The organism is Herminiimonas sp. NPDC097707, from assembly GCF_044761395.1.
Classification (GTDB): domain Bacteria; phylum Pseudomonadota; class Gammaproteobacteria; order Burkholderiales; family Burkholderiaceae_D; genus Oxalicibacterium.
The window spans coordinates 1,610,314-1,667,984 of sequence record NZ_JBIWCI010000001.1 but is presented as its reverse complement, the minus strand read 5'-3'; the positions used below and the strand labels follow the sequence as shown (position 1 = coordinate 1,667,984).

Here is a 57,671-nt window from a genome sequence, read left to right as displayed (position 1 = left end):
ACTCGAAATCGGCAGTGGCACTGGTCAGCATGCAGTGTTCTTTGGCGCACAGTTGCCGCAGCTGATGTGGCAAACCAGCGATCTGGCGCAGAATCATCCGAGCATTCACGCATGGATGCAGGAAGCCGGACTGCCGAATGTGTTGCCACCCATCGTGCTCGATATGACGGATGCAGCATGGCCGAGCGAACGTTTTGATGCCGTCTTCACTGCCAATACCTGCCACATCATGGCGTGGCCGCAGGTCGAGGCCCTGTTCGCCGGTGCCGCGCATATTTTGCCGCCGGGCGGAAAATTATGCGTCTACGGCCCCTTCAATTACGCAGGGAAATTTACCAGTCCCGGTAATGCGCAATTCGATGCCTCTTTGCACGCGCAAGCGGCGCATATGGGGATACGTGATATCGAAGCCATGCAGTCGCTGGCGCAAGAGCATGGCTTCGTCATGCAGGCAGATCATGCAATGCCTGCCAACAATCGCCTGTTGGTGTGGCAGCGCAGCTGATGCAATCTTATTTGGCTGCAGGCAGCGAGGTATCGGTTTTGCAGCCCTTGTAACTGACGCCATTCATTTCCAGCAATGCCGTATCACCCTTGTTCCAGAATGTCGTGCTGCCATCCGCGTAGCGCGCACCGGAACCGGAAATCACTTGCGGCAATGTCAGGCTGCGGCCGGCCAGCAATATCTGCACCTTGTTCGCTTCAAACTTCGCAATAAATTCAAGCTCATCGCACTTGAATGCGACACCTTTGCTGGCAAGCGGGGGTGCAACCGTATTTGCATTGACGACGCGCTCCACCATGATGGTGAGCGGCTTCTCCGCTTCATTGAACAAAACCGGATGGGCTTCGGTCGAAGTCCACAGCAACTCGTCCTGACTATCCAGTATCGATGCGCGCACCACATAGCGATGGCTTCTGTTGATGGCCGACGGGATATAGCGCAGATTGAACTGGGCGGGAACTTGCACTCCGGGACGCAATGTCTGCTGGGCAATGAATACGCCGCTTTTATCCGCACGACTGACGTCTTCCAGGTTCACGACTATCTTGGAGTCCGGTGGCAGTGCGATGCGTTCGCGGTACATGACGCTACCCGTCACATTGCCGGAAAGGGCGGGAAGATTGTCCGGCTTGAGTTTTTTTGCGCAGCCTGTGGCAAGCAGGCATGCAGCCAGCAAGGCAATCAGGGAATAATTTCTTGTCATCTTGCGGTCCTGAAAAATGATGGGTGAATAGATTGATTACATTGATTGATGAATAAACTGATTGAACGTTCAGTTTAACGCGTAAGTGCATCGGCTTTTCCGGCTACTTGACTGCATTCTGTCTGTATCGATATCTTGACGGGGCAGGTATGCGCCAGTAGTCTCTGCCTTGCTGTATCGAGAGATAATGAAGCAGGCTGATGCATTTCCATTCTTTCAGCAAACATTCAAGTTACTTTCAAATTTACATTCAATGCATATAGCACGGCTTTCCAAAACAGTTTTTCTCCAGTTTTCTCTTGCGACATCCATTATTGTTTTTGGCACTACGGCACAGGCTCAGGAGCCTGACGTGGAAAGCTGTTCGTCCAAACCGGGTGTCAGGGCGCTGAAAAATTATCCGGACGTATTCAATTTCTATTACGAAAACGATATGTTCACGGGGACCGACCATAATTACACCAGCGGGGCGAAGTTTTCGTGGATATCGGCCAATCTGGAAGATTACATCAACGATCCCTGTCTGCCAAAATGGGTGCGACATCTGAATCAGGTTTCGGAAAAGGTGCAGCCAGGGGCTTTTGATTCACGCAATATGGTGGTCAGTCTGGGACAGGCGATGTATACGCCAACCGACAAAGTGCGTAGCGACCTGATTACCGATGATCGCCCTTATGCAGGCTGGCTGTATCTTGGTCTGGCTTACAACGCGCGCGATGATAGACACATGGATACGGTGGAGATCGATATCGGCATGGTCGGGCCGGCCTCGCTGGCACGGGAGTCGCAGAATTTCATACATAAAGTGCGCGGCATAGATCGCTTTAACGGCTGGAGCAATCAACTCAATAACGAGTTGGGAATCCAGTTCGTGAAGGAAAGAAAAAAGAGGATCTTGCAGATCTCCCATCCGGGCGGGCCGAAGATCGACGCCATTACGCATTACGGTTTCAGCCTGGGCAACGTGAAGACATATGCAAATGCGGGTGTGGAATTCCGGATCGGAAGTTATCTGCCGAACGATTTCGGGACTTCACCGATCAGGCCTGCCAGCGATAGCAATGCGCCCTTGCCGGTGAATGTGTCGCGTCGCCTGTCCGACGGTGGTGTGCATGCATTTGTTTCCGTGGATGGACGTGCAGTGGCGCGCGATATTTTTCTCGACGGGAATACTTTTTCCGACAGCCACAGCGTATCCAAGCGTTATTTTATCGGCGATGTGGCGGCAGGTGTGGCCTGGCAGTGGGTAGGCGGCAAGATCACCTATGCCCACTATTTGCGCAGCAAGGAATTCCGCGGGCAAAAAGATGCGCAGAGTTACGGCTCTATCACACTGAGTCTTGAATACTGACGCGCAGTTTTTTCAATGACGGCTTTTATCTGCGCCGCATGAAAGTCGTGGAACCCGGTCAGGTGCCCGTCGGCAGGCCTTCAAAAAATTCCACCGCGCCGGTTTCCAGCGAGTATTCGGCGCCAACGATCAGCAAGCCTTCATTCTGAATCAGGTTTTCCAGCAACTCCGAACCATGGCGCAAATGATTCACCGAGGCGCGTATATTGGCACGCACTGATTGATGCACCAGCGCTTCGTGGTCGTGCTTCAATTCGGTTTCAAGCAGCGTGGCAACCGAAGGACGAATGCGATCGACGATGGACTTCAAATTGCGCGATTGGTTTTCATTCGGACGCTTCAACTCTTCCAGCGTGGCCAGAATGGCGCCGCAATGCGAATGTCCGAGCACCACCACCAGTTTTGTCTGGTAGCGTTCGGCAGCAAATTCGACACTGCCGATTTGCGAAGGCGCGACAATATTGCCGGCAACGCGAATCACGAATAAGTCGCCCAGTCCCTGATCGAACACCATTTCAGCCGGTACCCGCGAATCGGAACAGCCGAGAATAATGGCGAACGGTTCCTGACCGTTGGCTACTTCCTTGCGACGTGCGCGACTGGGGGAGTGGTCATCGTTGTGAATATCGGTCACGAAGCGATAATTTCCTTCGCGCAAGCGTTCCAGTGCTTCTTTTGCTGTATGCATCATCTTGTTTTTTCCTAGTATTTTTATTCTTGTTCACTGCCTGCCGCGTCAAAAAAGTGGCGCACACATGCTGAATGTTCAGTACTTTAATGCATTCGATAATGCTTTGCGTCGAAAAATTTTCAAGGCTGGATGCGGAATGCATGACTGCAATGCTAGTCAGGACAAGGTCGTTCATGCGCATCTAAAGATGTGCGTAGCATGGGGATGCTGTCAGAAAACAGTAATTTATGAAGAGATGATGAAAATTGCTGTGTGTTCGATGTGACAGCGGCCGATCAGAAATCGAATAATTCACCGATCAAGTCTTTTTTGTTCTTCTGGCCATAACCTTCTTTCTTATAGCCGAGCAATTTTTCCTGCCGTGCATTCTTGCGTTCGCTGCGATGACGTATTGCGGGTGCTGCTTCCGTCACTGCATTGGCGGAACGCTCTATCAGTTTGTCGAGTTCACCTCTATCCAGCCATACGCCACGGCATTGCGGGCAGTAGTCAATTTCAATCGCGTGTCGATCCGACATGATCAAATGCATGTCGCTGCAAATGGGACATTTCATTGTTGCGCCTTCAAGAATGAACACGCCATCCCGGCAGGGATGCGCAATCAAGACAACAGGAAAACAATCAATGGGTGCCGTTGATCAAACCGGGCAATTGCTACAGGATGATGAACAGCAAAGTCATGCCCAGCAAAAGCCGGGGTTATGTTTTTACGCCTGTTTACCCGCGTTCCAATAGGAAGCAGGCTAACTGTACGACTACTTTTTTCTATTGAAAAGTCGAATATAATCAATTTTTCATTCGTAAAAACTGTATATATAGAGGCGCCATGAGTACGATGAATTACAAGCACCTGCATTACTTCTGGGTGGTTGCCAAAGCGGGCGGTATCGGGCGTGCAAGCGAACGTCTGCACCTGACGCCGCAAACCATCAGCGGCCAGATCTCGCTGTTTGAAGATGTGCTCGGCTATAAATTATTCAATCGCATCGGGCGACGGCTGGAGCTCAACGATGCCGGGCGCGTGGTGCTCGGCTATGCGGATGAAATTTTTACGCTAGGCGAAGAGTTGCAGGAAGTACTGCGCTTCCGGCCGGGCGGCTGGCCGCTGCAATTCCGTGTCGGTGTTGCCGATGCCGTGCCGAAGGCCATCGCCTACCTGTTGCTGGAGCCGGCGATGGAGTTGCCTGAATCCCTGCGCATCGTGTGCCGCGAGGGCAAGCTGACCAATCTGCTTGCTGATCTGGCGGTGCACAGGCTGGACATCGTGATTGCCGATAGTCCGATGCCGGCGAATATCGATGTGCGCGGTTATAACCATTTGCTGGGTGAATGCGGTGTGACCTTTTTTGCGACGGATGAGCTGGCGAAAGAATACGAGAAGGGTTTCCCGAAAAGCCTGGATGGCGCGCCTTTCCTGATGCCGGGTGAAGATGCCGCAGTCAGACCGCGTTTGATACGCTGGTTTGAAAAAGAAAAAGTGCGGCCGCGCATCATAGGCGAATTTGACGATGGCGCTTTGCTGCAGGCATTCGGCGGCGCAGGAAAAGGCATTTTTGCGGCACCGTCCGCTGTGGCGGATCAAATCATCAAGCAATACGGCGTGACGGAAATCGGTCGTACCAGCCTGGTCACCGAGCAATTCTATGCAATCTCGGTAGAGCGGCAGTTGACGCATCCGGCGGTTGTGGCAATCAGCTCTGCTGCACGCGAAAGTCTGATTCGGTAAGCGTCATCAGATGAGGTAAGGCATTTGAAAATACAAAGAGAACGATGAAAAAGAGGATGATTGATTCATCCTCTTTTTTATTTTTAAAATGGATAGTGTCACGCCATCAGCGCGACTGCTATCGGTGTCGGCAGGTATTCGGCTGCTGTTGTGGCTGTTGAAGAATTTTATTTTGAGGATGGTCGGGCAGGCGCCTGCAATTTTTCATGTGCTTGTCTATCCAGGATATGTTCCGGCTGGACACCGATGCCGACCGCATACGCTGGAATCTTGCGTAATGCGGGCCAGCGATTCAATAGTTTTAACGGCCAGGGAATCGTGAGTGCCTGCTTGCTCTGCTTGCCGATCACTGGCACCAGTACGCGGTTCTGGATGGTGACTTGTACCGCTTGCGTGATGCGTGCCGGAAACAGGCGTCGACTTTGAACCTGCTTAAGTAGAGGCGTCAATGCCTTTGCCTGCACCTGCGGATTGGCGAGTGACTTGGACAAAATATTGGCAGTCGCAACCGCATCCTGAATCGCCAGATTGATACCGACGCCGCCTACGGGTGACATCGCATGCGCGGCATCGCCTATGCACAGCAAGCCCGGCTTCCACCAACGTTCCAGTCTATCGACAGTCACACTCAGCAATTTGATGTCATCCCAGCTTTGCAGGGATGACACGCGATCTGCAAAGAGCGGTGCGATAGCGGCCAGCTCGGCATGGAAGCTTGCCAGCCCGCGTTCGCGTATGGCGGCGATGCCGCCTTTCGGAATTACATATGCACATTGCCAGTAGCTGCCGCGATGCAGCATGACAAAAAACTGCCCCGCGCCCAGCCGAGCTCCGGTGCTGGATGGATCGCCTGCCGCCATCGGCAGGCGCATCCACAGGACATCGATAGGCGCGCCGAGATCGCGTACCGTGAGTTCGGCTGCCTTGCGCACGGCTGAATGACGGCCATCGGCACCGATGGTCAGGTCGGCATTGACGAGCAGGGGGCCGTTAGCCGTCTCGACGTGCACGCCTGTTACGTATCCATGCTGTTCTTGCAGCGTAGTCGCTTCGGCATTTTGCAACAGACGAAAATGAGGATAGCTGACAGCGTGATCGCGCAGGAAATCCAGAAAGTCCCATTGCGGCATCAAGGCGATGAAATTGCATTGCGTGTGCAGACGTGAAAAATCGGCGATCGTTAATACCTGGCCTGCCACGCTGATACTCAGTTCGTATGCCTTGTCATGAGGGCGTTGTAAAAACGCCTGCAGCAAGCCGAGCTCATGCATGATTTGCAGCGTGGACGGATGCACGGTGTCGCCGCGAAAATCGCGTAAAAAATCGCCGTGTTTTTCCAGCACGATGACATCCACGCCTGCCCGCGCCAGCAGCAAGCCCAGCATCATGCCGGCCGGACCACCGCCGACAATACAGCAGCGCGTATGAAGTTCATTCGGCATGCATTCCCTTTTTGAAAAAAGAATATGACTAGGATGCCGTTTTTTGCCTGCGGCGTGGTGTGATTATGCGGATTGTTTCAACTGAAAGTAAAGCGGAAGAGTGCGGGAATGGGTACGGCGGAGCAGTGAGCGGATCAGCCTTGCAATGCATGGAATGTTCAAGAATTCCCATGCATTGCAAAGCGGATCCGGTTTTTCCAGGAACAAATGAATTTACTGGAACGAACCTGTCTTGGTTGTGCTGAAGGGAACCACGGTGATATGGGCCGGTTCGCTTGAATCTTCCGTTTCGACGTCTGCATCGTCCTGCTTTTCCTGTTCTTCAGAAGCATGCAGAAGATGGGCGTCCGGAATACGTCTGACGTGGGTCAGGAAGTTCGGGTTATTGAGTTCATCGTGATTGTTGTACATGTCGATTCCTTATCGAGTGCAGCTTGCGAGATTCGGCAAGCGCAGGGGTTGTTATCGCATGTCGCGGTTTTGCACTTGGGCAAAATCGATGCGCGACCCGAGTGGCAAGAATAAAAGAGCCGGTATGGATTGGCGATCAGAGACCATCCCAAAATTTTGTAGGAATGCTCTGACGAAGGTGCTGCGAAAGTGCAGCGAAGGCGTAACGAAAATGCAACGAAGCTGCAAATTCATTGCTGAGTATACCGCTTCATACGTTTGCGCGTATTTCACTGCGGGTGGAATGGAAGCGCGTACGCTTGGCGAACGATGTCGGAATCTACGATGGAGACCAACGGGAATGCTGCGCTGGTTTTCAGCGCAGCGCGATGATAGTGGATTTCTATGCCGGAAGGAAATGATTCCGGATTTATTTCAGTGTTGCGTCTGCCTGTCTAATTTGCATCATCGTCTTTTGCTTCCGCCTCGCGCCTTTCCTGCCGCCATTCCATGGTTGTTTTCAGGATCAGCGTCAGCAGCGCCATACAGGCGAGCAGGGCGGCAGCGGTAAAGGCGGCGGCAGTCTTGTAATCGTTATTGAGTTGCTCCACCAGCAAAGGCAGCGTCAGGGTTTGATTCATGATCGTGCCGGACACCACTGCGACCGCGCCGAATTCGCCGACTGCCCGTGCATTGGTAATCACGGCACCGTACAGCAAGGCCCATTTAATGTTGGGCAAGGTCACATGGCGGAAAATCTGCCAACCGGTGGCGCCCAGCGACAAGGCGGCGATCTCTTCCTCGGTGCCCTGTTTTTGCATCAGCGGCATCAGGATGCGGGCGATATACGGTGCCGTCACAAAGACGGTCACCATGATGATGCCCGGCCATGCAAACATCAGTTGAACATCTTTTTCATACAGCCATTGGCCGATTACGCCTTCCAGTCCATAGACCACCAGATAGCAGAAGCCGGCGACCACGGGCGAAGTCGCATAGGGAATCTCGACCAGAGTAATCAACAGCCGACGGCCGAAAAAATCGTAATGCGTGACGCACCATGCGAGCAGGATGCCGAACACCAGATTGATAGGCACGGTCAGTACTGCAGCCAGCAGTGTCAGGCCGAGCGCATGCCGCATGTAATCTTCACTGAGATTTTGCCGCAGCAGTTCCAGGCCGCCGCTGAATGCCTGCGTGAAGATCAGGACCAGCGGTACGATCAGCATCAGTATCGTCAATACGATGCCGAGACCGATCAAGATCCACTGATGTGTGGAGGTCGGACGTTTGATGGTGGATGCCATGTTATTTTCCTCCCGCTGTTTTGAAAAGCCGTCCCTGCACAACCTGCAGCAGGAACAGCAATAGCAGTGAGGCCAGCAAGACTACGGAGGCAATGGCCGCCGCCGCCGGGTAGTTGTATTCCTGCAGACGGACGAACAGCATCAGTGATGTGACTTCGGTCTGGAAGGGGATATTCCCGGCAATCATGATGACGGCGCCGAATTCACCGAGGCTGCGGATGAAGGCTTGCGAGGAACCGGTAATCAGGGCGGGAATCAGGGTCGGCAAAATCACGCGCCAGAAAATCTGCCACTTGTTTGCACCCAGCATTAGCGCCGCTTCTTCCAGCTCGTTCTCCATGTCTTCCAGGACCGGTTGCACCGAACGTACGATGAAGGGCAGGCTGGTGAAGATCATCGCCACGACGATGCCGGGGAATGCATAAGAGATTTTGATGCCGAAAATGTCAAACCACTGACCGAGCCAGCCGGTAGGCATGAACAAGACGGACAGCGTCACGCCAGCGACCGAGGTTGGCAGTGCAAACGGCAGATCGACTAGTGAATCGATCAGGCGACGGCCAGGGAAATCGTAGCGTGTGATGATCCACGCCAGCAAAAAGCCGATGAAGGTCACGATCACGGTGGAATAAAACGCACCCATCAGCGTGACTTTATAACTCTGCAGCACGCGTGCATCGGTAATTGCGAACCAGTATTGATCGAAGCTCATACCGCTGACGTAGACCAGCAGCGCCGAAATCGGTAGCAGAATCACCAGGCTGATATACAACACCGAAAAACCGAAGCTTATCGAGAAGCCCGGCAGGATCGGCGTGTTGCGGAAGAAGCGGAGAGACGAATTCACAATAGGGTGCTCGGCGGCAGTGAGGCGTTACGATAAAACGCGATTCGGAAAACAAAACGACCATCCAGATGGCGGATGGTCGCGTGGAAGGTGGCATTGTAAACCACCGTCATCCAGTCTGACAAAGAACTATGCTGGTGCAACAGGATCGCTGCTGCACCAGTTGCTGTCTTAGTTCCGTTGACTGAGTAATTGATCCAGCATCGCGCCGCCGGCGAAATGTGCAGCCTGAATCTGATCCCATGAGCCGAGCACCTTGGTTGGATCGATCAAGCGTACTTTTGCGTAACGATCCGCCACTACTTTCGCCACATCCGGATGGTGCACGCGATAGTTGAAGGTGGTCAGCAGCAATTGGATTTCACGCGAGTATTCGTAGTTCAGGTAGGCCGTGGCAACCTTGCGGGTGCCTTTTTCATCGACGACTTTATCGACCACGGCAACCGGGAATTCAGCCAGCACGGAAACGGGTGGAACGACGATTTCGTATGCGCCGGATTTGAACTCATCACTCTTTGCGATGTTGATCACTTCCGATTCAAAGGTCAGCAAGGCATCGCCCTGATTGTTTTGTGCAAATGCCACGGTGGCGCCACGGCCGCCGGTAGGGAAATTCACGACATTGTGCAGCAGCTTGCCGACGAATTGCTTGGTCTTGGTCTGGTCGCCCTTGAATTTTTCATTTGCGTACAGCCATGCGCCGAGATAGGTGTAGCGTGCATTGCCCGAGGTTTTAGGATTCGGGAATATCACTTTCACGTCGTCGCGTACCAGATCGTCCCAGCTCTTGATGTTTTTCGGATTGCCTTTGCGCACCAGGAAAGCGATGGTGCTGTAGTAAGGCGAAGCATTGTTTGGAAATGCTTTTTGCCAGTCTTTGCTCACCAGGCCGCGTTTGGCGAGGATGTCGATATCGGTCACTTGATTGAACGTGACGGTATCGACCTTTTTACCTTGCAGGATGTCTTGCGCCTGACGCGAGGTACCGGCGAACGATTGGTCGATTTTCAAATCCTGACCAGTTTGCGCTTTCCATTGGGCCTGAAATTTCGGATTGATGGCAGCAAAGACTTCGCGCGCGACGTCGTACGACGCATTCAGTATCGGTTTGTCCTGCGCCTGAGCAGCGCCTGTCAGCAGGGTCGCCGCAGCGGCTGTGAGTAAAACAACTTTTTTGAACATAAACTACTCCGTGTTTGCGTAAAAATTCGTGGCAGGGAAATGATCGCCTGGTCGCTATACTGCGTGTCGGCAATGATGTGAGTTTGGAAAACTTCCCGAGTGGAAAGAAATATATCAAACATCCTTATTCGCTCCAACGATAGTTTTCGCATGTGATCATGCGAAAAAAGCATAAGGGGCGGTTTGTGGGATTGATGTGGGGTTTTCTTCGTCGATGTTCAGTTGTCGGGAGTCTGGAGATGTTTCTCTGTCTTGTTTTAGTGATGGCTGAAACGGTTCTTTCTTCGATGAGGCTCAGTTGCCGGGGGTAGCCCGGCGGCTACTCACTTTTCTTGCTTCGCCAAGAAAAGTAAGCAAAAGAAGGCGACCGCACAGCCGCTGCCCTTCGGGTTCCCGTTTATGCCGTGCAAAAAATGGGAAACGGGCGAAACTCGCTGCGCTCAAACAACGCCCATTTCTCTTTCCATTTTCTGCACGTCACAAACGGCAGCGTCACAGCGGAAGCTGCAGGTTCGGCTCGCCTGCGGCATTGCCGAACCCAAATCGTGATGGTGATGACTTGAAATTAAGCAGGGACGTACTGGGTTAATGGGTTTAAGCCCAAAACACTGGCGAACGATTCAGCACCCGTGTATCAAGCGCCCGATGCCGCAGGCGAGGAAGCGTGTCGTCCCGCTGTGACGCTGCCAGTGATGCGATGCCGAAAATGGATCAAGAAGTGAACGTTGTCTGAGCGCAGCGAGTTTCGTTCACTTCCCATTTTTGGCGGCGCAGCACTGGGGAGCCCGTAGGGACAGCGGCTGTGCGGTCGCCTTTCTTTGCCTTCTTTCTTTGGCGAAGCAAAGAAAGAAGGTGGCCGCCGGGCCATTCCCGGCAACTGAGCTTCATCGCAGAAAGAACCGCCTCAGTTAAGACTAGAAGTTGGCAAGACAGAGAAACACCTCTGGACCCCCGACGACTGAACATCGACGAAGAAAACCCGATATCAATACTCACAAACAAAAAAACGCCCCGAAAATTCGAGGCATTTTATATATCTACTGCAGCTGCAAAAGCATCAGCCATTAAAAATAACTGATGCAATCAAATCAAATTAACCCAGATTTTTCGCAACGAAATCCCAGTTCACCAGCGCCCAGAACGATTCAACATACTTCGGACGCGCATTGCGGTAGTCGATGTAGTAAGCGTGTTCCCATACGTCGCAGGTCAGCAATGGGGTGTCGGCGCCGGTCAATGGGCAGCCGGCGTTCGAGGTGTTGGCCAGATCGAGCGAGCCGTCGGCTTTTTTCACCAGCCAGGTCCAGCCGGAGCCGAAGTTGGTGACGCAGGACTTGGTGAATTCTTCCTTGAACTTGTCGAAGGAACCCCATTTGGCGTTGATAGCGTCAGCTACCTTGCCGGTTGGAGCGCCGCCGCCGTTTGGTTTCAGGCCGTTCCAGTAGAAAGTGTGGTTCCAGACTTGTGCTGCATTGTTGAATACACCGCCGGAAGATTTCTTGATGATGTCTTCGAGCGATGCGTTTTCGAATTCGGTACCCTTGATCAGGTTGTTCAAATTCGTCACATAGGTCTGGTGATGCTTGCCATAGTGGAATTCGAGTGTCTCTTTGGAGATATGTGGAGCAAGTGCATCCAACGCATAGGGCAGTGCCGGCAGGGTATGTTCCATGGTCGTCCTTTTAGGGGTTAAAAATGAGATGTTCTTTTTGAAAGGGCTTATTGTAAGACGGTTATGCAATGCTTGCACACGACGCAAGTCAATTTCCATGAACGCGGCTTGTGCGGCGCAGGCGAAAGCAAATAGCGAGGCTATGGCTGCGTTCATTTTGCCCCGCTTTCATTGCTGCCTTACTCCAGGGTTTGCTGCACGCTGGCAATGCCGATCTGCGCGCTACCCTCCGCCAGTCGCACCGTAACATTCTGTCGCGGCCGTAATTCCTGCGGCGCTCGCACGATGTTGCCTTTTTCATCGCTGACGATGGCATAACCGCGTTCCAGCGTGCGTTGTGGATTGAGCATTTCCAGTTGTGCGGAAAGTGCGCGCAAACGCTGCTCCTGTGTGGCGCTGCGTGTCTTCATCTGATTGCTCAGGCGCCGTGCGTGTTCGGCGACGCGAGCGCGCTGGATGCGCGTGTCCGGCAACTGCGTCAGCCAGCGATTACGCAAATGGGCCAGCGCAAACTGCGCCTTGCCGAGCGGAATGCGGGTAGCGTGTCCCAGACGCGCCTGCAGATTTTGCAGTTTCATCTGCTTGTGCGCGATCGTGGCCGATGGGCTGATCAGGCGGCGCGACAGCCAGTCCAGCGTTTGCGCGGTATCCGACAACTGTCTTTTCAGTGCGCGACGCATATCGTCGGCCTCGGTTTGCAGCCGCGCCAGCCATTCCGTTCGTGGCGTCGCTGCCAGCTCTGCTGCCGCAGTCGGTGTAGGAGCGCGCACATCGGCGGCGAAATCGGCAATCGTGAAATCGGTTTCATGGCCGACGCCGACGATGACGGGGATATCGCAGCCGACGATCGTGCGGGCGACGATTTCATGGTTGAACGACCACAGGTCTTCTATGCTGCCTCCGCCGCGACATACCAGCAGCACATCGCATTCGGCGCGCGCCGAAGCGGTGGCGATCGCCTGTGCAATCTTGTTGGCAGCGCCTTCGCCTTGTACCGGCGTTGGATACAGGATGGCGCGCACATGCGGTGCGCGACGCTGCAGCGTCGTTAAAATATCGCGCAGCGCAGCGGCTTGCGGACTGGTGACGATGCCTATTGTGCGGGCAAACAAAGGGAAGGGACGTTTGCGCGCAGGATCGAACAAGCCTTCCGCCGCCAGTTTTTCCTTCAACTGTAAAAATGCTTCGTACAGATTGCCGACGCCGGCGCGCCGTAGGGCTTCCACGCTCAATTGATAATCGCCGCGCGGTGCATACAGTGTGACCAGCGCGCGCACTTCTACCCGGTCGCCTTCGCGTGGCATGAAATCGGCATATTGGGCACGACCGCGAAACATCACTGCACGTACCTGCGCCGCGTCGTCTTTCAGTGTGAAATACCAATGTCCGGAAGCGGCGCGCGTGAAGTTGGAAATTTCGCCGGCTATCCATGTGAGCGGAAAGCTGCGCTCCAGCATGCGGGAGACCGCCTGGTTCAATGCAGAGACGGTGAGCACGTTTGGTGTCGGCGTCTGGTTCGGATTTGGATAATCGATAGCCATGGTTTTTTTACTTGAATTTACGTAATGCTCAGCGCGCCGGCCGTGCTTTGTATAGGCTTGCGGCGCCTTCGGCCACCAGCAAGAATACGGCAATCCAGATGGGAATGTAGGTCAGCCATTCGTGCGGCTTGATGCTTTCTCCCAGCAACAAGGCGACCAGAACCAGCAGTACAGGTTCCACATAACCGAGCAAGCCGAACAGGCTAAGACGGAGCATCTGGCTGGCGACCATATAAAAAATCAGCGCACACGCACTGAGTACGCCGAGCAGCGGGATCAGCAGATAGAGTAATGGATATTCGCCCAAGGCAGTAAAGCCGACATCTCCCGCATGGATAAACCACAAGCCTGCCGGCAGCAGCAGTGCCATGTCCAGCCATAAACCGCCCAGATTGTTTGCGCCCATGCGGCGGCGTAACACGAAATACAGCGGGTAGCCGAAGGCCACTACCAGCGTTTCCCATGAAAAACTGCCGACCTGGAACAGTTCGTTGGCGACACCGCACATGGCGCAGAACGCTGCCAGTTTCTGCGGCCGGGAGAGGCGGTCCTGATAGACGATGCGTCCGGTCAGCAACATGGTTAACGGGAGCAGGAAGTAGCCGAGCGAGACATGCAGCGCGCGGCCATGCAGCGGCGCCCACATGAACAGCCATAACTGGATGCCAAGCAGCGCAGCGGAGGCAAGTGCGCCGACCAACAGCAAAGGCTGACGCCGGATTCTTTGCATCAGCGTGTGTATCAGTTGCTGGCGGCCGCAAGTCCAGATGAAGATGGTCAGGAAGGGAAAGGTCAGCAGCGTGCGCCAGCCGAAAATCTCTTCGCCGTCAAGCGGGGTCAGCAGCGTCGAATAGAAATACAGAACGGCAAACAGTGTCGAGCTGAGCACTGAAAAAACAATACCTTTGGACACTGCAACTCCATCATCAATAGGCCGGATTATTCGAGCGCTCAAGTATAAGGATTTCTTTGCGGATATCAGCGTGTATTTGGCAAAATTGCCACCTTTCGCAGGACCTATCATGATGGCTGGCTGGATTTGCGCTGTTCATGGCCGGATTTGTATCATGTCAAGGCAAGGCTACATGGCCGTACGACGCTGGCTTCACATGACCGGCTTATTGCTTTATGATGGGAGGCTTACTAAAAGCAAGGGACGATCTCTCAAGGCGTAAAAAATGCGCTGTTGACGAAGAGGCAGGATAGTAGTTGGCCGCCGAATTTCGATTCCGGCTGTTGATGCCAACAAGAGTATGCGGCTTCCAGAGATGGAGGCCGTTTTCTTTTTTCGTCCCGATGGATTGGGTACGCGAGCCCGAACCTTGTTTCGGGTCTTCGCTTCTTTAATCGCCTGGAGCAATATTCCACCAGGCATGTAACTTTGCCGGGCGCGACATTAGCAGGAGCTGTGATGGATTACGAAATACCGGAATCATTGGTCAATGTATTGTTGGGGATGATAGAAGCCGAATCTCCTCTGGCAAAACGCCTTACCGAACATGGTGTATGTCACGGTAACATGATCGTGCCCAGCAAGTTGTTCGACGCGGCTGCGCTGAACAGCTTGTACAATTTATGCAAGGTACAGGACGAGCGCGCGCTGATGTTCCAGTTGCTGGCGCAGGACAATATTCTCGGCGCGCCGCAAGCGCGCAAAATTCCCAGCCTCGACAAGCTGGTGCCTGGCCTGGCTGCCTACCTGTCACGCGATGTGATCGACGGCTGGCTTTACAAACGCAACAAGGACGGCGTACTGCTGCCGTGGCTGGTGCATAGTCTGCGCTATGTGGTGCCGGATCTGGGTGCACCTTATGTGGTGGTCGATCTGCTGGCCAACACGATGCCGGCTGCCAACAAGGAAACGTCGTCCGATTACCGGATGCGCCGTTCGGGCATGACGAATGCGATCGTGATTAATAATCACGATATCGCCAACCGTACTATTCCCGAGCTGCTGACCGAACGCGGCTACTTCAAGGAGTGCGCCGAATTCAAACAGGAGTACGAGGCGCACGCCAAGTCTTTTCTCAAGTACCAGACGAAATTCGGCGCGCAGTTTGTGGCGCGCCATTCGGCTTTTTACAATGATGAAAAATCCCGTTTCCATTTGATGCGTATACGGGATGGCGTTTCCGCGAAATGCGTCAACGACGAAGAGATGCTGGATCGCCGGTTTGAAATGAGTGCGGATTGCGCATTCTGGCGCGACGCTGGTTTCGAAGTCGGCTTTGAAAAAATTCCGCTGCACTGCTATCTGTACATGTTCCATCTGGAACTGCACCAGAATATCTGGGTGCACGTGCAAAATCTGACGGCATATCAATACAAGCCCGAGTTGCGCGACAAACTGATCCTGCCAGATCACCATCGCGATCTGATCGACATCCTGACGGCCGACATGACGGTGCTGATGGAGGATATCGTCGAAGGCAAATCGGGCGGCACCACCATTCTTTGCAAGGGCGCGCCTGGTTTGGGCAAGACGCTGACCGCTGAAGTGTATTCCGAAGTCGTCGGCAAGCCGCTGTATCGGGTGCATTCCGGTCAGCTCGGCATCACCGCCGCTTCGGTGGAACACAATCTGTCGCAGATCTTGCGTCGCGCCGCCCGCTGGGACGCAATCCTGCTGCTGGATGAAGCCGACGTGTACATACGCTGCCGCGATAATGATCTGCAGCACAATGCGATCGTGGCGGAATTCCTGCGTACGCTGGAATATTTCAATGGCCTGCTTTTCATGACCACCAATCGTATTCAGGACGTGGACGACGCCATTCTGTCGCGCTGTATTGCGACCATCCAGTATGAAACGCCGTCGAAGGAGGATGCCATGCGTTTATGGAAAGCCTTGTCTGGGCAATTCGGCGTCGAATTATCGGACCAGCTGATCGATGCGCTGAGCAACACCTATGCAAAATCGAGCGGCCGCGACATCAAGGAATTGCTGAAACTTACTTCCAAGTTCTGCAAGAGCAAGAACATCCCGTTCTCTGAAGAGACTTTCAGGCAATGTGCGATGTTTCGCGGCATCCATTAAGTATGCTGTCATGGCAGGCGGGCATGATGCTCGCCTGCGGATGGAAATTAACGCGATCATGCACAGATGTGCACAGCTTCATTTTTGTGCAGCGTAAAAAAACGCTTTGAAATCAAGTGCTTTGCGTTCTTCCACGCAGTTGCACACAATGTTATCCACAGAAAATGTGCACAAGCTGCAGCTCCCGGATTCTTGGCCAGTGAAAAGAATTTCATGGATTGCTCCGATGACGGTTAACATGTCGTAGCGATGTATTCCAGCCGTTTCGACGCCGCTGGAAACTTGCTCTCGTTGCGCCAAACCGTTACATTCTCCATCCATACTTACTTGAACCAAAGAAGGAGCTTCCTTTGCTCGCCATTATTCATGCAGCAGGCTGGCCGATCTGGCTGCTGCTGATCGCTTCCGTTATTGCCCTGACCCTGATCATCGAACGCAGCCTGTATTTACGCCGGCGCCGCATCCTGCCACCGAGCTTGCTGGAAGAAGTGGTGCGGGTTTATCACAATGGAAAAATTGACGCGAACGTGGTGGCGACGCTGGAAAAGAATTCGCCGCTAGGCCGCGTGCTGGCCGCCGGCCTGCGTAACGTAAATGCGCCGCGTGATGTGATGAAGGAATCGATCGAGGAAGCCGGGCGCGGCACTGCGCATGAGCTGGAGCGTTTCCTGACAACCTTGGGAACGATCGCCACACTGGCGCCGCTGATGGGTTTGTTCGGCACCGTGGTCGGTATGATCGAAATTTTCGGTTCGCAAAATGCGACCGGCACCGGCGCCAATCCGACGCAACTCGCACACGGGATTTCGATTGCGCTGTACAACACCGGTTTCGGCCTGGCGATTGCGATGCCATCGTTGGTGTTCTACCGTCACTTCCGCGCGCTGGTCGATAGTTTCATCATCGACATGGAACAGCAGGCTGTGAAGTTCGTCGACACCGTGCACGGTGCACGCAAGTAAGCCACTGGAAAGAACCGCCTCATGAATTTTCGCAAAGGGCAGGGTCGCGAAGATCCCGAAATCAATCTGATCGCGTTCATCGACGTGTTGTTGGTGATTCTGATTTTTCTGATGGTATCGACCAGCTACAGCAAGTTCACCGCTTTGCAGATTACATTGCCGACCGCCGATGCGGAAAAAGCAATGGAGCGTCCATTTGAAATCAATGTCATTGTTGATGCGCAGGGCCGGTATGCGATCAATAACACGCGGGTCGCGGTGCAGAATCCGGAAGCCCTGGCCGAAGAATTGACTGCGGCGGCAGCGGCATCCGGTAAAGCCAATGTGGATCCGGTCGTCATCATTGCGGCCGAGGCCACTGCCACGCATCAGAGCGTGATCAATGTGCTGGAAGCAGCGCGTATCGCCGGCTATTCCAAAGTGACTTTCGCGGCGCAGGCCAGCGGTAAAAAGTAAGCCTTGTCGTTTTATCGCTGTCGCCTGCTGCGACAGTGTCTTTCATTCACGGAAGCGTGCTCTTGGCCCTGCAACGTTCTAATCTCGAAGAATTTTTTAAGCGGACATGGGCGCGGCGCGGTCTGGCGGCCTGGCTGTTGTGGCCTTTATCCTGTCTGTTCGGCGTGCTGTCTGCCCTGCGTCGCCTCTGTTATCGCCTCGGGATTGCCAAAGCACAGCACATGCGGGTACCGGTCATCGTGGTGGGAAATATTTTCGTGGGCGGAACCGGTAAAACACCGCTGACGATCTGGCTGGCGCAGACATTGCGGCAGGCGGGTTTTCATCCCGGTGTAATTTCGCGCGGCTATGGCGCCAGCAGCGATGTGCCGCGCGCGGTCACGCCGGATGCACTGGCGCAGGACGTGGGCGACGAACCCTTGCTGATTGCACATCGCACGCAGTGCCCGGTGATGGTCGGACGCGATCGGGTTGCCGTTGCGCAGGCCTTGCTGGCAGCACATCCGCAAGTCGACGTGATTATTTCGGATGACGGCTTGCAGCATTACCGTCTGGCGCGCGATATTGAAATCATGCTGTTCGACGGGCGCGGTAATGGCAACGGCTGGTTGTTGCCGGCCGGCCCTTTGCGCGAACCGGTATCGCGGCGGCGTGACTTTACCGTGATCAATGGCTCGCCGGAGGAAACGGCGATGCCGCCGGATGTGATTCAAATGCGTTTGTCCGGCGTGATGGCTGAGCCTTTGGCCGCGACCAATCTGCCGTCGGAAGATTTGCCGTCGCGCGCGTTGCGTTCGTTTTCTGCCGCTACCACCGGCTTTTCTCCGGCGCGGATACTGGCGGCTGCCGGCATCGGCAATCCGGAACGCTTTTTCGCCCAGTTGCGGGCCGCCGGCCTGCAGTTTGACGAGATGCCATTGCCGGACCATTACGATTTTGTCGATAATCCTTTTGCTGCCGTGAATGCGGATGTGATTCTGATCACGGAGAAGGATGCAGTAAAATGTCGGCAAAACGATGCACTAAGAAACGATCCGCGTGTGTGGGTCGTACCTGTAACTGCGCATCTTGATGATGCGTTCGCTGAACAAATTGTGGAGAAACTCCGTGGACACTCGATTGCTTGATATTCTGGTTTGCCCGCTCTGTAAAGGCCCGCTTGAGCATGATAAAAAAACGCAGGAACTGATTTGCAAGGTCGATAAGCTCGCCTATCCGATCCGCGACGGCATTCCCATCATGTGGGCCGATCAGGCGCGCGATTTGCAGACGCCTGCAGCCGGCTGAGGCCGGCCGTCGCCCTTCCGGAATCGCCGATGTCTTTTACCGTCATCATTCCCGCCCGTCTCGCTTCTACCCGCTTGCCGAATAAGCCGCTGGCCGACCTGGGCGGCAAGCCGATGATTGTGCGGGTGGCGGAACGAGCCATGCAATCCGGTGCGTCACGCGTCATTGTGGCGACCGATCATGCCGATATTTTCGCCGCATGTGTGCAAAACAATGTAGCCGTGCAAATGACACGCACCGATCATCCGTCCGGCACCGACCGCATAGCGGAAGTGGCGGCAGCGCTCGGTTTGTCCGATGATGCGGTGATCGTCAATGTGCAGGGTGATGAACCACTGATCGATCCCTCGCTGATTGCCGCCACCGCAACCCTGATTTCGCACGAGGTGCCGATGGCAACGGCGGCGCATACGATAGACGACATTGCCGATGTCTTCAATCCGAACGTGGTGAAAGTCGTGCTGGATAAATCTGGACGTGCGCTGTACTTCTCGCGGGCGACGATACCGTGGCATCGCGACGGTTTTGCGCAGGGCAGGGAACAATTGCCGGCAGCGTATGCGCCGCTGCGCCATATCGGTTTGTACGCATATCGGAATGCCTTCCTGCAAGCGTATCCTCAGCTTGCTGTGTCGCCGCTGGAACAGATTGAAGCCTTGGAGCAATTGCGCGTGTTGTGGCATGGCGTGCCGATTGCCGTGCACGTCACGCCGCATGCGCCGGCAGCGGGTGTGGATACGCCTGAAGACCTGTTGCGCGTGCGTCGTTATTTCACGCAGTGATGGTACGTTTTGCTGCGGTGCAGCAAAGGCAAAAAATGGATTTGATATAATTTTGTGGTAAGTTTCGTGCAAAGTTCATAGCGTAAATCTATAAATCACGTCTATCCTCCGGTGCCGTTATGGCACCTTTCGGTAATAGAATTCAAAACTCGTTTTAGGAAAAATTTCATGCGCCTCATCCTTTTAGGAGCGCCTGGTGCCGGTAAGGGCACGCAAGCTGGTTTCATCAAAGACAAATACAATATCCCGCAAATTTCCACTGGCGACATGTTGCGCGCTGCGGTCAAGGCAGGTACTCCATTGGGCATCGCTGCCAAAAAAATCATGGACGAAGGTGGTCTGGTATCGGACGACATCATCATCGGTCTGGTCAAGGACAGATTGAAGGATGGAGATTGTGCAAACGGCTATCTGTTCGATGGCTTTCCGCGCACCATTCCGCAAGCAGATGCAATGAAAGATGCCGGCGTCGCCATCGATTACGTGCTGGAAATCGATGTGCCGGACGAAGCGATTGTCGAGCGCATGAGCGGCCGTCGTGTGCATCCTGCATCCGGCCGTACTTATCATGTCAAATTCAATCCGCCGAAAGCGGCAGGTCGTGATGATGTGACCGGCGAAGAGCTGATCCAGCGCGACGACGACAAGGAAGAAACGGTCAAGAAACGTTTGTCCGTCTATCACGATCAGACTGAAGTGCTGGTTGGCTATTACAACAAGTGGGCAGAATCCGGCCAGCCGGGTGCCCCCAAGTATCGCAAGATCGCCGGTGTCGGTCCGGTCGATCAAATTCGCGACAGCGCCTTTAAAGCGTTGGAAGGCTAAAGAAAAAGCGGACCATGTGTCCGCTTTTTTCATGCCGGCTCATTTATTTTCGTAGCCGCTTGTTCTGGCAGTTAGTTCGCTATAGCATTAAACCGTATTGATGCATCACCAGACTCAGCCAGCCCTGGCACCCAATAATAAAAAGGGCGACGGAAAGTTTTGCAGTACGCAGTTCGCAGGACGTTTTTTAAATGTCTGTCGTAAATGTCGTAGTGGTTAACTAAGTCGTTAAAAAATTGGAGGAGTCGATATGGCATCAAGCATTTGGTTCGCCATTGCATGCGGCGTCATTGCCGTCATCTATGGTTTGATCTCACGCAGCTGGATCCTGAAGCAGGATGCCGGCAATCCCCGCATGCAGGAAATCGCCAGCGCGATTCAAACCGGTGCTGCAGCCTATCTGGCGCGGCAATACCGGACGATCGCCATCGTCGGTGTCGTGCTGTTCATCATCATTGCTGTAGTGCCCGGTCTCGGTCTGACGACTGCAGTCGGGTTTCTGATCGGCGCCGTGCTGTCCGGCGCATGCGGTTTCATCGGCATGAATGTGTCGGTGCGCGCCAATGTGCGGACTGCGCAGGCTGCCACCAAAGGCATGAACGAGGCATTGGATGTCGCGTTCAAGGGCGGCGCAATTACCGGCATGCTGGTAGTCGGTCTGGGTTTGCTCGGCGTGGCGATTTTTTATCTGATACTGACATCTTCTGCACGTCATGGCCTCGGTTATACCGTCAGCCTGCATGACGTGATCACGCCGTTGATCGGCCTCGCGTTCGGCGCCTCGCTGATATCGATTTTTGCGCGACTTGGCGGCGGTATTTTTACCAAGGGCGCAGACGTAGGCGCCGATCTGGTTGGTAAAGTCGAAGCAGGTATTCCCGAAGACGATCCGCGCAATCCTGCGGTGATTGCCGATAACGTAGGCGACAACGTAGGCGATTGCGCCGGCATGGCTGCCGATCTGTTCGAGACCTATGTGGTGACGCTGATTGCAACCATGCTGCTCGGCACGCTGGTGATGAAGGGCATGGAATTGCAGGCTGCAATTTATCCCTTGCTGCTGGGCGGCGTCTCCATCATTGCCTCCATCATCGGTTGCTCGATGGTGAAGGCGAAGCCGGGTAAAAAAATCATGTCGGCTTTGTACACCGGATTGTGGTGGGCGGCGGGTTTGTCGCTGATTGGTTTCGCCATCGTGACCTGGATAGTCATTCCGCCGGAATTGCGTGTCGCGATGATGGGTTCCGCGGTGGTCGGCATAGTGTTGACCGGCCTGATGGTCTATATCACCGAGTATTACACCGGCACCGATTTCAAACCGGTGCAGCACGTGGCGCAGGCATCTACGACAGGTCACGGCACCAACATCATTGCCGGACTGGGCGTGTCCATGCGTTCGACGGCGTGGCCGGTGGTCTCGGTCTGTGCCGCCATTCTGTCTTCATACTGGTTGGGCGGCTTGTACGGGATTGCGATTGCGGCCACTGCGATGCTGTCGATGGCTGGCATCATCGTCGCACTGGATGCCTACGGACCGATTACCGATAACGCCGGCGGCATTGCCGAAATGTCCGGCATGCCGGAATCGGTGCGTGCGATTACTGATCCGCTCGATGCCGTCGGCAACACAACCAAGGCGGTGACCAAAGGGTATGCAATCGGCTCGGCCGGTCTGGCAGCGCTGGTGCTGTTTGCCGATTACACGCACGCGCTGGATTCGGTCGGTAAAAGCACATCTTTCGATCTGTCGAATCCATTGGTCATCGTCGGCCTCTTCATCGGCGGCCTGATTCCCTACCTGTTCGGGGCGATGGCGATGGAGGCGGTAGGGCGTGCTGCCGGTGCGGTGGTGATGGAAGTGCGGAGACAGTTCCGCGATATCAAAGGCATCATGGATGGCAGCGGCAAGCCGGAATACGACAAGGCCGTCGACATGCTGACAACAGCCGCAATCAAGGAAATGATCATTCCCTCGCTATTGCCGGTAGCGATACCAATACTGGTCGGCATGATCCTGGGACCGGCGGCGCTAGGCGGCTTGTTGATGGGCGCAATCGTGACCGGTATCTTCGTGGCGATTTCGATGACCACCGGCGGCGGCGCCTGGGATAACGCGAAGAAATATATTGAAGACGGCCATCACGGCGGCAAGGGTTCCGAAGCGCACAAGGCCGCGGTAACCGGCGATACGGTTGGTGATCCCTACAAGGATACGGCCGGGCCGGCCGTCAATCCCCTGATCAAGATCATCAACATCGTGGCTTTGCTGATGGTGCCCTTGCTGCCTGCGACAGGTCTGCAGGCCATCACCGGACACGGCAGCGTCATTGAGACGACGATCATCGTACCGGCGACAACGATCGTGGTTCCCGTTACGGAAATTGTGGTGCCGGCACCGATCAAGCCCTAGTGAAATTTCTTGCTCATGACAAAGCAGCTTCGGCTGCTTTTTTATTGTCTGAATCGAAAGTGGCGCAAGTGCAGGATCAGCTATTCCCCCTTGCTTCAATCACGTTCATCCCGGATTTATTTAACAAATAAAGCAACCCGACCTTCTTTTTCCATACGCATCCCATGCACCCAGCGGCTTCTTCCTAGTCTTAAAAAGTGAAATTAAGCTTGACAAGGATCATAGATATTTTAAACTGACATGTCAGATATGGTCTGAGCTTATAGCAGAGATGATTAACAATTTACAAAGGAAGAGATTTAAATTGAGTTTGTGACGTTCAGGATTGATCAATACTGAAGAACCTTCAGTCTAGTTATGCCCTCCCCATTTTTACCCCGAAATGCAGCAGGAAAACTATCTCCCTCGTATACGTAGTCGCACCACAGCCTCAATCTAGACAGCACACATCATGAATATGACTGTATCCGCAACAAATTGGCTCATGGCATTCCTGCCCTTACTGTTTTTATTGGTATTAATGCTGGGTAGAAAATGGGGGGTGGCAGAAGCCGGCTCTGTTGCCTGGTTGGCCGCAGCAGCAACAGCCTGGTTTTTTTTCGATACGCCGGCGGAAGTAATCGGCTATGAAACTGTGAAAGGCACATGGAGCGCCGCTAAGGTACTGTACGTCGTTTGGGCATCCATTCTGATTTATGAAGTGACGAATGAAGGCGGTGCCTTTGAACCGCTACGTCAGGGTATTACCCGCATTCTGCCAGACCCACTGATGCAGGTGCTCGCATTCGGTTGGGCCTTCGCATCTTTTCTGCAAGGCGTTACCGGCTTCGGTGTACCGATTGCGGTTTGTGCGCCGCTGCTGGTAGGTATCGGCGTACGTCCACTCTATGCAGTGATCATTCCCCTGGTTGGGCACGCATGGAACAATACATTTGGTACGCTCGCGGTAGCTTGGCTGGGCCTGAATCAGGCAGCGGACATGAGCCCAGCCTTGGCGACTGAGACCGCGTTTTATGCTGCCATTTTTACCTGGGTACTCAACTTTTTTGGTGGTTTGCTGGTTTGCTGGGTATATGGCAAATCCTCGGGCGTACGCAAGGGACTTCCCGCGATCCTGGTTTTGTCTGCATTGCAAGGTGGTTTGACGCTCGTGCTGGCGCAATGGAACCCTACACTCACTGGTTTTATTGCTTCAACCGTCGCGTTCATTGCCTTGTTCTTCGTCGCAAAACTGCCGGGCTATCGTCATGCAAAACCTGCGGACAGCGTCATTTTTGAAGACTCCGTGCGTCAAGGAAAAGGCATCGCTCCTGCACCACATCCGACTTCAAGTGGAGAGCGTACGGCAGCAGCGCCCAGCATGACGCTGAACCAGGCATTCATTCCTTACTATGCCTTGCTGATTATCACTTTCGGCATCCTGTTGATTGCACCGGTCAAAGCGGCCTTGGCTACATTTTCAATCTCACTGAGCTTCCCTGAGACTGTCACCGGCCTGGGCTTTGTACAAACGGCATCGCGCGCATCCTTTGCTCCGCTGATTGATGCAGGAACCTTCCTGCTGTTGGCTGCCGTAGTTGGCTATATCTCATTTGCCATGATGGGTTGCATGCGCTCAGGGGCAATGGGACGCGTGCTATACAACACGCTGGATAAAGCCATTCCATCAACCGTTGCCGTGATCGCCTTGATTGCCATGTCCAATATCATGGCAGGCTCAGGTTCTGTCTTCGTGCTTGCCCAAGGCGTTGCAGCAGTGACCGGCACTGGTTATGGTTTCCTCGCACCGCTCGTTGGCGGGCTGGGCTCCTTCATGACCACCTCCGCCTTGGCGTCGAATATTTTATTCGGCGGTTTTCAACTCTCCACAGCAGATGCAGTCGGCCTGAAATCATCAGCCATCCTCGGCGCGCAAACCGCTGGAGCTGCTGCTGGAAACATGATCGCGCCAGGTAACGTATTGCTGGGCACAACGACAGCAGGCATTCTCGGTCGTGAAGGCGAAGTGCTGAAGGTAACCATCCCGCTATTCATGATCGTTGCGGTCATCATTGGCGTCATCGTATTTTTTGTTGCTTAAGGAGTAAGGCATGTCCAAAGAAATCATTTGGCTCATCATCGCTGGGATTGCAGCATTGATCGCGGCGCCGCTTATTTATCTCGGCCTGCATAATCAAGTACGCATATTGCTTGCCAGCGGTTTTGCGCTGTTTACTTTCTCTATGCTGATCACGCCTTTCCTGTGTATCACCGCCAAGAAAAAGTAAACACATCCGCATCATTGCTTTTCTTCCTGTGAGGCCGCATTCATATCTGCCAGTGATTCTGGCGATAAGGATCCGGTCTTTTTTTATCCAGCAAGGAAAAGGTCATTCCTGTTGCAACAAAGTTCGTGGCTGCATATGACTTCGTGATTTTCCCTCGGCTTAAAACACAGTCCTCATCAATCGCCTGGCGAATCCAGGACCTTGTCTTGAAACAAAATTCACGCTGCTCACAAACGTAGTCCGTGCATGAAAGGAGTTTTGCAAGCAAATACAGCATCAATGGCGTATCGGCTGCCAAAGAAGACATCAATTATTTTTGATTAATCATGCAGTTGCTCGCCGCTACTATGCGTATCGGGAACATACTCGGAGGAGAAGAGGCAATCCGGGGACTGGTGAGCGATCACTCAATCGTGCAGATCAGTACGGCAGTCATTTTTGCAACAAGAAAGTGATAATGCCCAGTGGTGGCGATGTGCATATCGGATCACATCGCCACACTATCTACCTGAATCTAGATTAGAAACATGCCAGCAGCAACAGCGGTTGGCAAAATGGCGCCGGCCAACAGGCCGCCCAGGCCGATTGCACCATCTTTAAACCCGTCGCGGAGCAAGGCAACACCAGCCGGATTAGGCGCATTGGCAATCACCGTCAAACCGCCGCCGGCAACCGCACCGGCAACCAGCATGTACTTGGCTTGATCAGTCATGCCTTCAATCAGCGAACCCAGATAGGTCAGCGCCGCATTGTCTGTAATCGCCGTCAAACCCAGTGCGCCGAAGAACAAGGCTGTTGGTTCCAGGCTGGACACAATAGGTTGCAACCACCATTGCTGCATCCCGCCGAGGACGACCAGGCCTGCCAGGAAAAAACCGACCAGCAAGCCTTCTTTCAGAATGAGCGTGTTTTGATACTGGCTATATGCCTTGGTAAAACCGAGGAAAAACAGAAAGATAGCCAGGAAAATAACCGGATGATGTGCAAACACAACCACGCCACCCAAAGCCAGAAAGTGAACGAGGCTTACCGAAAATGGCATCGCATCCTTGGCAGATTGTGCCGTATTGGCTGGTTCGTCTGTGAGATGCGAGCGCAATAGAAACGTAATCGCAGTGGTATTGATCAGAACGGCAACCGCCGCTTTCCAGCCGAAGGTGCTCGCCATGAATGCGCTGTCCCAATTCCACGTTGCAGCCACCATCAAGACCGGTGGCGCAGCGAAAGAGGTGAGAGTGCCGCCTATGGATACGTTCACAAACAAGACACCCAGGGCACCGTATTTTTTCCATTCCGGCGTACCTTCGCGAAATACCAGCGGTGCCAGCATGAGTGCTGCCAGTGTCATCGCGGCAGGTTCTGTAATAAACGAACCGATCAATGGAACCATGCCCAGACACAGCCATACACGTGCAACGGCTGTGCGTATCGGCAAAAGCGTAGCAAGAATGGATACGAATCCCTTGATGGCTTCCAATACCGGCTTGGAGGCAGCGATCACCATGATGACAAATACAAACAATGGCTCCGTGTATTGCCGGGATTCCGCATATTCGATAGCCTCTTTCCCGCCGACGACAAAAGCCATCACCACGATGAGAACAAATGCCCATAAGCCGAATACCACTTCAATTTCGCCAAGAAGATGAAACAGTCCTGCGTGTTTTTTGCTGCGATCAGCAATACGTTCGAATGACTTTGCCGCAAACGTATGAATCAGCGCGAGCGCAAAAATGACCGCTGCGATTAGATTGATGTTGTCCATATACTGTCCTGTCTCATTAATTTATTGCGAATGATGGAGATTGTGATGCCCAAAATTGTTCTGTATATTGCTACTCGCTTCCTGTGACAGGCCAAACAATACGGTCATGTCTCACTTGCTTTCGACAAGCTTTGCCTCTGCGGCCTGAAAACAGGACAGAGCAAAGCGATGGCTCAAGGCATCAATACAGAAAATAATCAGGAATCAAAGAGAAACGCTTTGCAGAAAGCTGAGCGTCAGGCAAGAAATGCCGGAAAGGGTATCGGTTCATGGTCGCAATAATCCCGCGTGGCGGCCCGACCATCGCATAAACCTGTCTCGCTGCACGATGCAGCGCTACACCCATATTGATCTTACCTGAGCGAGCACCCATACGCAATCCCGAGCATGGACAGGACAAAGAAGCAAATAAGAAATTGCGAGTGTACTGGAAGCTTGCCAGTCGTTTCCGCCACAGCGGACTAGCCATTTCAATGACTTGATATGGTCGCCAGGGAGCAGCTAGACAGTTCCTCTGATTTTCCGAATGCTATCGAGTATTATTTGCGGCTGAACGCATACTGCATGAGGCCTTGTGCCTGCTTTTATATAAGCCGTGAAAAAGAGGGCGTAACACTATTTTTGATGGGTATCCATATCTCATCACACAGATTCTGAACTAGGAGAACTTTAATGGATGAAAAAATCCGTATTGGGGTTGCCGGATACGGTAACCTCGGTCGCGGGGTCGAAATGGCGATCGCACGCAACCCTGATATGCAACTGGTCGGCGTTTTCAGCCGGCGCGATCCCGCTAGCATCGAGCTTTTGACCCAGGCTGTACCCGTCCATAAATTCGACGATATCGAACAGTTTCGCGACCAGATTGACGTGCTCATTCTGTGCGGCGGATCAAAGAACGATCTACCCGAACAAGGCCCAGCATTGGCTACCTTGTTCAACACGATTGACAGCTTTGATACGCACAATAAAATTCCGGAATATTTCGCCGCGATGGACAGTGCCTCATGCGTTGGCGAGCGCACATCCATCATCTCGGTAGGCTGGGATCCGGGCGTGTTCTCGCTCAATCGTCTGTTCGGCGAAGCCATTTTGCCAGAAGGCGAAACCTATACCTTCTGGGGTAAAGGTCTAAGTCAGGGGCACTCGGACGCAATACGCCGCGTGCCGGGCGTCAAGGCCGGTGTGCAGTACACGATCCCCTCGGCTGAGGCGATGGAACTGGTACGCAGTGGCAGCCAGCCCCAACTGTCGACACGCGAGAAACATACTCGCGAGTGTCATGTTGTACTCGAAGCCGGTGCCGATGCCAAAGCGGTGGAACATGCCATCGTCAGCATGCCGGACTATTTCGCCGACTATGACACGACTGTGCACTTCATCAGCGAGGAAGAGTTACGCAGTAATCACTCTGCCATGCCACACGGAGGCTTCGTTATCCGCAGCGGCCAGACAGGGGATGGCAGCAAACAGGTAATAGAGTATTCGCTCAAGCTCGGCAGCAACCCTGAATTCACAGCCGCCGTACTAGTCGCTTACGCCCGCGCTGCTTTCCGCCTCCACAAAAAAGGAGTGCACGGAGCGCACAGCGTGTTGGACATCGCTCCAGGCCTTCTGTCACCCAAAAGTCCGGCTCAGTTGCGCAAAGAGTTGCTCTGATCCCTGGGATACGGAGGCATTCACTCATCAGTTTTTGCGAGGGAAAGAAACCGTAGACTCATATAACAGCACACTTACGTCGGTCGAGGACTTTTCCTCACCGACGTGATTTTTGATGGCAATCAAAATTATGGCCTGACTCAGTTTCTCAGGCAGTAGCAACTCCCGCATCTCGGCAGCTCTTTTTGTCAGCGCACGCATCTCCCTCAACAGTTCAAGCGGAAGCTCAACACTGTCGAGCGTTGCTTGGCGCGCCCCATCCCTCCCGATCTCTGTTGGTGGAGTATTCTGTAGTGGTCATGTCATCTTGGACATTGCGTTAAGTTTTTGTTCGCCCACGGCCGGCGCGAGCCCAATCATTTGCAAATCATCATTCCTCAATCAATTTGTTATCAATAAATTCAAAGACTTGTATAAATTTAGATTTGTATTTCTTTTTCCCCCGGACGCTACAGCAGCGCACAGGCGAATTACACTGGTTCACTGTTTGTCTTTTCCATCTGCGAAATCCTGCATGATTAAATCGTCCCTTGTTATTTGCTTATTGACTGCCTTGCTGGGTGGCTGCAGCAGTTTGCCGCCGGACCATCATTTCGCGTCCAGGCATGCTGCTCCTATCGAGCCGGAAGGCAGTAGCGGCTATATCGAAAAGCATGGCTGGATCGCCAGAAAATTCATGGTGGTTGCTGCCAACCCGCTTGCTGTCGATGCCGGTTATCAAATGCTGAAGGTAGGCGGTTCCGCGGTGGATGCCGCGATTGCCACGCAAATGGTATTGGGATTGGTCGAGCCGCAATCGTCGGGCATAGGTGGTGGCGCCTTCATGCTGCATTTCGATGGCGACAAGGTACAAGCTTTCGACGGGCGTGAAACTGCGCCGGCGCATGCGACTGAAAAACTATTTCAAACTGCCGATGGCAAGACGATGCCCTTTCAGGAGGCCGTAGTGGGCGGTCGCTCGGTTGGTGTGCCGGGAGTATTGCGCATGCTGGAGCTGACGCACAAACAATATGGCAAGTTGCCATGGTCTACGCTGTTTGCACCGGCGATCCGACTGGCGACCGATGGCTTTGCCGTCAGTCCGCGCCTGGCCACCTTGCTTGAATCTGAAACGTATTTGAAAAACGATCCGCTTGCAGCAGCCTATTTTTATGATGCGCAAGGCAAGCCGAGGCCGATCGGCTATCGATTGAAAAATCCGGCGCTGGCCGCGACGCTGCAGAAAATTGCGCGCGATGGCGCCGATGCCTTTTACAAAGGCCAGATCGCACGCGATATCGCTCGCAAGGTCACGCAGCATCCAGATAATCCGGGTAGCTTGACGACGCAGGATATGGCCGCTTACCGGGCCAAAGAGCGGACGCCGGTTTGCAGCGACTACAAGGCGTGGACAGTGTGCGGCATGCCGCCGCCATCTTCGGGCGGAATTGCGGTGGCGCAGATGCTGGGCATGCTGGAAACGAAAGACATGCGCGCGCTGGCACCTATCGATGGTGTGCTGAATGCGGATGCCGTGCACCTGTTTGCGGAAGCAGGGCGCCTGGCTTATGCGGATCGCAATCGTTATATTGCCGATCCCGATTTCATCCCGTTGCCGGACGGTGGCGTACGTGCGCTGCTGGATAAAAAATATCTGGCCCGGCGCGCTGCGCTGATAGGCGAGCGATCGATGGGACAGGCGCAGCCGGGTATGCCGTTCGGACAGCAGCTTGCATGGGGAAACGATGCTTCACCCGAATTGCCCTCGACCTCGCATATTTCCATCGTCGATGGTGAGGGCAATGCATTGGCGATGACGACGACGATAGAAAACGGTTTCGGTGCGCGCCAGATGGTAGACGGTTTTCTGCTGAATAATGAGCTGACCGATTTTTCGATGGAATCGGCCGATGCCGATGGCCCGATAGCCAACCGCGTGCAGCCGGGCAAGCGTCCGCGCAGTTCGATGGCACCGACCCTGGTATTTGAAAAAGGTTCGAAGAAACTGGTATTGGCGATAGGCTCACCCGGCGGTTCTGCCATCATTAATTATGTGGCCAAGGTGTTGATAGCCACAATGGATTGGGGCTTGAATGTGCAGCAGGCGATCAACCTGCCGAATATCGGCAGCCGTAACGGTCCGACCGAACTGGAGCAGGGACGTGTACCGGCAAGCCTGATTGCGCAATTGCAGGCCAGAGGTCATGAGGTGCAAGTGGTGGAACAAACTTCCGGCCTGCACGGCATCATGCGTTTGCCTGTGCATGGTGAAGAGGTCTGGTTTGGCGGCGCCGACCCGAGGCGCGAAGGGATAGCGCGGGGAGATTGAGTCGCGCTGCATCGGCACCACGGTCAATGTGCGCAGACTTGCCCGAAACTGCAAACCCCTTAATAATCGCTCTCTATGCAAAATCAAAAGAAAATCGGCCTGGTACTGACTGGAGGGGGAGCAAGGGCGGCATATCAGGTCGGTGTACTGCAATCCGTATCTGAAATATTGCGCGAGGCAGGCTGGGCACCCGAGCGTAATCCTTACGACATTATTTGCGGTACCTCGGCCGGCGCCATCAATGCCACCGCGCTGGCTTGTCATGCGGACGATTTTTCTGCCGGCCTCGACAAGGTCGTGAGCGTGTGGGAACACTTTACAGCCGAGCAAGTATATCGCGCCGATTCGCTGGGCGTCCTGCGTTCCGGTGCGAAATGGCTGTCGCTGCTGTCCTTCGGCTGGTTGATGCGGCAATGGAAGGCCAATCCGCCCAACTCCCTGCTGGACAATACGCCTTTGGTCAGCCTGCTGAATCGCATGCTGAATCTGCCGCGTCTGGACGCGGCATTGATGGATGGCAAATTGCATGCCCTGGCGGTGACCACTTCTTCCTATACTGCCGGCAAGCACATCACCTTTTATCAAAGCGAAGCCGATATCGAGCCGTGGGTACGCACGCAACGGGTAGCGATCCGCAGTCAGATCGGGGTCGAGCATTTGCTGGCCTCATCAGCGATTCCATTGATTTTTCCGGCAACCCCGATTTACTGCGAAGGGCGGCGCGAATATTTCGGCGACGGTTCGATGCGGCAAATGGCGCCGATTTCGCCCGCCATTCATCTGGGGGCCGACAAGGTGCTGGTGATAGGTGCCGGACGCTTGCTGGAACCGGCTATTGATTCAGCCGCCAACGCGCAGTATCCAAGTCTGGCGCAAATCGCCGGTCATGCGATGTCCAGCATCTTCCTCGACAGTATCGCCGGCGATATTGAACGCTTGAACCGCATCAACCAGACGCTGTCCTTGCTGACTGATGAACAAAAAACCAAGACACCCTTGCGTCCGGTGGAAATGCTGACCATCGCGCCATCCGAGCGGCTCGATACCATCGCCAGCCGTCACATCGGCAGTCTGCCGCGCCCCGTACGCATGTTGCTGGCGACCATAGGCGCTACCGAAGTGCGCGGCGCCGCGCTGGCTTCCTATCTGTTGTTTGAAAAAAGCTACACCTGTGAATTGATCGCATTGGGTCGCCGTGATGCGCAAGCGCACAAGAATGAAATCCTTGGTTTTTTCGCGACGCAGAAGGCTTGAATGTGTGCAAAAGTCTTCATGAAAGGCCTGGGAAATAAGTAGATATGTCACTGCATACGGGTTGATTCGGCAAACGCAACACGTTACTCTCGGGTATGGGATGTAGCCGGATTGGCTATATTTATTGCTATCTATTAAGGAATTTCGGTGAAAGTTAAATTAATCACACGTTTTTTCCTGTTTTTCGCTACATTATTACTTTCCTACAACGCTTTTGCCTTTGATTCTGGTGCACTGGGAATCGTGCAAGCGACGGATTTGCCGCCAGAGGCGCGACAAACTATTGCGTTGATTCGGCAGGGCGGCCCTTTCCCGTATGAGAAAGACGGCTCCGTGTTCGGCAACTATGAAAAGATTTTGCCGCAACAAAGGCGTGGGTATTATCGTGAATACACCGTGAAAACACCGCGTACCCGCAACCGGGGCGCAAGGCGGATGATTACTGGCGGTGAAAAAAACAGGCCGCACGAATATTATTACACCGCTGATCACTATAGAAGTTTCAAGCGGGTCGTAGAGTGAAGTGTTCGTTCGGATGTTAATAATAAAATTGCTGGATATGAGGGATAAATGAGTTTGTTTAAAACCGTGCCGTCAAATGTAGTGCAATCGATCCGGGCTTTCCGCGTGGCCGATCTGCAGGCTGAGGCCGCACAGCTCGAGCAGCATTTCCTGTACGCGCATTGTGCGCATGCGACCACGAAACAACAGGTGCTCGCGATCATTGCTGAAGCCTTCCATTTTCCACGTCATTTTGGCAAGAATTTCGATGCACTGTCGGATTGCCTGACCAGTCTGGCGCACAAGGCGGGGCCGCAACCGGGATTCCTGGTGGTGCTGGAACAGTTGCCGAATACACCAAAATTCGACAAGGAAGCGCGCGAAACCCTGTTGGATGTATTTCGTGATGCGGCTGATTTCTGGGCCGATAAAAAAATCGCATTTCGAGTGTTTTACTCCTTCCAGTAATTTTCCCTTGATCCCGCCACTTCGTGGTGGCGGCTGATCTGTTGTCCGCTTCCTTGCTTTTCCCTCCTTGTTTCGCTATCTGAGCCATCCCTTCCGGACATTTTTATCCGTATTTGTCGCGCTCGCTTGAAATCAGGTAAGGCCGCGGTACGGTACAATGCGCGCCATGAGAAGAATCGTTATTCTGATTTCCGGACGCGGCAGCAATATGGAAGCCATTATCCGGGCTGCGCAAGATGAAAAATGGCCGGCGAAGATAGTCGCGGTGGTCAGCAATCGGGCCGATGCGAGTGGTTTGCAGTACGCTGCCGAGCATGGCATTCCAGCCATTGTGGTGCCGCACAAGGACTATGCGACGCGCGAAGCATTCGATGCGGCGCTGCAAAGCCGCATCGATGAATTTGCGCCGGATCTGCTGGTGTTGGCCGGATTCATGCGTGTGCTCACCAGCCGTTTTGTTACGCATTATGCAGGCCGGATGCTGAATATACATCCATCGCTGCTGCCAAGTTTTGTCGGTTTGGCAACGCATCGCCAAGCTTTGGCGGCGGGCGTCACCATTCACGGTGCAACCGTACATTTCGTCACTGCCGACCTGGATCATGGTCCTATCGTGGCGCAGGCGACGGTGCCGGTACTGCCCGACGATACCGAAACAACATTGGCTGCGCGTGTGCTGGAGCAGGAGCACATCATTTATCCGCGTGTCATACGTGCTTTTGTCGAAGGACGCGTATCGCTGACTGATGGCATTGCGCACATGGTTCCGGACAATAACGAGCCATCGTCTCACTAATATAAACAGCAGTACCAGCAAGACATTTTATGAAGGAATTACATGAGGTTGCCTCCCGCGATCATTAACAATACGGAAGAAGTGCTGCGCGAAATATTGCGTTTTACCGGCCCGGCTGACAGCACGCTTTCGCGCTATTTCCGCGATCATCCAAGACTGGGTTCGCGTGAACGCGGCGTGGTTGCCGAAGCAGTATACGGTTTGCTGCGCAACAAGGCGGTGTATACGAGCTTTGCCGAATCCGGCAACGGTCCGACCATGCGCCGCATGACGCTGCTAGGATTGGCCGATGCCGTCGGCGTGGACGCGCTGGGTGGTTTGTCGGAAGAAGAAACCGAATGGTTGAAGCACGTGATGCAGATCGATCGCACCTTGCTGCCATCCCTGTTGCGGGCGAATCTGCCGGAATGGCTGTTCGACAAACTGGTGGCGCGCGACGGCGAAGCGGCAACGCTGGAATTGGCATATGCGATGAACCAGCCGGCACCGCTGGATTTGCGCGTCAACGCGATCAAGGCGACACGTGAAGATGTGGTGGCGGAATTGGCGCAGGCGCCGATACTGTGCGAGTTGACGCCGTTTGCGCCGCTAGGCATACGCGTCATCAAAAAACCGGCCTTGCAAAATCTGCCCTTGTTCAAGAGCGGTGCGATTGAAGTGCAGGATGAGGGTAGTCAGTTGCTGTCGCAAATCGTTGGCGCCAAACGCGGTGAAATGGTGGTCGATTTTTGTGCCGGCGCCGGCGGCAAGACGCTGGCGCTGGGTGCAACGATGCGCAATACCGGCCGTTTGTACGCATTCGATATCTCCGAAAAACGCCTGGCCAAGCTGAAACCGCGCCTGGCGCGCAGCGGTTTGTCGAATGTGCACCCGGTGCAGATCGCGCATGAAAACGATTCCAAGGTCAAACGTCTGGCTGGCAAGATCGATCGCGTGCTGGTTGATGCACCATGTAGCGGACTCGGCACCTTGCGTCGCAATCCCGATGTGAAATGGCGTCAGACACCGCAATCGCTGGTGGAGTTGAATGCAAAGCAGGCTTCGATTCTGGCTGGTGCGGCGCGTCTGGTAAAAGCCGGCGGTCGTCTGGTGTATGCAACCTGCAGTATTCTGGATGAAGAAAACGAAGCGATTGTCGAGCAGTTCCTTGCCTCGCGCGAAGACTTTGCACTCGTACCCATGAGTGAAGTATTGGCTGAACAAAAAATAGATCTGACGATGGATAAGTATCTGAAGCTGTCGCCTGCCGAGCATCAGACGGATGGGTTTTTCGCGGCGGTACTGCAACGTAAAACCTGAACGGACAAATGAACCAGAACCCGCTCACCACACTCTGGGTCGATTTCCAGACGGATCTCGGCATCCCCGATTTGCGCTGGCAAATTCTTGCCGTGGTGCTGTGCTTTGCGCTGGGATGGCTGTTGACGCGTGTGGTGGGCGGCGTTCTTGCCGCGCGCGATGCGCAGAAAAATATTGCAGCCAAGCCGGATGCGGAACAGTTTGCGCGGGTGTTGTGGCCCTTGCTGACGCTGGTGCTGTTAGGCGTTGCCAATCTGGTATTGGCGCACTGGCTCAGTGTCGATTTGATGCGGGTGGTCTTGCCATTGTTGGCATCGTTTGTGCTGGTGCGCCTGGCACTTTATATCTTGCGACGCGTGTTTGCGCGCGACGGCAACGATGGCAGTTTCATCCTCTTGTTCGGGCGCGCTTTCGCAGGTCTGGTGTGGACGATCGTCGCTTTGCACATCACAGGCTTGTTGCCGGATATTGCCGAGTTTCTGGACAGTACGCTGATTCCGTTAGGGCGCAACAAAGTGTCGCTCCTGACGATGTTGCAAGCCATATTGTCGGTCGGCGTCACCCTGCTGCTTGCGTTATGGATATCGGCGCTGCTGGAAGAGCGCTTGATGAAGTTCGGCTCCATGCATTCCTCCATGCGCGCAGTATTGTCGCGCATGAGCCGGGCTATCCTGGTTCTGATCGCTTTGCTGGTCAGCTTGTCTATGGTGGGAATCGATCTGACCGTGCTGTCGGTATTTGGCGGTGCGTTGGGCGTCGGGCTGGGTTTGGGTTTGCAAAAACTCGCCAGCAGTTACGTTTCCGGATTCGTGATTTTGCTGGAACGCAGTCTGTCGATTGGCGATACGGTCACGGTGGATAGATTTACCGGTCAGGTAATACAGATCAATACCCGCTATACAGTGTTGCGTGGCGGCGATGGCACGGATACGGTCATGCCGAATGAAATGCTGGTTTCCAACGTGGTGCAAAACGTTTCACTCACGGACCGCTTGTTGCTACTGACGACCAAGGTCACGGTGGATTACCGCACGGATATCGATCTTGCCTTGCGCCTGCTGGAAGAGGCAGCCCTGAATATCGCGCGCGTGCGCAAAGGGCCGGATCGCACGCCCAAGGCAAACATGACTGCATTCGGTGCCGATGGCATCGATCTGCAACTCGGTTTCTGGATTGCCGATCCGGAGAATGGTCGGGTTGGGGTGTTATCCGATGTCAATCGGGCAATCTGGCGTTCATTTCAGGTGCACGATATCAATGTGCCATTCCCGCAGCGCGAAATAAGATTGATTGATGAACAATATCGTGCGGTAAAAGAGCATTTAAATGCAGATGCCCGCCGTTCCACTCCCGATTCTGCACCCTAAAAAGGGTACAATTCTCCTCGAAATTTTTATTAGTCTCGTTTTTAGACGGACTGACACCATATAGGCGATACCTTTTGTTCATGGCATTCACAATGGAGCCACAATAATGTTAGATGTAGTACTGGATTTTCTGTCCAACGGCCTGACCGGCGCGAGCGGCTGGACAGTGTTTTTCTATGCACTTGCCGTGACGCATATCACGATTGCGGGTGTAACGATTTATCTGCATCGTTGCGCGACGCACCGTGGGCTGGATCTGCATCCGATTCCAAGTCATTTTTTCCGTTTCTGGTTGTGGCTGACCTCCGGCATGGTTACCAAGGAGTGGGTCGCGATTCATCGCAAACACCACGCCAAATGCGAAACGGAAGACGATCCGCACAGCCCAGTCACACGCGGTATCAAGAAAGTGTTTTTTGAAGGTGCCGAGTTGTATCGTGCCGAAGCAAAAAACATGGAAACGATGGAAAAGTACGGTTACGGTACGCCGGACGACTGGCTCGAACGTCATGTTTATACCGGCCGTAGCGCGACCGGTATCGTGTTGATGCTGATTATTAACGTCATGCTGTTCGGCGTGATCGGCGTATCGGTGTGGGCATTGCAAATGGCCTGGATTCCAATTACTGCGGCCGGCATCATCAACGGCATCGGTCACTACTGGGGTTATCGCAATTACGAATGCAGCGATGCAGCGACCAACATTTTCCCGATCGGCATTTTGATTGGTGGCGAAGAGCTGCATAACAATCATCACACCTTCGGCACTTCGGCCAAGCTGTCGGCGAAATGGTATGAGTTCGATATCGGCTGGATGTATATCCGTATGCTGGAAACAGTTGGTCTGGCCAAGGTGAAGAAGGTTGCGCCTGAACCAAAATTCGAACACGGCAAAATGCACCTGGATTTCAACACGCTGCAATCCGTTATCTCGAATCGTTACGATGTGACGGCAAAGTATGCGAAATCGCTGAAGCTGGCATGGCATGACGAAATCGAGCATCTGAAGGAAAAGGCAAATCTGGAATCGGGTTTCCTGAAATCCACCAAAAAACTCCTGCATCGCGAACCGGCCAAACTGGAAGCGCCGCACAAGGAGCAGTTGACGCAATTGTTCGCACACAGCAAGGCGCTCAAGACCATGCACGAAATGCGCGTGGAACTGGGTGCAATCTGGGAACGTTCGCACGCCAGCCGTGACCAGCTGCTGCATCAATTGCAGGATTGGTGTGTGCGCGCCGAAGCGTCGGGCATTACCGCACTGCGCGATTTTTCCTTGCGTCTGCGCAGTTACGCATAAAGAGGTCAGTCAGTACACGCATGCAAAAAAGCCCGGTTATCCGGGCTTTTTTTATGATGTATGCAAGCGCTATTGCATATGACTACCTTGCTTCTCGTTGTGCATCAGAATTCATCTGCCGCTCTGTTGCTGCTGCATGATTGCGGCAATGGTGCGCTCATCCTTGTCGGCACTCTGCATCAGTCCGCCAATCACGCCCAGTTGATCGGCGTGATTTCTGTTTTGACTCATCTTCCACTTTCCTTCAATCCGCGTGATCTGCAATTCCAGGCCGACGATGTGCTTGAGGCGTTCGTCGATATAGGAGGGCGGAGCATCGCTCATTTTCCATGGCGTCTCCTGCTGCATTTCAAATTTTTTGGTAAGTCGGCCAACCATGCCGCGCAGCCAGCGCGCATCGTCATGGACGATGATGCGACCATAGACATGGACTACTGCGTAGTTATAAGTGGGCACGACTTCGTGTGTCGTTTTCTTGGTTTCATACAGGCTGGGCGAGATGTATGCACTCGGTCCCTGGAAGATCACCAGACTGTCGGCGTCTGATAAATTTGCCTGCTGCCAGACGGTGTTGGCACGCGCGACGTGGCAATACAGGCTGCCGTGCGCACCTTGCTCAGTATCCAGTTCAAACGGCAGATGGTTGGCTTCGATGCCGGCGTGCGTATTGGCAATCAGGATGCCCAACGGGGATAGCGTGATGAGCTCATATAGCCTGGTGTGATCGGTCTGTGCAAAATGTTGGGGTAGGTACATCGTATCTCCATGCCGTTGCTTCAACTGAAATCATATCGGTAAAGGAGAGTTCCAGGATGATTGCCTGTCTCAAATTTTGAGTTAATACTGAAGACTGGCAAGAGCGCACTATGGATATGCAATTCAAGCCGCTGTTGCGGCGCCTGTTTGTGGACACGACTCGCAGGTATAAAAAAAGCCGCTCATGAAAGAGCGGCTTTTTCTTGAAACCTGAAGATCGATTACTTGATCTTGGTTTCTTTGTATTCAACGTGCTTGCGGACTTTCGGATCGAACTTGATGATCGACATTTTTTCCGGAGTCGTACGCTTGTTTTTGGTAGTCGTGTAGAAGTGACCCGTACCGGCGGTCGATTCCAACTTGATTTTGTCGCGGCCAGATTTCGCCATGATGGTTCCTTAAATATTCTGCTAGTTAGACTTTTTCGCCACGAGCACGCATATCGACTAATACGGCATCGATGCCGATCTTGTCGATTACACGCAGACCGGCGTTGGACAGGCGCAGGGAAACCCAGCGATTTTCCGACTCAACGAAAATGCGGCGATTTTGCAAGTTAGGCAAAAAACGACGTTTCGTTTTGTTGTTTGCATGGGAAACGTGGTTGCCAACCATCGGCCCTTTCCCAGTGACTTGGCAGACACGTGCCATAGATGTGCTCCTAAAAGAATTTCCGAAATTGGAAAAAAAGTGAGTATATCCAAAAAATCCAGATTATTCAACGACTTGCGTAAATTAATTGTGTCTTACTAGTTTAATTTATTTAACAATTTGAGGGCTGTAGCGTAACAATGCTTGCCCTTGGAGCCGGCGCTACTTGCGGCAGGCGGTGGCTTGGGCAGCAATGTGTATGCAGGGGCTTACAGTTGGCCGTGTTCGGCAAATGAATATACCTGTTTGCCTGCCACCACAAAATGATCGAGTACGCGCACGTCTATCAGCGTCAGTGCCTGTTTCAGCGCCTGGGTCAGGGTGTGATCGGCCGCGCTCGGCTCGGGTGTGCCGGATGGGTGATTGTGGGCCAGGATCACGCTGGCGGCATTGTGTGCCAGTGCAGCCTTGACGATCTCTCTTGGATATACGCTGGTATGTGTCAAGGTGCCGCGAAACATTTCATCGCACACGATCAGACGGTTCTTTACATCCAGGAAAAGAACGGCAAATGATTCATATGCGCGGCCGCTCAACAGCAGTTGTAGATATTGCTTCACGGCTTGCGGAGAATTCAGTGCGACGCCGGCTTGCAGTTCTTCGCAGAGCGAACGTCTGGCCAGTTCGAGCACCGCCTGCAGTTGCGCGTATTTTGCCGGTCCCAAACCATTTATTTTTGAAAAATCGTTCAGCGTCGCGGAAAACAGCCCGTTCAGTGAACCGAAGTGCGTCACCATATCGCGGCCCAGATCGACCGCGCTTTTGCCGGTTACGCCAACACGCAGGAACACGGCCAGCAATTCGGCATCCGACAGGATCGCAGCGCCATGCCGGATCAGGCGTTCACGGGGGCGCTGCTCTTCCGGCCAGTCTGTAATCGCCATAATTTGTCAGGGCAATGCTGCGTTGATGAAAGGTGTTTATCTGTTTTGATGATAGACAGGCTGGAAGGCGCAACGTGGCTTAAAATAGCGACTATCGTGCAATCCGGAATTTTAATGTCAAATTTACCACATTCTATTGTTGCCGAAACGGCCTATCTGACCCTGCATTACCGTCTGGCTTCAGTGGACGGCAACGATATCGTCAGCACGTTTGCGGATAATCCGGCCACCCTGCAATTGGGGAATGGTCAACTGGCGCCCTTTCTGGAGGCATGCCTGATCGGCTTGGCGGAGGGCGCGCGTCAGACGTTTGAGTTGCCACCAGAACGCGCCTTCGGTTCGCGCAATCCTGAATTGGTACGTCCGGTTTCGCGTAAGACACTGGATGAAAATTCCGGCGCGGGCGAGCAATATGCGATCGGCGATATGGTGGAATTCGCGGCGCCGGGTGGCGGCAAGTTTGCCGGCGTGTTGCGCGAGATAGATAGCGATACTGCAGTGTTTGATTTCAATCATCCGCTGGCGGGACAGGCATTGACGTTTGAAGTCGAAATTATCGGCATACTGTAATCGCACAATGAATCATGCTCTGGTCTGTGCACGCACAGTGTGCGCAGGCATTTAAGGATAAAGATGGATAAGGAAATTTTACTGGCTCAGCCGCGCGGTTTTTGCGCCGGTGTGGATAGGGCGATCGAAATCGTCGAGCGCGCACTGATCGAATTCGGCGCGCCGATTTATGTGCGCCACGAGATTGTGCATAACGCGTATGTCGTTTCCGATTTGCGCAACAAGGGTGCGATTTTTATTGAAGAGCTGGAAGATGTACCGGCCGGTAATACCGTTGTTTTTTCTGCGCATGGCGTATCGAAAGCGGTGCAGGCGGAAGCAAACGAACGCGGCTTGCGCGTATTCGATGCGACTTGCCCGCTGGTGACCAAAGTGCATATGGAAGTCGAAAAAATGCGTCGCGACGGCCGCGAGATTGTCATGATAGGGCACGACGGGCATCCGGAAGTCGAAGGGACGATGGGACAGACCGAAGACGGCATGCATCTGGTTGAAACAGTGGAAGATGTGAAAAAGCTTCAGGTCAAGAATCCGGAACTGGTGTCGTACGTGACGCAGACTACCTTGTCGATAGACGATACGGCCGATGTGATTGCCGCACTGAAAGCAAAATACCCGCATATCTCGGAACCGAAAAAAGCCGACATCTGCTATGCCACCACCAACCGGCAGGAAGCAGTCAAATTCATGGCGCCGCAAGTCGATGTCGTGATCGTGGTCGGTAGCCCGAACAGTTCCAATTCCAACCGCCTGCGTGAAGTGGCGCGGAAAAAGAATGTGCCGGCTTACATGGTCGACAATGCCTCGGAGATCAATCCGGCATGGTTGCAGGACAAGCAGCGTATCGGCGTGACAGCCGGTGCTTCCGCACCGGAAGTGCTGGTGCAGGCGGTGATCGATAGGCTGAAAGAATATGGTGCGAAAAGCGTGCGTACGCTGGAAGGCGTGGAAGAGCATGTCGCCTTTCCGCTGCCTAAGGGGCTGACACGCAAAACCGCAGATGCCTGATTGGCGTCGTCGGCGCACTCCGTCTTGCGCGCGAGACTTGTACTGTTGGGCTGCATCCGGGCTTCGGTATAATCCGGCCAGCGTTCTGCATGCATGCGATTGCTGTCCTTGCCATTCATCTTGCCAAGGATGAGATGCGGCACCCCTGAGTCGGGTGCCGTTTTTGTAAGTGGAACGATTATTGCGATGATGTTTTGTGCATGATCGCAACATGACGTGAGTGTCGACACAACTTGCCGGCAGATACTTGATAGAGATTGCTTCAGGAGACAAGCACCCCATGGATATTTTTATCCAGCAAATCATCAACGGCCTGGTTCTCGGCAGCATGTATGCATTGGTCGCCCTCGGTTATACGATGGTGTACGGCGTACTCAATCTGATCAATTTTGCACACGGCGATGTCTTGATGATAGGCGCGATGGCTGGCCTGACCATCCTCAAGATGCTCAATACGGTAGCGCCCGATTTGCCCGGTGTCGTCAAACTGATCATCGCGATACTCGGCGCGATACCGGTATGCGTGGCGGTCAACGTCCTGATAGAGCGGGTTGCCTATCGCCGCCTGCGTAATGCGCCGCGTCTGGCACCCCTGATTACGGCTATCGGCGTTTCCATTTTGCTGCAAACCTTTGCCATGATGATCTGGGGCCGCAGTCCGCTGCCATTCCCGCAAGTGATGCCGGGCGAGCCGCTGCACATTCTGGGCGCGCTGATTTCGCCGACGCAGGTGATGTTGCTGATCCTGGCTGCAGTTTCGATGTTGTTGCTGGCTTTGCTGATTGAAAAAACCAAGCTGGGTCGCGCGATGCGCGCCACGGCGGAAAATCCGCGTGTGGCCGGATTGATGGGCGTGGATTCCAATCGCGTGATCGTGATGACCTTTGTCATAGGCGCTACGCTGGCAGCGATAGCCGGCGTGATGTGGGCGGCCAACTATTCATCCGCACAATTTGCGATGGGCTTCGTGCCTGGTCTGAAGGCGTTCTCGGCCGCCGTTCTGGGCGGCATCGGCAATATTTACGGCGCCATGCTGGGCGGCATCCTGCTGGGCCTGATTGAAAGTCTGGGGGCTGGCTATATCGGCGATCTGACTGGCGGTTTCCTCGGCAGTCACTACCAGGACATCTTTGCCTTCGTTGTGCTGATCATCGTGCTGACCTTGCGTCCGTCCGGCATCATGGGCGAGCGCGTGCCGGATCGGGCGTAAGGAACATCATGTCCAATTATTTCGACGTCAAAAACAATCCGCGCAAAGCTTATTCCGGCATGCTCGCGATCCTGGCGCTGGCGCTGATCTTCCCCTTCATTGCGCAACATTTCGGCAATTCGTGGGTGCGCATCATGGACGTCGCGCTGCTTTACATCATGCTGGCGCTCGGCTTGAATATCGTGGTTGGTTTTGCCGGTTTGCTCGATCTCGGCTACATCGCGTTTTATGCAATCGGCGCCTATCTGACTGCGCTGCTGGCGTCGCCGCAATTCGCCGTGGTGCTGGAGTCCTTCGTCAATCAGTATCCGGCCATCGGCAATACATTGCTGTGGGTATTCGGTCCCGAGATTGCACAGAACGGCATTCATTTATCGCTGTGGGTGATCGTGCCGCTCGCGGTACTGGTGGCCGGATTTTTCGGTGCGCTGCTTGGTGCGCCTACGCTCAAGCTGCGTGGCGATTATCTGGCGATAGTCACGCTGGGTTTCGGTGAAATTATTCGCATCTTCATGAACAACCTGAACGGCCCGGTGAATATCACCAACGGACCGCAAGGAATCAACATGATCGATCCGATCCGTATCTTCGGCGTATCGCTGAACGGCGAAGAAGGATCGGCCTCCACGGTCATGCTCGGCAATTACGCGATGCCGTCGGTGAATGCCTACTATTTTCTGTTTCTGATCTTGTGCATCGCCATTATTTTCATCTCGGTGCGTTTGCAGAATTCGCGTCTGGGGCGTGCTTTTGTCGCGATACGCGAAGATGAAATTGCGGCCAAGGCGATGGGTATCAATACGCGCAACGTCAAATTACTGGCATTTGCCATGGGTGCATCTTTCGGCGGTGTCGCCGGCGCGATGTTTGCATCGTTCCAGGGTTTCGTATCGCCGGAATCCTTCTCGTTGACCGAATCGATTGCGGTATTGGCGATGGTCGTGCTGGGCGGCATGGGGCATATTCCCGGCGTGGTATTGGGCGGCATGCTGCTGGCGGCATTGCCGGAGGTTTTGCGGCATGTGGTTGAGCCGCTGCAAAGAACGCTATTCGGCGAAGTCTTGATCGATGCGGAAATCCTGCGTCAACTGCTGTACGGGCTGGCGATGGTGCTGATCATGCTGATACGTCCTGCAGGTTTGTGGCCGGCGCCCAAGAATGAAGACCGACCGACTGCGGATACGGACACGGCGAGCAAGTCGACCGATGTCGTGGCCGTATAAGGGGATGTCATGACGCCTATCCTCAACCCGCAGATCATTCTCAACATCGCCAATGTCAGCAAGCGCTTCGGTGGCTTGCAGGCGTTGACGGATGTGAACGTCAAAATCATGCAAGGCCAGATCTATGGGCTGATCGGCCCCAACGGTGCCGGGAAAACCACTTTTTTCAATGTGATTACCGGCCTGTATCAAGCCGACAGCGGCAGCTTCGAGCTGGCCGGCAAAGCGTACTCACCATCCGCGCCGCATCTGGTGGCCAAGGCCGGCATTGCGCGTACCTTCCAGAATATCCGCCTGTTTGGCGAGATGACCGCGTTGGAAAACGTCATGGTCGGTCGTCATGTGCGCACGCACCAGGGCTTGTTCGGTGCGGTGTTTCATCACAAGGCGGCGCGGCAGGAAGAAGCTGCGATTCGTACACGTGCGATGGAACTGCTCGCCTTCGTTGGCATTGCACAGTTTGCCGAACGCACGGCGCGACACTTGTCGTATGGCGATCAACGCCGGCTGGAAATTGCCCGTGCGCTGGCGACCGATCCGCAATTGCTGGCGCTGGACGAACCGGCGGCAGGCATGAATGCAACTGAAAAACTCGGCCTGCGTGAATTGCTGGTCAAGATCAAGGCGGAAGGTAAAACCATTTTGTTGATCGAACACGACGTCAAGCTGGTCATGGGTTTGTGCGACCGCATCACGGTGCTGGATTACGGCAAACCGATTGCAGAGGGCGTTCCCGCCGATGTACAAAAAAATCCGGCGGTGATAGAAGCCTATCTGGGAGGTTCGCACTGATGGCCGCTACCGTGCTGAAGATTGCCGGACTAAAGGTCGCTTACGGCGGCATCCAGGCTGTCAAGGGTATCGATCTCGAAGTCAGGCAGGGCGAATTGATTACGCTGATCGGCGCCAACGGTGCCGGTAAAACCACGACCCTGAAAGCCATCACCGGCACCTTGCCCGAATGTCGCGTCGATGGCCATATCGAATATGCCGGCCAGACTATCAAAGGTTTGGGTTCCTTCCAGTTGGTAAAGAAAAAACTGGCGATGGTGCCGGAAGGTCGCGGCGTATTTACCCGCATGTCCATCCAGGAAAACCTGCTGATGGGTGCTTTCACGCGCAACGACAAGCAGGGCATCGCTGACGATATGGAAAAATGGTTTGCCGTCTTCCCGCGCCTGAAAGAGCGTGCTGCGCAAATGGCCGGTACGCTGTCCGGCGGCGAGCAGCAAATGCTGGCGATGGCACGTGCCTTGATGAGCCATCCGAAACTATTGCTGCTGGATGAGCCATCCATGGGTTTGTCACCCATCATGGTGGAAAAGATTTTTGAAGTGATACGCAGCGTCGCCGCGCAAGGCATCACGATTTTGCTGGTCGAGCAAAATGCCAGACTGGCCCTGCAGGCGGCTCATCGCGCTTATGTAATGGAATCCGGATTGATCACGATGCAGGGCGATGCGCAGCAGATGCTCAATGACCCCAGAGTCAGGGAAGCGTATCTGGGCGAAGCCTGATATCTGACAGTTTTTCCTTGCTAAAAAATCACGATATATCGGCAGTCCGTTCGCACTTTGCGGATTTCACGATCTTCTGTTTTGCCCATTTCTCCCGGTCACTGCTCATTCTCACAGAGTACTTCCCTCTAAAATTCGATGTGCGACGCCAGCTGGCGTCGCGTCGCTGCGCCTAGACAGCCAACGCCTGTCGCGCGTTCGCACTCTCAAATTAATGGGTAACAGGCTCTAAGCAAGTACGATTTTTTTAATCTCTTGACAAAGAATTTTAGGTCGCCTAACTTATGCATAAATCTGACATGTCAGTAATCAGCGCTGGCTAAGAATCAGATAAATAAATATTTAAAAAAAACACTAGGAGACACCTATGAATCAAATTAAAACGACGACTTCGTCTTCGGGGTCAACAAGGTGGTGGCAACTGTTCTTCGGGATTGTCGCCATGATGGCAATTTCCAGTCCGCAGTATGTCTGGGCATTATTTACTTCTGAGCTAACCAAAACCCTAGGCGCAACCTTGCCGCAGGTTCAGGTGACGTTTGCCATTCTGATTGTGGCGCAGACTTTTCTGTCGCCATTTCAGGGCTATCTGATCGATAAATTCGGTCCGCGCATGCTCCTGTCTTGCGGTGCTATTTTGACTGCGCTCAGCTGGATCCTGGCTTCCGGCGTTACCGGTATCTGGGGTTTGTATCTGACCTACGGTTTGCTGGGTGGGGTCGGTACCGGCATTATCTACGTTGGCGTTATCGGGCTGATGGTGCAATGGTTCCCGGATAGACGCGGCTTCGCAGTCGGTATGGTGGCGGCAGGTTACGGTTTTGGCGCCATCATGACCACGTTTGCCATTTCGATGAGCATCAAATCGTCCGGCGTCGCCAGCACGCTGGTCATGTTTGGTGTGATCATTGGCGTAGTCGGTCTGGCTGCAGCACAAGGCATGCGTCGACCACGTGCGGACGAGGTCGCCGAGCATGTCAAGAAAGTGAAACTGGAAAACACCACGCGCGAATCGTCCTATCACTATAAGCCGACCGAGATGCTGCAGAAACCGGTGTTCTGGTTGTTGTTTGTGATGATGACGATGATGTCGACTTCGGGTCTGATGGTCATTTCGCAGATGGGTGCTTTCGCCAAGGACTTTGGCGTGGCGGATGCATTGGTCTTCGGTATGGCAGCATTGCCGCTGGCATTGACGATTGACCGTATCTGTAACGGTTTGACGCGTCCATTCTTCGGTTGGGTATCGGATCGCATCGGTCGTGAAAATACCATGCTCATCGCTTTCGGCCTGGAAGGTGTGGCGATGACGCTGTGGATTATGACAACCGATAATCCTGTGTTGTTTGTCTTGCTGTCAGGCGTGGTGTTCTTCGGCTGGGGTGAAATTTTCTCGCTGTTCCCGTCGATTCTGACCGATACCTTCGGCACCAAGCATGCAACCACCAACTATGGTTTCCTGTACATGGCGCAAGGCGTAGGTTCGGTACTGGGCGGTCCGCTGGCAGCGTTGATGCATGACGCGACCGGTTCGTGGACACCGGTCTTTGTGACAGTGATCTGCATGGACTTCGCTACCGCACTTCTGGCTTATTTCGTGCTCAAGCCGATGCGCAAGAAATTCCTCGCAAAAAGCGAAGAACTTACAGTGGCAGCCGGTTTGGCTCCAGCGTTCAAGTAACGCTGGATAGTAGTACCGGATTTTCAGGGGATGGATAATGCATCCCCTGAATTTCTGTTTTGGGAATTGCATCTCTCTGTGCAATTCATGTTTTTATTGTTTAGTAAGGTCGAATTATGCTTAATACAACCCACGCTACTCGTGGTATGGCCGTTGCGCCGCATTCTTTGGCAGCGCAAGCTGCTCTGTCCGTTTTACGTAACGGAGGCAACGCGATTGAAGCGATGGTTGCTGCCGCATCGACTATTGCAGTGGTTTACCCTCATATGAACGGTATAGGCGGCGATGGATTCTGGGTTATCTCAGAACCTGGCAAGCCTGTGCAGGCAATCGAAGCATGTGGCGTTGTAGGCGCCGGTGTGTCGAGAGAGTTCTATAGCAGTCGTCAATTGACCAGCATTCCGATGCGCGGTCCGATTGCAGGCAACACGATGGCTGGCACGATTGGCGGCTGGCAGGAAGCCTTGAATATCAGCGCGACCTGGGGTGGCAAACTGCCATTGGCAAATCTGCTGCAAGACGCGATCTATTACGCAGAAGCAGGTATTCCTGTAACCGCATCGCAATACGCAAGCACAAGCGCCAAGTTCGATGAACTGGTCATGCAGCCCGGCTTTAGCGACACCTTCCTGGTGGATGGAAAACCACCGCAGGCTGGCAGCCTCTTCAAGCAGCCGCGCATGGGTAAGACCTTGCGGACTCTGGTCGCTGATGGTCTGGATAGCTTCTATCGCGGTGCATTGGCCAATGATATCGCTGCGGATCTGGCTGAGATCGGCAATCCGATCACGCTGGGCGACTTGCATGCCTATCATGCGCGTACCTGCGAACCGGTTCATCTGCAGCATAGTCTCGCCGACATTTACAATACGGCGCCGCCAACGCAGGGCGTGGTTTCGCTGATTATTCTGGCGATCCTGGACAAGCTGAATCTGGCGCAATATCAGCAGGACAGCCCGGAATATATCCATTTAACCGTTGAAGCGACCAAGCAGGCTTTTGCCATTCGCGATCAATATGTGGCCGATCCTGCCTACATGAAGGTGGATCCGCAATCTCTGTTGGCGGAAGAGTTCCTGGCACCGTATGTGGCGAAGATCCGCATCGACAAGGCACTGCCGTGGGGCAAAGGCAAAGGACCGGGCGATACCATCTGGATGGGTGTGATCGACGGCGAAGGACGCGCGGTTTCGTTCATTCAAAGTATCTATCACGAGTTCGGCAGTGGCGTCGTATTGTCGCGTACCGGCATCAACTGGCAAAACCGCGGTTGCTCGTTCTCGCTGGATCCAAACAATATCAATTCATTGGAGCCGGGCAAGAAACCGTTCCACACGCTCAATCCTGCATTGGCGCGCTTTAAAGACGGCCGCACGATGGTGTACGGCACGATGGGTGGCGACGGCCAGCCGCAAACGCAGGCAGCGGTATTTACCCGTTACGCGGTCTTCAACCAGGCGGTACAACAGGCGGTTACTGCGCCTCGCTGGTTGCTCGGCCGTACCTGGGGCCAAAGTTCGGAATCGCTGAAAGTGGAAAGCCGCTTTACCGACGGTCTTATCCGTCGCCTGCGCTCACTGGGACATGATGTCGACGTGCTGGGCGAATTCGATGAACTGGTTGGTCATGCTGGTGCGATCGTGCGCGATCCATCGGGCGTGTTCGCTGGCGGAGCCGATCCGCGCAGTAACGGTACGGTTGCAGGGTTTTAAGTAGGAATTGTTGGGGTAAGTCGCTCTTGAGCACGCTGTGGTGATGTCATACCGCAGCGTGTTTTTTTTTGCCGGATGCGCTCTTACATGCCGCCCATGAACTGCAGCGTCTTCCTTGTATATTCTTCCACGTAATCAATCAGACGATCCGAGGCATCGCGTGCGGCGACCTCGTCGTTGGCGGCAATGGCGCGTGCAATATGTGCATGCAGTTTGGTCACGCGAGACAAATCGCCAAAGCGTTTGAAGTGCAGATACCAGAAGCGGCGGGTTTGCGCTTCGATCGGTCCGATTGCATAGGCGACGTATTTATTTTGTGCGGTCGCGATACTCAACGCGTTGAATTCCCTGTCTGTCTCGATGAAAATGGTGCTGTCGTTCTCTTCTGCGGCGCGGTCGAAGTCTTCTGCCAGTTTCGCAAATACGCGTCGCTGATCTTCCATGGCCAGACGCGCAGCGCGGCCGGCGATGATTTTTTCCAGTTCTCGTCTTACCTCGATCATGTTCAATTGATCTGCCAGATCGATTTCCGAAACGATCACGCCCGAACGCGGCAGAATTTTTACACTCCCTTCAATGGCAAGACGTTGCAATGCTTCCCGCAACGGTGTGCGACCGAATCCCAGAGAGCGGTTCAGCGCTTTCTCCGATATCTTGCTGCCTGGCGGGAGCTTGAGTGTGACGATCATTTCTTCCAGGATGCGATAAGCCATCTGAGCCTGGTTTTCACCATTCGCCTCCATTTCCGACTGCAATGCCTGTATTTGTTCTTCGGTGATCATTCGGCCAACCTATTGAATAGCGTTTCTACGCAACATTTCATGGTAACAATTCCTGATTATACGATTCGTTTTTCTCCGTACAAAAAATAGTATGGTTGGCGTTGTTTTATATCGCAATCAAAAAATGCCCCGGCCTGATAACACTGAAGATTGAACGCCTAGGTATCTCCGCTTCTGGACAGTCGCTACCAACGGCGAACGTCCGGCATCGCAGGCAGGGCGTCGCAAACTGGAAGTCCGCTTACTGCGCAAAGTGAACATTTCCCTCGCCGGGCAGATGTGACAAACTCCCTTTTTAGATTGATGCTTTGCGAGGAATACATGGAAATTCGACGGTTCAAAATTGGCGATGAGTCTGCGTTGTTTCGCGTCTTCTTCTCGGCCATTCATGTAATCGCATCACGCGATTACACCCGCGATCAAATAGAGGCGTGGGCTCCAGCTGACCTTGATCCGAAGCTCTGGGAGAATCATGTTAGAGATATCCGCCCGTTTGTAGTGGAAGCTGACGGCGAAATAGTTGGTTACGCTGACGTTCAGCCGAACGGTTACATCGACCACTTCTTTGTGTCAGGCTCTCATCCCCGTCAGGGAATAGGTAGCCTGCTAATGAACCGTATTCATGAAGAAGCCAGCTTGCTTGGTATTGACGAACTTACGTCGGATGTAAGTAAGACTGCTGAACCCTTCTTTGTGCTCCACGGTTTTCATGTGGTGCAACGAAGGTTTCCGATTCGCGGCGGTGTAACTCTTCAGAATGCACTGATGCGGAAAGAATTGAAGCGGCGAACATGAGGGCTCTCGGAAGGTGCTGGAGGAACTGGATGTGCTGCGTTTGATGCAGATCTGGTTTTTCGACAAAGCTTGTAAAAAGCCGCTGCATTTGCATGCAGCGGCTTTTTTACGAGGTGCTCACCAGATGCTGAGCGGGATTCGACCAGTGTGCAGCTGCCTGCAGGATCAATAACGGAAGAGACGATTGTTTTCAATACGTACGCGATTACCTACGCGCAAATCGCCTACGCTGTCGAGCAGCATCGTTTGATATGCGCCGTTATCGAGACGGATGCCGACTTGATAAGCATCCCGTACCTGCTGATTGTTTCTTTGAATCTGGTTGCCGACCAAGGCACCGCCAACCACACCTACCGCAGTTGCTGCAGTGCGACCTGAACCGTTGCCGATTTGATTGCCCAGCACACCACCAACCACGCCGCCAACTACTGCGCCGGCACCGATGCCGTTGTTGCCTGTGCTTTGCTGGACGATCTGAATTGAATCGACCACGCCATATGCGGAATTATAGGCAGGCGCATTGGACATCTGGTTCTGGTTTTGTGATTGTGGATACTGATTGGCTCCAGGGTCGTTGTTATACGGTCCTGCACAGCCGGCGAGAATAAAGACAGAAGAAAGTGCAATGGCAATAATGCCTGTATTGGTTTTCATGATGACTCCATTTGTTAGTATTTTTTGAAGGGACAAAATGAGGGTAATGAGAAATGCGGGAATGTTCAGTGCGGTAGCGCACCGAATTTCGGTTTTCCAATAATGATTTTTGCAAAGGAAAAGTTGCGCCCGGATATCTGCGTAGTGCAGCGTGCCAGGCAAGCGGACTCAGGAATCTGTTCAGGAGAGATGCAAAAATGGCGACAAACTTGCTTGTCGCCATTTTTGTTCGTGCCATGCCTTATAGCGTGGCGTTTACTTCGTCATTCTGATTGATGTGCGGATCAAGGAAGCGTTCCAGGCTGTCATCCAGCTCATCAAGCCAGGCAGTATGGTGTACCGGCGCCATCGTGCCGGTAACAACAGAGCGGAACGGTTTGTCGCGATAGGTGAGAATGCTCTCTTGCTTGTCGCGCAGCCATTGCTTCAACAGTTCGGCAACCTGTTCGGCTTCAAAGCCGGGGTAGTCGGTGCGATCCATCAAGTCACGTACATAGGCGGTTTGAAAATCCACGGCATCACAGGGATTGTCCACTGCATCTTCGCGCTGGCCCCAGTCCTGAATGTCGGCTTTCATGCTAGCCATATCGGGTAATGTGGCGTTACCAAGCATGATGTCGCGCGTGTACCAGGCTTGTGCGTCGAACATATTGAAAGTGTAGTACTGGTCCTGCATGCCGAGATAGAACAGGCGTGGATTGTTCTTCCACACGACGCCTTTGTACAAACCACGCGGATACAAGCGATTGTGCGATTTCAGGCGCAACTCTTCCGGCAGGAATGCGTATTTGTGCTGATATCCGGTGCACAGTACAACGGCGTCCACATTTTTATGCGTGCCATCCTGGAAGTGGGCAGTCTTGCCTTCAAAGCGCGTTACCAATGGCACTTCACGTATGCCTTGTGGCCATTTGAAGCCGAGCGGAGCGGAGCGATAGCTGATGGTGACAGAACGCGCGCCGTGCTTGTAGCATTGCACACCGATGTCTTCGGCCGAATAGCTGCCGCCGACGAGCAATAAATCCTTGCCCTTGAACTGATCGGCGCCACGGAAATCATGCGCATGCATGACGGCACCGGGGAAGGTATCCAAACCTTTAAAGTAAGGCACATGCGGTGTCGAGAAATGGCCGGTGGCGACGACCAGATAGTCAAAGGTTTCGGTGTACGTATGCTGTTTGCTCAAGTCTTCGACCGCAACTTCAAAAGTCTGGGTGTTTTCATCAAACTTGACCCAGCGCGTGACGGTGTTGAAGCGTATGTACTGACGCAGATTGTTGCGTTCCATGCGACCTTGTATGTAGTCAAACAATACGGCACGCGGTGGATAGGATGGAATGGGACGACCGAAATGCTGGTCGAAGGAATAATCGGCAAACTCCAGCGCTTCCTTGGGACCGTTGGACCACAGATAGCGATACATGCTGCCGTGCACAGGTTCGCCGTGTTCATCGAGACCGGTACGCCAACTGTAGTTCCACAAACCACCCCAATTCGAGCGTTTCTCAAAACAGACGAGTTCTACGTCGTGCTTGCTGTGGGATAGGGCGGACTCGAAGGCGCGCAGCTGCGCCAATCCACTCGGTCCAGCGCCAATGATTCCAATGCGAATCGTCATATATTTTCCTTTTATTCTCGTTTTTTAAAACCGGACGGCACGTTCTGACAAAGAAGTGCACCGTAGCGAGTGTTTCCTCACAAACGCATCGTTGCGGAGTCGCAAGACAGTTGAGTTGTGCTCATGGCTGAGGAGAACGTGGACATCGGCCGATTGCTGACGCAACGGGATGCGGCGAGTAGGGCGATACAGGCAGCCTACTCGATTCCATGTGAAATGATTTCAGTTGAAATCATTTCACATTAAAACATAATTGGCATTGAAATTGCAAGCAACTGTGGATATTTGATGTGATTATTGTGACAATTGTCTTTAAAGTTAATTATCTTTTTTATAAAACAAATTAACTTCTTGTCATGCTCTCGTTCGAGGGCTTGAAGAGGGAAATGCAAGATGTGGCTCGTTCAGACAGGCGCAATGGCGGGCGTTGCGAGGCAGTTTGAATGAAAGTTTCGGAAAGACACAAAAGCAAGGGCTGCATTTGTGTAAAGGACTATGACTTGGGTATTTGGTCCCGCCGACAGGAATCGGACCTGTATCTAGCGCTTAGGAGGCACTCGTTCTATCCATTGAACTACGGCGAGACGCGCGAAAGCGAGGCATGTTGCTTACTTCCGCCCGGGATTATAGCTGACGAAAGTGCAAAGAATGGCAGGATAGCTGCCGCTATCGGTACAATGCGGACTTCATTCTCGATTTACTCTTTTTAATTGGTCGCCTGCAATCGCACGCAGACCTCACATCCTCAGGCATTTATGGCAGTCATCTCCCTTTCGAACGCGCAGCTCGCGTTCGGCCACGTCCCGTTGCTCGATAAAGCGGAATTTTCTCTGGAAGCCGCCGAGCGCGTGGGCTTGATCGGCCGTAACGGCACCGGTAAATCGTCTTTGCTGAAAATTATCGCCGGCACGTCGAAGCTGGATGACGGTCTGTTTGTCATGCAGCAGGGCATCAAGATCGCCTACGTTGAGCAGGAGCCGCACTTCTCACCTGAGACGTCCGTGTATGACGCAGTCGCTTCCGGCATGGGCGATATGCAGGCTTTGCTGACGGAATACGATGCGCTGACCGGCCAGTTTGGCGGTGACGACGACGATGCCCTGATGGAGCGCATGCACGACATTCAGGTCAAGCTGGATGCGGCCGATGCATGGAATTTGAATCACAAGGTTGAGGCGACATTGGATCGCTTGAATCTGGTCAAGGATTCCCTGATGGGCACCTTGTCCGGCGGGATGCAAAAGCGCGTTGCGCTGGCACGTGCACTGGTGAGTGCGCCTGACGTGTTGCTGCTCGATGAGCCGACCAACCATCTGGATTTCACATCGATTCTGTGGCTCGAAGGTTTGCTGCGCGACTACAAGGGTAGCGTGCTGTTCATTACCCATGATCGTAGTTTTCTGGATAACGTGGCGACGCGCATCATCGAACTGGATCGTGGTCGTTTGCTGTCTTTCCCCGGCAACTTCACTGCGTATCAAGTGCGCAAGGCCGAGCAACTGGAAATCGAAGAGGTCGAGAACGCCAAGTTCGACAAATTCCTTGCGCAGGAAGAGGTCTGGATACGCAAGGGCGTGCAGGCGCGTCGTACGCGTGACGAAGGCCGCGTGCGTCGTCTGGAAGCATTGCGTCTGTCGCGCAGCGCACGGCGTGATCAGCAAGGCCAGGTCAAGCTCGATGTCTCGTCCGGTGATCGTTCCGGCAAGATCGTGGCCGAGCTGGAAAATATCAACAAGGTCTATGGCGACAAGGTGATCGTCAAGGATTTCAGCGCGACGATTCTGCGTGGCGATAAAGTTGGTCTGATCGGTTTGAACGGTGCGGGTAAAACCACGCTGCTGAAAATGATCCTGGGCCAGGAAGATCCGGATTCGGGTACCGTCAAGCAAGGCACCAAATTGCAGATTGCATACTTCGATCAGATGCGCGCGCAGTTGAATGAAGAAATGAGTCTGGCCGACACCATCGCGCCGGGTAGCGACTGGGTCGAGATCAACGGCCAGCGCAAGCACGTGATGACGTATCTGAACGATTTCCTGTTTGCACCGGAGCGCGCGCGTTCGCCGGTCAAGTCATTGTCCGGCGGCGAACGCAATCGTTTGCTGCTGGCGCGTCTGTTTGCCAAACCGGCTAACGTACTGGTGCTCGATGAGCCGACCAACGATCTGGATATCGACACGCTGGAACTGCTGGAAGAATTGCTGGAAGATTACGAAGGCACCGTGTTCCTTGTCAGCCATGACCGTACCTTCCTCGACAACGTCGTCACGCAAGTGATCGTCGCAGAAGGTAATGGCCTGTGGCGCGAATATATCGGCGGCTATACCGATTGGGAGCGTGTGCGTCCTGCGACCACGCCGGCAGGCGCACCAAAAAGTGCAGTAAAAACGGAAGCCGTATCGCCGCAAGCCGCGCCGGCTGCCAAACAGAAAAAGCTGAGCTACAAAGAGCAGCGCGAGATGGATGCTTTGCCGGTACTAATTGCGCAACTGGAAGAAGAACAAAAAGCTATTACCGAAAAACTGGCCGATGCCAGCATCTATACCAAGCAGGCAGATGAAGCAAAACGCTTGAACCAGCGTTTTGCGGAAATCGATGGCTTGTTGCTGGAAGCGCTGGAGAAGTGGGAAACCATAGAGGCGCGCGCGAAAACGTAATGCGTGCAATTGCCGTTCCTGCTTGCGCAGGGACGGCAATCTAGTTCAAGCGTCCGATTGCATCTTTCAATTCAGGCAATCTGGCGCGCAATTCCGTTGCATCCATCGCGTACGGACGTTGCTCCAGATAGGCTTCGATATCCTGCACCGCAGCTTGCGGACATTCCAGATTGGCATACGCCAGACCACGATCGCGCCGTTCGGTAATGTCACGCGGCAGCAAAATCAATAATCTTTCCTGCACTTCCAGCAAACGCTGCCAGTGCTCCTGTTGCATGAACAGCAGTTTCAGATTGCGCAGCATGCGTACCAGAATATCGCGTGGGCTAGCCGCGTCGAGATAGGCGTTGAACTGGAAATCATCCGGAAAATCCTGCTCCAGGATATAAGGTTCGACGCGCTCTTCCAGCTCTTCGCGCGACAGGCTGGAGCCGTTGAACGGATCGAGTACAACCTGCCCCGATTGCACCGACAATTTCATCAGGAAGTGACCGGGGAAAGAGATGCCTTGCACTTCCAGATCGATCTGTTGCGCCAGTTCCATATACAAAATCGCGAGCGAAATCGGAATTCCGCGTCGCGTGCTGAGTACACGGTGCAAGTAGCTATTGTCGGGATTGTAATAGTCGTTGACGTTGCCGCTGAAGCCGAGCTCATTGTAAAAATAATGATTCAGCATGCGCAGCTTTTGCAGATGCGACGCATCGTCCGGCAAACGCTGCTTGAGTTTGGCGGCAAGCGTATCGACTTCTTCTTCCAGTGCCGCCAGATCGAGGCCGGGTTCGGCATCCTGTGCAATCGCCAACGCAGCTTCAAACAAAGGGATGCTGTCGTCCTGCTGCACCAGCGTGGAAAAGTATTCGAGAGTTTTGATCGTCATATGCCTCCATCATAGCGAGGATGCTGCGAACGTGCAGATGCGCGTTCAGCTTGCTGCGATCAGTGTGCTATCCGCTTGAAATCACGAAAGCGAAATCCCATGGCCAGCAAGGCGCCGAAATAGCTGATGCCGCATGCCGCCAAAACCGCCAGCAATGCGCCTACGCGCAGCAACGGAGATGCACGCAATGCCACCCAGTCGAAATGTCCGGACGTCCACAAGGCAACGCCCGCCATCAGGAACAGTGCGCCCACCAGCCGAATGAAGAAGGTGCGCCAACCGGGCAAGGCCGAATAAATTCCGCGCCGTTTCAATCCCCAGTACAGGAAAGCTGCGTTCAAGCATGCACCCAAACCGATCGACAGCGCCAGTCCTGCATGCGCAATCCACGGCACAAAAATCAGATTCATTAATTGTGTTGCAATCAACACACCGATCGCAATTTTGACCGGAGTTTTGATGTTTTGTTGTGCATAAAATCCAGGCGCGAGAATCTTGACCAGAATCAGGCCGATCAGGCCGACGCCGTATGCAATCAGCGCTCTGGACGTCATGGCAACAGATTGCGCATCGAATTTTCCGTAATGAAACAGCGTTGCCGTCAATGGTTCGGAAATCGTTGCCAGGCCGACTGCGCAAGGTAGGGCGAGCAGGAAGGTCAGGCGCAAGCCCCAATCCAGCAGCGATGAATATTCGGCCGTATTGCCCTCGAAATTAGCCTTCGACAGGCTGGGCAGCAGGATAGTCCCCAGCGCCACGCCTAGCAGGGCAGTCGGGAATTCCATCAATCGATCGGCGTACGAGAGCCAGGACACGCTGCCGCTTTCCAGACGCGAGGCAATATTCGTGTTGATCATCAAACTGATTTGCGCTGCCGAGACGGCAAATACTGCCGGCCCCATTTTGCGCAAGACCTTGCGCACGCCGGCATCGCCCAGGCTGGCGAACGGATTTTTTGAAATTCGCGGCAGCA

The 57,671-nt window shown here is 53.8% G+C and carries 54 protein-coding genes and 1 tRNA gene (2 of these 55 only partly in view); 32 read left to right on the top strand and 23 right to left on the bottom strand.

What is annotated here, in order from left to right:
• Positions 1–505 carry the 3' portion of a DUF938 domain-containing protein gene (locus tag ACIQW9_RS08050; RefSeq protein ID WP_402335161.1) on the top strand. Its footprint begins 89 nt before the window's first position, so only the last 505 of its 594 coding nucleotides appear in the window; the start codon falls outside the window, past its left edge; it ends in the stop codon at positions 503–505.
• Between the two features lie 7 nt (positions 506–512).
• Here ACIQW9_RS08050 and ACIQW9_RS08045 read toward each other — a convergent pair whose 3' ends face one another.
• The gene (locus tag ACIQW9_RS08045; RefSeq protein WP_402335159.1) at positions 513–1,208 is read right to left on the bottom strand and encodes a YbaY family lipoprotein; all 696 of its coding nucleotides are present in this window, start codon (positions 1,206–1,208) and stop codon (positions 513–515) included.
• Between the two features lie 253 nt (positions 1,209–1,461).
• Between ACIQW9_RS08045 and ACIQW9_RS08040 the strand changes: the two genes are divergently transcribed.
• On the top strand, positions 1,462–2,559 hold the full coding sequence (locus ACIQW9_RS08040; RefSeq protein ID WP_402335157.1) for a lipid A deacylase LpxR family protein: 1,098 nt from the start codon (positions 1,462–1,464) through the stop codon (positions 2,557–2,559).
• Between the two features lie 58 nt (positions 2,560–2,617).
• On the opposite strand, the gene ACIQW9_RS08035 is transcribed toward ACIQW9_RS08040, so the two are convergent.
• Both ACIQW9_RS08035 and ACIQW9_RS08030 read right to left on the bottom strand, forming a co-directional pair.
• A complete protein-coding gene (locus tag ACIQW9_RS08035; RefSeq protein WP_402335154.1) occupies positions 2,618–3,250 on the bottom strand; it encodes a carbonic anhydrase in 633 nt (210 codons plus the stop codon).
• A gap of 275 nt (positions 3,251–3,525) precedes the next feature.
• The gene (locus ACIQW9_RS08030) at positions 3,526–3,804 is read right to left on the bottom strand and encodes a zf-TFIIB domain-containing protein (RefSeq protein WP_041322579.1); all 279 of its coding nucleotides are present in this window, start codon (positions 3,802–3,804) and stop codon (positions 3,526–3,528) included.
• 272 nt (positions 3,805–4,076) lie between these two features.
• Between ACIQW9_RS08030 and nhaR the strand changes: the two genes are divergently transcribed.
• Positions 4,077–4,976, top strand: coding sequence for a transcriptional activator NhaR (gene nhaR, locus ACIQW9_RS08025; RefSeq protein ID WP_402335151.1), 900 nt, complete (start codon positions 4,077–4,079; stop codon positions 4,974–4,976).
• A gap of 167 nt (positions 4,977–5,143) precedes the next feature.
• On the opposite strand, the gene ACIQW9_RS08020 is transcribed toward nhaR, so the two are convergent.
• The 8 genes from ACIQW9_RS08020 to rarD all read right to left on the bottom strand — a co-directional run bounded on the left by ACIQW9_RS08020 (position 5,144) and on the right by rarD (position 14,270).
• Positions 5,144–6,418 carry an FAD-dependent oxidoreductase gene (locus ACIQW9_RS08020; RefSeq protein ID WP_402335148.1) on the bottom strand — a complete coding sequence of 425 codons (1,275 nt, stop codon included), beginning with the start codon at positions 6,416–6,418 and terminating at the stop codon, positions 5,144–5,146.
• A gap of 213 nt (positions 6,419–6,631) precedes the next feature.
• The gene (locus ACIQW9_RS08015) at positions 6,632–6,829 is read right to left on the bottom strand and encodes a hypothetical protein (RefSeq protein ID WP_402335146.1); all 198 of its coding nucleotides are present in this window, start codon (positions 6,827–6,829) and stop codon (positions 6,632–6,634) included.
• Positions 6,830–7,263: 434 nt separating this feature from the next.
• Positions 7,264–8,115, bottom strand: coding sequence for a sulfate ABC transporter permease subunit CysW (cysW, locus tag ACIQW9_RS08010; protein ID WP_402335143.1), 852 nt, complete (start codon positions 8,113–8,115; stop codon positions 7,264–7,266).
• Between the two features lies 1 nt (position 8,116).
• Entirely contained in the window at positions 8,117–8,962 is an 846-nt protein-coding gene (cysT, locus tag ACIQW9_RS08005) for a sulfate ABC transporter permease subunit CysT (protein WP_402335140.1), read from the bottom strand.
• Between the two features lie 171 nt (positions 8,963–9,133).
• The gene (cysP, locus tag ACIQW9_RS08000; RefSeq protein WP_402335137.1) at positions 9,134–10,144 is read right to left on the bottom strand and encodes a thiosulfate ABC transporter substrate-binding protein CysP; all 1,011 of its coding nucleotides are present in this window, start codon (positions 10,142–10,144) and stop codon (positions 9,134–9,136) included.
• Between the two features lie 1,093 nt (positions 10,145–11,237).
• Positions 11,238–11,816 carry a superoxide dismutase [Fe] gene (gene sodB, locus ACIQW9_RS07995; RefSeq protein ID WP_402335134.1) on the bottom strand — a complete coding sequence of 193 codons (579 nt, stop codon included), beginning with the start codon at positions 11,814–11,816 and terminating at the stop codon, positions 11,238–11,240.
• A 179-nt stretch (positions 11,817–11,995) separates the two neighbouring features.
• A complete protein-coding gene (xseA, locus tag ACIQW9_RS07990; RefSeq protein ID WP_402335132.1) occupies positions 11,996–13,357 on the bottom strand; it encodes an exodeoxyribonuclease VII large subunit in 1,362 nt (453 codons plus the stop codon).
• Positions 13,358–13,385: 28 nt separating this feature from the next.
• Complete coding sequence (gene rarD / locus ACIQW9_RS07985; protein WP_402335129.1) at positions 13,386–14,270, bottom strand: EamA family transporter RarD; 885 nt, start codon at positions 14,268–14,270, stop codon at positions 13,386–13,388.
• Positions 14,271–14,768: 498 nt separating this feature from the next.
• Here rarD and ACIQW9_RS07980 point away from each other — a divergent pair, with 498 nt between their 5' ends.
• The 10 genes from ACIQW9_RS07980 to ACIQW9_RS07935 all read left to right on the top strand — a co-directional run bounded on the left by ACIQW9_RS07980 (position 14,769) and on the right by ACIQW9_RS07935 (position 25,383).
• Positions 14,769–16,394 (top strand): AAA family ATPase, encoded by a 1,626-nt coding sequence (locus tag ACIQW9_RS07980; protein ID WP_402335126.1) that lies wholly within the window; start codon positions 14,769–14,771, stop codon positions 16,392–16,394.
• Positions 16,395–16,744: 350 nt separating this feature from the next.
• Positions 16,745–17,356 (top strand): MotA/TolQ/ExbB proton channel family protein, encoded by a 612-nt coding sequence (locus ACIQW9_RS07975; RefSeq protein WP_011871880.1) that lies wholly within the window; start codon positions 16,745–16,747, stop codon positions 17,354–17,356.
• Between the two features lie 21 nt (positions 17,357–17,377).
• Positions 17,378–17,812, top strand: a complete 435-nt coding sequence (locus ACIQW9_RS07970; protein ID WP_402335123.1) for an ExbD/TolR family protein — start codon at positions 17,378–17,380, stop codon at positions 17,810–17,812.
• Between the two features lie 56 nt (positions 17,813–17,868).
• Positions 17,869–18,939 (top strand): tetraacyldisaccharide 4'-kinase, encoded by a 1,071-nt coding sequence (gene lpxK / locus ACIQW9_RS07965; RefSeq protein ID WP_402335121.1) that lies wholly within the window; start codon positions 17,869–17,871, stop codon positions 18,937–18,939.
• Positions 18,920–19,099: a Trm112 family protein gene (locus ACIQW9_RS07960; protein WP_402335118.1), complete on the top strand. Its 180-nt coding sequence runs from the start codon at positions 18,920–18,922 to the stop codon at positions 19,097–19,099. The genes lpxK and ACIQW9_RS07960 overlap by 20 nt, the downstream gene beginning before the upstream one ends.
• Positions 19,100–19,128: 29 nt before the next feature.
• Positions 19,129–19,881 (top strand): 3-deoxy-manno-octulosonate cytidylyltransferase, encoded by a 753-nt coding sequence (kdsB, locus tag ACIQW9_RS07955; RefSeq protein WP_402335115.1) that lies wholly within the window; start codon positions 19,129–19,131, stop codon positions 19,879–19,881.
• A gap of 168 nt (positions 19,882–20,049) precedes the next feature.
• Entirely contained in the window at positions 20,050–20,706 is a 657-nt protein-coding gene (gene adk, locus ACIQW9_RS07950; protein ID WP_402335113.1) for an adenylate kinase, read from the top strand.
• A gap of 250 nt (positions 20,707–20,956) precedes the next feature.
• Positions 20,957–23,116, top strand: coding sequence for a sodium-translocating pyrophosphatase (locus ACIQW9_RS07945; RefSeq protein ID WP_402335110.1), 2,160 nt, complete (start codon positions 20,957–20,959; stop codon positions 23,114–23,116).
• Positions 23,117–23,567: 451 nt separating this feature from the next.
• Positions 23,568–25,196 (top strand): L-lactate permease, encoded by a 1,629-nt coding sequence (locus tag ACIQW9_RS07940; protein WP_402335107.1) that lies wholly within the window; start codon positions 23,568–23,570, stop codon positions 25,194–25,196.
• A 10-nt stretch (positions 25,197–25,206) separates the two neighbouring features.
• Positions 25,207–25,383: a hypothetical protein gene (locus ACIQW9_RS07935; RefSeq protein ID WP_402335104.1), complete on the top strand. Its 177-nt coding sequence runs from the start codon at positions 25,207–25,209 to the stop codon at positions 25,381–25,383.
• A 40-nt stretch (positions 25,384–25,423) separates the two neighbouring features.
• On the opposite strand, the gene ACIQW9_RS07930 is transcribed toward ACIQW9_RS07935, so the two are convergent.
• Together ACIQW9_RS07930 and ACIQW9_RS07925 are read right to left on the bottom strand one after the other, a co-directional pair.
• Positions 25,424–25,690 carry a hypothetical protein gene (locus ACIQW9_RS07930; RefSeq protein WP_402335101.1) on the bottom strand — a complete coding sequence of 89 codons (267 nt, stop codon included), beginning with the start codon at positions 25,688–25,690 and terminating at the stop codon, positions 25,424–25,426.
• Positions 25,691–25,897: 207 nt separating this feature from the next.
• Positions 25,898–27,148 carry a putative Na+/H+ antiporter gene (locus tag ACIQW9_RS07925; protein ID WP_402335099.1) on the bottom strand — a complete coding sequence of 417 codons (1,251 nt, stop codon included), beginning with the start codon at positions 27,146–27,148 and terminating at the stop codon, positions 25,898–25,900.
• A gap of 672 nt (positions 27,149–27,820) precedes the next feature.
• On the opposite strand from ACIQW9_RS07925, the gene ACIQW9_RS07920 reads away from it, so the two are divergent.
• From ACIQW9_RS07920 to ACIQW9_RS07880, 9 genes are all read left to right on the top strand, one after another.
• A complete protein-coding gene (locus tag ACIQW9_RS07920) occupies positions 27,821–28,807 on the top strand; it encodes a diaminopimelate dehydrogenase (protein WP_011871869.1) in 987 nt (328 codons plus the stop codon).
• Positions 28,808–29,321: 514 nt separating this feature from the next.
• Positions 29,322–31,115, top strand: coding sequence for a gamma-glutamyltransferase (gene ggt / locus ACIQW9_RS07915; protein ID WP_402335096.1), 1,794 nt, complete (start codon positions 29,322–29,324; stop codon positions 31,113–31,115).
• Between the two features lie 75 nt (positions 31,116–31,190).
• Entirely contained in the window at positions 31,191–32,369 is a 1,179-nt protein-coding gene (locus tag ACIQW9_RS07910; RefSeq protein ID WP_402335094.1) for a patatin-like phospholipase family protein, read from the top strand.
• Between the two features lie 147 nt (positions 32,370–32,516).
• Positions 32,517–32,891 (top strand): ribonuclease domain-containing protein, encoded by a 375-nt coding sequence (locus ACIQW9_RS07905; RefSeq protein WP_402335091.1) that lies wholly within the window; start codon positions 32,517–32,519, stop codon positions 32,889–32,891.
• Positions 32,892–32,939: 48 nt separating this feature from the next.
• Positions 32,940–33,338, top strand: coding sequence for a barstar family protein (locus tag ACIQW9_RS07900; RefSeq protein ID WP_402335088.1), 399 nt, complete (start codon positions 32,940–32,942; stop codon positions 33,336–33,338).
• A 166-nt stretch (positions 33,339–33,504) separates the two neighbouring features.
• Positions 33,505–34,134 carry a phosphoribosylglycinamide formyltransferase gene (gene purN / locus ACIQW9_RS07895; RefSeq protein WP_402335085.1) on the top strand — a complete coding sequence of 210 codons (630 nt, stop codon included), beginning with the start codon at positions 33,505–33,507 and terminating at the stop codon, positions 34,132–34,134.
• A gap of 42 nt (positions 34,135–34,176) precedes the next feature.
• The gene (locus ACIQW9_RS07890) at positions 34,177–35,433 is read left to right on the top strand and encodes an RsmB/NOP family class I SAM-dependent RNA methyltransferase (protein ID WP_402335082.1); all 1,257 of its coding nucleotides are present in this window, start codon (positions 34,177–34,179) and stop codon (positions 35,431–35,433) included.
• Positions 35,434–35,441: 8 nt separating this feature from the next.
• On the top strand, positions 35,442–36,800 hold the full coding sequence (locus tag ACIQW9_RS07885) for a mechanosensitive ion channel family protein (protein ID WP_402335079.1): 1,359 nt from the start codon (positions 35,442–35,444) through the stop codon (positions 36,798–36,800).
• Positions 36,801–36,906: 106 nt separating this feature from the next.
• Positions 36,907–38,100, top strand: a complete 1,194-nt coding sequence (locus ACIQW9_RS07880) for a fatty acid desaturase (RefSeq protein ID WP_402335076.1) — start codon at positions 36,907–36,909, stop codon at positions 38,098–38,100.
• Positions 38,101–38,211: 111 nt separating this feature from the next.
• Here ACIQW9_RS07880 and ACIQW9_RS07875 read toward each other — a convergent pair whose 3' ends face one another.
• From ACIQW9_RS07875 to radC, 4 genes are all read right to left on the bottom strand, one after another.
• Positions 38,212–38,856 carry an FMN-binding negative transcriptional regulator gene (locus tag ACIQW9_RS07875; RefSeq protein WP_402335073.1) on the bottom strand — a complete coding sequence of 215 codons (645 nt, stop codon included), beginning with the start codon at positions 38,854–38,856 and terminating at the stop codon, positions 38,212–38,214.
• A 221-nt stretch (positions 38,857–39,077) separates the two neighbouring features.
• Positions 39,078–39,245, bottom strand: coding sequence for a 50S ribosomal protein L33 (gene rpmG / locus ACIQW9_RS07870; protein ID WP_011871858.1), 168 nt, complete (start codon positions 39,243–39,245; stop codon positions 39,078–39,080).
• Between the two features lie 25 nt (positions 39,246–39,270).
• Entirely contained in the window at positions 39,271–39,507 is a 237-nt protein-coding gene (rpmB, locus tag ACIQW9_RS07865; protein WP_402335070.1) for a 50S ribosomal protein L28, read from the bottom strand.
• A 209-nt stretch (positions 39,508–39,716) separates the two neighbouring features.
• Positions 39,717–40,391 (bottom strand): DNA repair protein RadC, encoded by a 675-nt coding sequence (gene radC / locus ACIQW9_RS07860; RefSeq protein ID WP_402335067.1) that lies wholly within the window; start codon positions 40,389–40,391, stop codon positions 39,717–39,719.
• 114 nt (positions 40,392–40,505) lie between these two features.
• Between radC and ACIQW9_RS07855 the strand changes: the two genes are divergently transcribed.
• The 8 genes from ACIQW9_RS07855 to ACIQW9_RS07820 all read left to right on the top strand — a co-directional run bounded on the left by ACIQW9_RS07855 (position 40,506) and on the right by ACIQW9_RS07820 (position 49,312).
• Entirely contained in the window at positions 40,506–40,961 is a 456-nt protein-coding gene (locus ACIQW9_RS07855; RefSeq protein ID WP_402335064.1) for a peptidylprolyl isomerase, read from the top strand.
• A gap of 63 nt (positions 40,962–41,024) precedes the next feature.
• The gene (gene ispH / locus ACIQW9_RS07850; protein WP_402335062.1) at positions 41,025–41,969 is read left to right on the top strand and encodes a 4-hydroxy-3-methylbut-2-enyl diphosphate reductase; all 945 of its coding nucleotides are present in this window, start codon (positions 41,025–41,027) and stop codon (positions 41,967–41,969) included.
• 280 nt (positions 41,970–42,249) lie between these two features.
• Positions 42,250–43,179, top strand: coding sequence for a branched-chain amino acid ABC transporter permease (locus tag ACIQW9_RS07845; protein ID WP_402335059.1), 930 nt, complete (start codon positions 42,250–42,252; stop codon positions 43,177–43,179).
• 8 nt (positions 43,180–43,187) lie between these two features.
• A complete protein-coding gene (locus ACIQW9_RS07840) occupies positions 43,188–44,402 on the top strand; it encodes an ABC transporter ATP-binding protein (protein ID WP_402335056.1) in 1,215 nt (404 codons plus the stop codon).
• A gap of 9 nt (positions 44,403–44,411) precedes the next feature.
• Positions 44,412–45,194: an ABC transporter ATP-binding protein gene (locus ACIQW9_RS07835; RefSeq protein ID WP_402335053.1), complete on the top strand. Its 783-nt coding sequence runs from the start codon at positions 44,412–44,414 to the stop codon at positions 45,192–45,194.
• Complete coding sequence (locus tag ACIQW9_RS07830; protein ID WP_402335051.1) at positions 45,194–45,919, top strand: ABC transporter ATP-binding protein; 726 nt, start codon at positions 45,194–45,196, stop codon at positions 45,917–45,919. Before ACIQW9_RS07835 ends, ACIQW9_RS07830 begins: the two co-directional genes overlap by 1 nt.
• Positions 45,920–46,286: 367 nt before the next feature.
• A complete protein-coding gene (gene oxlT, locus ACIQW9_RS07825) occupies positions 46,287–47,600 on the top strand; it encodes an oxalate/formate MFS antiporter (protein ID WP_402335048.1) in 1,314 nt (437 codons plus the stop codon).
• Between the two features lie 116 nt (positions 47,601–47,716).
• Complete coding sequence (locus tag ACIQW9_RS07820) at positions 47,717–49,312, top strand: gamma-glutamyltransferase family protein (RefSeq protein ID WP_402335045.1); 1,596 nt, start codon at positions 47,717–47,719, stop codon at positions 49,310–49,312.
• 83 nt (positions 49,313–49,395) lie between these two features.
• Here the strand turns inward: ACIQW9_RS07820 and ACIQW9_RS07815 are convergent, their stop codons facing one another.
• Positions 49,396–50,094, bottom strand: a complete 699-nt coding sequence (locus ACIQW9_RS07815) for a GntR family transcriptional regulator (RefSeq protein WP_402335042.1) — start codon at positions 50,092–50,094, stop codon at positions 49,396–49,398.
• Between the two features lie 321 nt (positions 50,095–50,415).
• Here ACIQW9_RS07815 and ACIQW9_RS07810 point away from each other — a divergent pair, with 321 nt between their 5' ends.
• A complete protein-coding gene (locus ACIQW9_RS07810) occupies positions 50,416–50,889 on the top strand; it encodes a GNAT family N-acetyltransferase (RefSeq protein ID WP_402335040.1) in 474 nt (157 codons plus the stop codon).
• Positions 50,890–51,054: 165 nt separating this feature from the next.
• On the opposite strand, the gene ACIQW9_RS07805 is transcribed toward ACIQW9_RS07810, so the two are convergent.
• The 3 genes from ACIQW9_RS07805 to ACIQW9_RS07795 form a co-directional block, all read right to left on the bottom strand.
• Positions 51,055–51,543: a glycine zipper 2TM domain-containing protein gene (locus tag ACIQW9_RS07805; protein ID WP_402335037.1), complete on the bottom strand. Its 489-nt coding sequence runs from the start codon at positions 51,541–51,543 to the stop codon at positions 51,055–51,057.
• 241 nt (positions 51,544–51,784) lie between these two features.
• Positions 51,785–53,161 (bottom strand): NAD(P)-binding domain-containing protein, encoded by a 1,377-nt coding sequence (locus ACIQW9_RS07800; protein WP_402335034.1) that lies wholly within the window; start codon positions 53,159–53,161, stop codon positions 51,785–51,787.
• Between the two features lie 509 nt (positions 53,162–53,670).
• Positions 53,671–53,745, bottom strand: a tRNA-Arg gene (locus ACIQW9_RS07795).
• A 171-nt stretch (positions 53,746–53,916) separates the two neighbouring features.
• On the opposite strand from ACIQW9_RS07795, the gene ACIQW9_RS07790 reads away from it, so the two are divergent.
• On the top strand, positions 53,917–55,818 hold the full coding sequence (locus tag ACIQW9_RS07790) for an ATP-binding cassette domain-containing protein (protein ID WP_402335031.1): 1,902 nt from the start codon (positions 53,917–53,919) through the stop codon (positions 55,816–55,818).
• Positions 55,819–55,858: 40 nt separating this feature from the next.
• On the opposite strand, the gene ACIQW9_RS07785 is transcribed toward ACIQW9_RS07790, so the two are convergent.
• Both ACIQW9_RS07785 and murJ read right to left on the bottom strand, forming a co-directional pair.
• Positions 55,859–56,698 carry a SirB1 family protein gene (locus ACIQW9_RS07785; protein ID WP_402335029.1) on the bottom strand — a complete coding sequence of 280 codons (840 nt, stop codon included), beginning with the start codon at positions 56,696–56,698 and terminating at the stop codon, positions 55,859–55,861.
• A gap of 59 nt (positions 56,699–56,757) precedes the next feature.
• On the bottom strand, positions 56,758–57,671 hold the 3' portion of the coding sequence (gene murJ / locus ACIQW9_RS07780) for a murein biosynthesis integral membrane protein MurJ (RefSeq protein WP_402335026.1). The gene runs 637 nt beyond the window's last position; only the last 914 of its 1,551 coding nucleotides appear in the window; the start codon falls outside the window, past its right edge; the stop codon is at positions 56,758–56,760.

Coding starts and splice junctions, on each gene's coding strand:
- ACIQW9_RS07790 (WP_402335031.1), top strand. CDS start 53,917: ATGGCAGTCATCTCCCTTTCGAACGCGCAGCTCGCGTTCGGCCACGTC.
- ACIQW9_RS07835 (WP_402335053.1), top strand. CDS start 44,412: ATGACGCCTATCCTCAACCCGCAGATCATTCTCAACATCGCCAATGTC.
- rpmG (WP_011871858.1), bottom strand. CDS start 39,245: ATGGCGAAATCTGGCCGCGACAAAATCAAGTTGGAATCGACCGCCGGT.
- ACIQW9_RS07940 (WP_402335107.1), top strand. CDS start 23,568: ATGAATATGACTGTATCCGCAACAAATTGGCTCATGGCATTCCTGCCC.
- ACIQW9_RS07890 (WP_402335082.1), top strand. CDS start 34,177: ATGAGGTTGCCTCCCGCGATCATTAACAATACGGAAGAAGTGCTGCGC.
- ACIQW9_RS07840 (WP_402335056.1), top strand. CDS start 43,188: ATGTCCAATTATTTCGACGTCAAAAACAATCCGCGCAAAGCTTATTCC.
- ACIQW9_RS07880 (WP_402335076.1), top strand. CDS start 36,907: ATGTTAGATGTAGTACTGGATTTTCTGTCCAACGGCCTGACCGGCGCG.
- ACIQW9_RS07845 (WP_402335059.1), top strand. CDS start 42,250: ATGGATATTTTTATCCAGCAAATCATCAACGGCCTGGTTCTCGGCAGC.
- ACIQW9_RS07815 (WP_402335042.1), bottom strand. CDS start 50,094: ATGATCACCGAAGAACAAATACAGGCATTGCAGTCGGAAATGGAGGCG.
- ACIQW9_RS07810 (WP_402335040.1), top strand. CDS start 50,416: ATGGAAATTCGACGGTTCAAAATTGGCGATGAGTCTGCGTTGTTTCGC.
- ACIQW9_RS07830 (WP_402335051.1), top strand. CDS start 45,194: ATGGCCGCTACCGTGCTGAAGATTGCCGGACTAAAGGTCGCTTACGGC.
- ACIQW9_RS07805 (WP_402335037.1), bottom strand. CDS start 51,543: ATGAAAACCAATACAGGCATTATTGCCATTGCACTTTCTTCTGTCTTT.
- ACIQW9_RS07900 (WP_402335088.1), top strand. CDS start 32,940: ATGAGTTTGTTTAAAACCGTGCCGTCAAATGTAGTGCAATCGATCCGG.
- ACIQW9_RS07920 (WP_011871869.1), top strand. CDS start 27,821: ATGGATGAAAAAATCCGTATTGGGGTTGCCGGATACGGTAACCTCGGT.
- purN (WP_402335085.1), top strand. CDS start 33,505: ATGAGAAGAATCGTTATTCTGATTTCCGGACGCGGCAGCAATATGGAA.
- ACIQW9_RS07970 (WP_402335123.1), top strand. CDS start 17,378: ATGAATTTTCGCAAAGGGCAGGGTCGCGAAGATCCCGAAATCAATCTG.
- ACIQW9_RS07910 (WP_402335094.1), top strand. CDS start 31,191: ATGCAAAATCAAAAGAAAATCGGCCTGGTACTGACTGGAGGGGGAGCA.
- ACIQW9_RS07855 (WP_402335064.1), top strand. CDS start 40,506: ATGTCAAATTTACCACATTCTATTGTTGCCGAAACGGCCTATCTGACC.
- ACIQW9_RS07875 (WP_402335073.1), bottom strand. CDS start 38,856: ATGTACCTACCCCAACATTTTGCACAGACCGATCACACCAGGCTATAT.
- ACIQW9_RS08040 (WP_402335157.1), top strand. CDS start 1,462: ATGCATATAGCACGGCTTTCCAAAACAGTTTTTCTCCAGTTTTCTCTT.
- ACIQW9_RS07785 (WP_402335029.1), bottom strand. CDS start 56,698: ATGACGATCAAAACTCTCGAATACTTTTCCACGCTGGTGCAGCAGGAC.
- ACIQW9_RS07885 (WP_402335079.1), top strand. CDS start 35,442: ATGAACCAGAACCCGCTCACCACACTCTGGGTCGATTTCCAGACGGAT.
- ACIQW9_RS07930 (WP_402335101.1), bottom strand. CDS start 25,690: ATGTCTTCTTTGGCAGCCGATACGCCATTGATGCTGTATTTGCTTGCA.
- ACIQW9_RS08045 (WP_402335159.1), bottom strand. CDS start 1,208: ATGACAAGAAATTATTCCCTGATTGCCTTGCTGGCTGCATGCCTGCTT.
- radC (WP_402335067.1), bottom strand. CDS start 40,391: ATGGCGATTACAGACTGGCCGGAAGAGCAGCGCCCCCGTGAACGCCTG.
- cysP (WP_402335137.1), bottom strand. CDS start 10,144: ATGTTCAAAAAAGTTGTTTTACTCACAGCCGCTGCGGCGACCCTGCTG.
- ispH (WP_402335062.1), top strand. CDS start 41,025: ATGGATAAGGAAATTTTACTGGCTCAGCCGCGCGGTTTTTGCGCCGGT.
- cysW (WP_402335143.1), bottom strand. CDS start 8,115: ATGGCATCCACCATCAAACGTCCGACCTCCACACATCAGTGGATCTTG.
- ggt (WP_402335096.1), top strand. CDS start 29,322: ATGATTAAATCGTCCCTTGTTATTTGCTTATTGACTGCCTTGCTGGGT.
- ACIQW9_RS08015 (WP_402335146.1), bottom strand. CDS start 6,829: ATGTACAACAATCACGATGAACTCAATAACCCGAACTTCCTGACCCAC.
- nhaR (WP_402335151.1), top strand. CDS start 4,077: ATGAGTACGATGAATTACAAGCACCTGCATTACTTCTGGGTGGTTGCC.
- kdsB (WP_402335115.1), top strand. CDS start 19,129: ATGTCTTTTACCGTCATCATTCCCGCCCGTCTCGCTTCTACCCGCTTG.
- adk (WP_402335113.1), top strand. CDS start 20,050: ATGCGCCTCATCCTTTTAGGAGCGCCTGGTGCCGGTAAGGGCACGCAA.
- ACIQW9_RS07945 (WP_402335110.1), top strand. CDS start 20,957: ATGGCATCAAGCATTTGGTTCGCCATTGCATGCGGCGTCATTGCCGTC.
- ACIQW9_RS07820 (WP_402335045.1), top strand. CDS start 47,717: ATGCTTAATACAACCCACGCTACTCGTGGTATGGCCGTTGCGCCGCAT.
- ACIQW9_RS08030 (WP_041322579.1), bottom strand. CDS start 3,804: ATGAAATGTCCCATTTGCAGCGACATGCATTTGATCATGTCGGATCGA.
- ACIQW9_RS07935 (WP_402335104.1), top strand. CDS start 25,207: ATGTCCAAAGAAATCATTTGGCTCATCATCGCTGGGATTGCAGCATTG.
- ACIQW9_RS07925 (WP_402335099.1), bottom strand. CDS start 27,148: ATGGACAACATCAATCTAATCGCAGCGGTCATTTTTGCGCTCGCGCTG.
- xseA (WP_402335132.1), bottom strand. CDS start 13,357: ATGGCTATCGATTATCCAAATCCGAACCAGACGCCGACACCAAACGTG.
- ACIQW9_RS08035 (WP_402335154.1), bottom strand. CDS start 3,250: ATGATGCATACAGCAAAAGAAGCACTGGAACGCTTGCGCGAAGGAAAT.
- rpmB (WP_402335070.1), bottom strand. CDS start 39,507: ATGGCACGTGTCTGCCAAGTCACTGGGAAAGGGCCGATGGTTGGCAAC.
- sodB (WP_402335134.1), bottom strand. CDS start 11,816: ATGGAACATACCCTGCCGGCACTGCCCTATGCGTTGGATGCACTTGCT.
- ACIQW9_RS07980 (WP_402335126.1), top strand. CDS start 14,769: ATGGATTACGAAATACCGGAATCATTGGTCAATGTATTGTTGGGGATG.
- ACIQW9_RS08020 (WP_402335148.1), bottom strand. CDS start 6,418: ATGCCGAATGAACTTCATACGCGCTGCTGTATTGTCGGCGGTGGTCCG.
- ACIQW9_RS07800 (WP_402335034.1), bottom strand. CDS start 53,161: ATGACGATTCGCATTGGAATCATTGGCGCTGGACCGAGTGGATTGGCG.
- oxlT (WP_402335048.1), top strand. CDS start 46,287: ATGAATCAAATTAAAACGACGACTTCGTCTTCGGGGTCAACAAGGTGG.